This window comes from Aquimarina sp. MMG016 (assembly GCF_018100805.1).
In the GTDB taxonomy this organism is placed as follows: Bacteria; Bacteroidota; Bacteroidia; order Flavobacteriales; family Flavobacteriaceae; genus Aquimarina.
Genome location: NZ_JAGJEA010000019.1, coordinates 1 through 57,671 on the forward strand (window position 1 = coordinate 1; position 57,671 = coordinate 57,671).

A 57,671-nucleotide genomic window follows, 5' to 3' on the forward strand; every position below is an offset into this window, starting at 1 on the left:
AAAACACCTTTATAATTGAAAACTACAAAAAACGAGTATATTATAAAAATATACTCGCTTCTTAAAGTTCGATAAAAATTAGATTGAGATAAATATTATTATTCTATAGCTTAGGACAACGCTTGCAATTAGTTTTTCCTTTTTTCTTATACTTTTTGCAGCATTTTTTCTTTTTCGTTCCACAGGCAATCTCACAATTCATGCCTGCACAAGGGGAATATAAAGATGGTGTTTCCAAGCTTGTTTTTTATTTTAATTAAATCTAAATAAGGTGCAAAAATATAAAAAAAAGACTCCTAAAAAAGGAATCTTTGATTTTTATTTGTTAATTAACAGTTACTTAGACTATTATGGAGCTTGTTCACTAGCTTGAAAAGTATTAATATCTCTATCAAATAAATAATGTCCGGATTTATCGTCTCCTATAATTTTTAGTTTATCCAACAACGTACGTGCGGTAGCCTCTTCCTCCAACTGTTCAGCCACATACCATTGCATAAAATTATGCACATTATAATCTTTATGCTCCAAACATTGAAAAATCACATTATTAATCTGTGCTGTAACAAATTCTTCGCTTTCTAAAAATATTTCAAAAAGCTCCATTAATGATTTAAAATTATCTTTGGGTTTTTCTAAAGCAGGAATAACAGCTTTACCATTTCTTTCATTTATAAACTTAACCAGTTTGGTCATATGTACACGTTCTTCTTCAGACTGCGTATAAAAAAATTCTGCCACACCATTATATCCATTTATATCTGCCCAACAGGCCATGGATAGGTATTGTGCAGACGCCTTGGCTTCATATCTTATCTGATCATTTAGCGATTTTTCGATCTCTGGTATCATATATAGTCATAATTTTATTGTATAACTAAAATACACATTTTATTAAGTTTCACCCAGCATATAATAGTATTTTGACTAATTTAAAGTCATACTATTTTGGAAGAAGTATTATTAGAATTTAGATAAGAAACTAAGCAGCTTTTTCGAAAGCAATATAATTTATAAGTTTTCCTTTCTTATCGTGTATAGGAAAACCTTTAATCATACAGATATATGTTTCTTTATTCTTTCGATAATTGAGAATAGATACTTCAAATGGCTCCTGCGCTTTTACTGCTTCTCGAATTTTCAAGGAAGTCACAACACAAGTATCTTTACCTTGAAACATTTTCGGTGATTTACCTATTACTTCCTCTGGCATATACCCATTCATCTTTTCAATATTATGGGAAGCATATACAATCTCTAGTTTTGGGCTAGTAACTATAACCACAGATTTTTTCTCGACAAATTCGGTATAAAAATTATGATTAAAATCCCATTTTTTACTAATCTTTTTAAGATTTTCTATATCTTCTTTAAAACTAGTAAATGTAGAATAGTGCTCTCCGTAAAACTCCCAGGAAAGTAATGGTAATGAATGGTTCACTAATTGTTTATTCTTCTCCGACAACATTTGATCATAGCCCCTTAACTCTTTCATAGCTTACATATTTATTCAAATTTATATAATAAAACACAGTAGAAGCATTGAACAAAAGTTAATTCTTTGATTAAACAAAGGTTAATTATTAGGCTTATAATTTAACCTGAAGCGTTGTATACCAAGATATTGGAGCCGAAGGAATAATACCCGGACCTGGATATCCCGTAGCACGCTGTGTAAAATAGCTTTCATCTAATAGGTTATTGATCCCGGCTTCTAACTTAAATCTTTTGTATGAATAAGATACAGATAGATCTAGAATGGAATAAGAAGGAATCTTACCTAAAGTCCCTTCTTCTTTAGTTCCTGGCAATCCTCTATCAGCGTTAGTGACTTCAGTAAATTGTTCTGACAAGTGAGTGAATTGAACATTCCCCAAAAAGTTTTTATACCCAAACCCTATACCTGTTTTTAGATTTATCAAAGGAATAAATTCTACTTTATTACCTTCAATAGGCTCCTCTGATCTTGTATATTCTGAATCTGTCAAAGCTAAATTCACAAAGGTGTTCAATACATAATTAGTCTTGTCTGCAAAAAAGGTATTAGCTATGTTCCAATTGGCATAACTTTCTATACCATAAATTAACGCATCTCCAATATTTCCTCTCACTCTTCTTGCCCTATCATCAAATACTTCTCCTATTCTATCTTTATACCTTAGGCCAAAAACACTTAAATCATAAGTCAAAGCATTATTTACTCTCCCTCTTAATCCTAAGTCTGCCGTATATCCTTCTTCATCAGAAATATCCGGGCGAATCACAAAAGTAGGATTGATAATCCGTATATCATTAAAGGTAACTGATCTATAATTCTGAGAAATATTTGTATAAACTTCAAGACCTTTATTTGATTTATAGCTTGCTCCTAAACCAAAAAGGAAGAAAGACCTTTCAAATACTCTATTATCAGTCTCAATCCCTAAAAATTCTGCATTTTGTGCATTATCAATAAAAAAGTTAGCAAATTCTCCTTTGGTTTCTGTTTTTATATACTCAAAACGAAATCCTGGTGTTACCGAAAATTTTTCTGAAAATTTAAATATATTCTCTCCAAAAACCGATGCATTTAAATTAGGAAAATCAAAACTCGATTGGTTCACATAATCAGGAAAAGCCTCACCTTGTAAGTCAAAATTAGCATCGGTTCCTATACTTCCCGCTCCCTGCAATGCATCATTTTTTGCCTGGTAGTATTTAGAACCTATCAAAAACACTGATTCTTGTCCCATCAGATTATAACGGCTAAGTAATCTTGCTTCTGCTCCCCAATTCAAAAAATTTCCAACGATAAGATCTCTAGGGGTAACAAAATTACCTTCGGTATCTACTTCATCATTAACAGTAATTGGATTACTATTTAAATCTGTTGGTACCCCTCTAAAACCTAAAGCACTTCTTGAAGCATCTAAACCAAAAAAGTTAAGACTAAAATCAGTTTTTTTAGAAAATTGATGTTCTAGTTTTAAGGAAAATAACTTCCAATCTACTTTAAACCAGTTTCTAGTTCGTCGACTAAAATCAGGATTTTCCTCAAACTCTGTGTCTGTTAACCCTCCTGGTTGTTTGGCTAAATAATTAAGATATGTAAACTCTCCTGTAAGTTTAGTTTTATCAGATAATTGATATCCTAAATGCGTATAAATGTTCTTGGAATCAAAATTAGAGTTAGGTCTAAAACCATCTCCTTGCTTATAATTGAAATACGTATAATAACTAAACTTCCCAACAGTACCACTTATACTGTTAAAACTAGTAAACAAATTAAATGACCCAATAGATTGACGAGAGACCAGTTCGATCTTTTTATCAGGGTTAGGTTGTTTCATCTTAAAATTAATCAACCCTCCAAATTGAGTCCCATACTGTAACGAAGCCGCACCACGCACTACTTGTATTTCGCTCAAAGCCTCTGCAGGAGGTGTGTAATAACTTTCGGGATAACCCAACACATCTGCACTTATATCATAACCATTTTGGCGGGTATTAAAGTTAGCAGTTCTATTAGGATCTAGGCCTCTACCTCCAATATTAAGCTGTAACCCACCTACACTATTTTCATAAATGTTTAATCCAGCTACCTGGGCATAGATTTGTCGCGCATTGTTCGACGCTAAGTTACCCAGTGCATTCTCGAGCAAAACTACTTCACTTTTCTTACCTGCATAAATTGCTGTTCCTTCTACAGGTTTTAACTGCTTTAGTTCAAAAACCTTGGCTTTTCTTTGCGTAATAAGTACTTCTGAAAGTTCCTCTCCTAATGGATTAAGTTTAAAATCAACTTTGGTATCACCATTGACCTCAACTCGTTTTTCCAGAATATCAAAATCGTAATTAAATATTGTAACTAAATACTCTCCATTCTGAACATCAAAAAATTCAAAACTTCCATCCGATTTAGTTATAGTCTGTTCTCCTGTATTTTGGTTATAAATTTCAGCTTTATCTATGGGCTGATTGTTTTGATCGGTTACCGTTCCAGTAAATTTATATTGTCCTGAAACGGAACTGATAATAAATAATGCACACAATAATATCCTATAATCCCTTAATTTCATCCTTAAATGGAATAATCCACGTTTTATGTTTAAATGACTCTTTTTGTTTTCCCAAATCCACTTCTGGATCAATATATTGGCTGCTCAACCTACCATTAAGCGAAACATAACTTTCTACAAAAACCTGAACATCTTGATGTCCTTGTCCTTGAAAATGTTCTTTTAAATGGTGAGAATATTGTAAAATAAAATCCGGTTGTATCGCCATTTGTTTTTGCTGAAAAGAGGTGAGAAAATCATCATTATCCACATAAAACCTCTTTCCGGTTGTACCCTCAACAATTTTAAAATTGGCATATCCCGCCTTTTCTACAAGCATAACTCGCCAGGAAAAGCGATATCCCTCTTCTGTCCAAAACAGTTCTCCAGGATACACCAAATAACGAAACGGCAAAAGTAATTGAATTGTAAAAAACAAGGCTAATGTGGTAAGTATAATTTTGCCTCGTCTTGGTACATAAAAGAAAACCTTTTTTGTATCGAAAGTATTTTTTTTGATTCTAAAGGTTTTGGATATTACAGCCAGTATTCTGTGATGAATTTTCGCATCAAAAAATATTAGCGTACTTATAATCATAATGTACGGAAACATTCCTATTGGAAAAAGTACACGAGTCAGTACATGGAATGCAACCACCAAAACAAAAGCCAGAACTCGAGTTTTACGATATAATAATAAAAAAGGAATCGTTAGATCATATAATGCTCCAAAATAACTAAATGAATAATGTATCCATTCCTGTTGCATCAAATCTCCTAATACAGGAATATCATATTTTGATGGTAACCAAATTTTAAGTGGCATCGCCTTTATCAACCAATCAGAATTTAGTTTAGCTAATCCTGCATAGAAATATACAATACCTAATAACAGTTTAACTGAATCTATAGTCCATTTAGGAATAAACTGATATGAAACTCCTTTTTGCTTAGCATCTACAGAAAAATATGCATTAGCAGGTAAAAAAATCATCAAGAAACTCAAAATACTTATAAAATAATAATGATTAAGATATGTGGTCTTATCCATTAATTCTATATAAGTAAAGCTCAAAAAGAAAGTAATGATTGCTATTCTATATTTATACCCTAAAGCAACAAATATTGCTGAGACTCCACAAAGAACAAAAATCAAATACGTATAATTACCCAAGGGTTTTACAAATTCGAAACCGTAATAAGAGAAGAAATACTTAGGCTGAATGTATAATTTATCAATCCATCCATTACTCCAAAATCGAATAATACTGATTAACATCATCAACCCAAAAAAAATACGAAAGACTGCAAGTGGTGCAGCCTCCGTATTCTTTTTCAAATATTCATTACTAAAACTCATGCGATAGCTTAATCTCCATCTGCATCAACAAAATCAACTCTTACCGACATAGAAGAAAGCATGTCTACTTTCATAAACACCACATTCTTTTGCAACACATTATACGTTTCAGTCATAAGAACATTATTGGTACGAACTTGATTAGAGAAATTATCATTAAGACCTGAAGCGGTAGTTCTGGAAACATTAAATTGATTATTAATCAAAGTAGCAATATCTTTTCCACCTCTAAGAGTAACTAAGTAATCTAAATATGTTTTAAAACTTTCTCCATTTTCATTACTGCTAAAATGCTTTCCATTAAAAAAGTTTTGCATTGCATCAAGATTAGCATTAAATAAAGTCTTTGACAAATCCCCTTTATAAAAAGCCTCCACTTTTTCACTAGCTGTATTACCTGTAAATACACCAGCAGGAATTCCTACTTTTCCAGCTCTTAGATGTTTTTCATAATGAAAAATATAATCGTTAACGAGTTTATCCAAAGAACTTGTAGCAGAAGACCCACTGTTATTTACAAATGTATCTCTATATCCATTTATCCAGTCTAATACTACTTCTTTAGTAAGATCATCCATACGTGTAGTAAGGTCAGTTAAATAAGTTATATAATTAGAAGCATTAGTATTAGTAGTATAAAATGTAACAATCTCGGCGTCAGTATCAGCTAAACCATTTAATAGATAGTCTAAAGCACCAAAACCTTGCTCATCTTGTTTAGAAACTGCACTTAAATCATATGATCCCGAGTTTATGTTAGCATCTATAGCAACAGAAGAAACAGGATATACATTCATAAAGTTTCTATAAGAAAACTCTTCTGCTTTACCTATCTCAAACATACCAACAGATTGCCAAGAGATATATGCTTTTGACCAAGCTGAACGTAACGAGATTAGGTTAGCCTCATTAGGTGTAGTGATAAATTTAGAAGCCTCAGAAGTTAAATCCGACATATCCATAGAAAAACCTTGATAAGAAGGAATTATAATATTATCGGCTAAATTTTCTAACATTGCTTTTCTATCAAAATTATCTGCTGCAACAACTCCACTATCATCACCCGAAGTGCAGGCAACAAGGATAAGTAACATTATAAAAAGTGATACTACTAACTTCTTCATCTTATTTTTATTTATTCTTAATAAAGCTGTGCAAATGTAAAAAAAGAGGTTGAAAACATATAACTTTCGACCTCTTTTTTTATCATTTTATATATTGTTCAATCTTTTAACTTCCTGCCTGAATTATCGTGAAATCAAATTTATCAGCAATACTCTGGGAAATCGCCTGTAGTGTTTCAGGAGTTACATCCCAAAGTCCATTAGCACCTCCCATTAGATCATCTAATAAACCTTGAACTTCGGTTCTAGTAAAGTATGGTGCATTTGTATTTGGATTTCTAGTGAATTGAAGGCTGTAAATAAACCCATATCCCTCTGATAAATCGTGGAAAGCGGCTGCATAATCCACAGTAGAAGCTTCTATACCTGTTTTACCCTGTTGTAAATAATAGACAGCTCTAATTGCTATTATTTCAGAAATCTTAGCACGTATAATTGCAGCTTGCTCATCCCTAACTGTATAGTTTTTTGCAACGATAGCAGCTCTTCCTAATTTAAAAGCATTGTATATTTCTGCTGCTATTCCCTGAAAATCAGTATCATTTTCTACTCTTCCTATATATTTATTAAGAAAACTATCATCGTTACCTATAGTTGTATTCGGTGTTTCTGGATTTGTAGAAGCTCCATACAAATATCCGTAAGCTTCGTCCCATTTATGCTCCATAGTAGTATAATTTTTACCATCTGCTACTATGTCATTATTATTATCTTCTACATTATTAGCCTCATCCAGGACATTGGTCCCTAAATAGTTATTTAATGCCTGATCTGTCATTAAAGCTCCTATCAAACCTTTAGCAAAGGCTTGATTTAATTCTAATCCCTTGGCATTAACATATCGAATAGCCGGATCAGCTCCTCCTTCTTCTATAAAACCTGCGGTACCCGCGGTTGCTGCATTACCCCAATTCGGAAATACCTCATCAACTTGGCTTTTAATCCAACCATCAAATTCTACCTTAATCGCAGCAGCTACTGTGGTGTTATCTGAGAAGTAATCCCTTGATGCAGCAGTTTTACTTCTAACACTCTTATCAGAAGCATTCAAATCCGGATCAGAAAAATCATCTGCATCCTCAACGTGAGCAAACATTGCATCGATCTTAGCTTCAGCATCTATAAGTGTATTATCTTTTAAAGCATTGATAATTTCTTCGGACATTGCTATTCTAGTCGTTTGTCCTCCAAAACTTACTGAACTTTCGCCATTACGTTCAAACTTGTAGGTTGCAGGTTCTGGAATTTGTACTACTGGTGGTAATGTATCATCATCAGAAGAACAAGCTCCTAAAGCAAATACTCCTGATATACATATAGTTTTTAATAGATTTGTGATTTTCATTAATTGTTTATTTAGACTTAATATAAATAACTATTCAGATGCAAATATATACATCTAAATGTTATGCACAAACTTTATTTATATTAAATCTAAATAAAATAAAAGAATTTAATATTCTCTTAAAACAGAACGTTATTTTGATGCGTATTGAGCTCTCAATTCCTTTACCCAATCAATCAATAATTTCTTTTCGTCTTCTTCAAGGTTTCCATGAGTCCAGGTATATGAAGAAAGTGGCATCTCACCTTCTTCTACTTCTTCTATCAGTTCTTCTAGTTTATGATCTTTTTTCTTTAGTGTATAGCTTTCCCATTCAGAAACATTAAAATGTTCTTTGCCTTCTTCTATATGATGATCTAACCAATAAGAAACAGGAGCTATATTTGCATACCAAGGATAAATAGTTTGATTACTATGACAATCATAACATTTACTCTTTAATATTTCTTGCAGTTTGGCAGTTGGTTTAGTTTCATTTTCAAAATAAACTACGGATTCATACCCCAATTCATTTCTATCCGGCTTAATAAACTGCATAATTACCAATGCAACTATTAGTAATAAAACGACAATCTTTACTATTTTTTTCATTGTGCTTTTTTGGTTCTTAATGATATTTAGTGAATATTTTAGTAGCTTCATTATGCGAAGATTCAAAACTCAATGTTCTAATGTTTGTATCCGCATCTACGGTAGTAAAATAAGAGATCATTCTCTCTGTTGGCATATTGCCAGTTAGTTCATCTTTTGCCATTGGGCAACCTCCAAATCCTTGTATAGCACCATCAAAACGTCTACATCCGGCCTTAAAAGCGGCGTCAACTTTCTCATACCAAGTTGTAGGTGTTGTGTGTAAGTGTGCCCCAAATTCTATTTCAGGGTATTTTGGAATTAGATTAGAAAACAAGTAATCAATAATTTCGGGTGTCGAAGTCCCTACTGTATCTGACAAAGAAAGTATTTTTACTCCCATATTACTTAATCTTTCTGTCCATTCTCCAACTATTTCTACACTCCAGGGATCTCCATAAGGATTACCAAACCCCATAGAAAGATAAGCAACCACTTCTTTATTAGCTTTATCCGCAATATTCAAAATCTCTTGTAAAGTTTCGACGGATTCTGCTATAGTTTTATGCGTATTACGCATCTGAAAATTCTCTGAAATCGAAAAAGGATATCCTAAATAGTCTATAGGTCCATATTGTGCTGCATCATTAGCACCTCGAACATTAGCAATAATCGCTAACAGTTTACTTTCTGTATGGGATAAATCTAATCTAGCTAAAACTTCCGCAGTATCCACCATCTGCGGAATAGCTTTTGGAGAAACAAAGCTTCCAAAATCGATGGTGTCAAAACCACAGCGTAGTAATGATTGAATGTACTGAACTTTCTTTTCTGTAGGAATAAACTCTTTAATGCCTTGCATAGCATCCCTTGGGCATTCAATAATCTTTACTTTTTCTACCATTTTAGTACTACAAACTAGAAGATATTTAGTTTAGAGTATAAAAGTATGATTATTTTTCAGAAAAAAGGATAAAAATTCCTATTCCGATAAAGACAATAATCTGTAACCATTTTAGAAACACTCCGACTTTGGAATTTTCTCTAATATAATCCGAAATATAACCCGCTAAAACAGCTATTAACCCAAAAATCACAAAAGACACCACTATAAAAAGCCCTCCTAAAGTATAAAACTGTATTACATTACTCATAGTTTTACTAAAAAGGAAACCTGGAAAGAAAGCCAAAAAGAATATAGATACTTTAGGGTTCAACACATTCATTATGAACCCTTGTCTGAATAATTGTCCAAGACTTTTCTTTTGCACCGCATCTCCTGAAAGCTGTATTGATGCATCACTTTTAAAAACTTTATAAGCAAGAAAAAATAAATATAAAGCTCCAAGCAATTTTATAATAAAGAAAATAACTTCACTCTGTTTAATAATTGCAGAAACCCCAAATGCTACAAGAGTAGTATGGATAATACACCCTGTCATTAATCCTGCAACTGTAGAAAGCCCGTATTTTTTTCCATTCACCACGCTTTGCATCATTACAAATATATTATCAGGCCCCGGAGTAATTGCCAATACGGATGTTGCAATTATAAAAGCAGAAAGTATTTCTAAATTCATTAAAATAAAATGTAAGGTTTGTTAAAAATAACGACAATATAAAGATAAACACAAACCAACCATAATCAATTCCTAATGAAAAAGCTTATTCTAAAAGTATTTCTATACTTACTTTGTACTACAACTTATAGTCAGACTACAGCCACATATGACATCGTTTTTACCAGTAACTGGGAAGCCCACGGCACATTACCTAGCAATGCGCATTTTTCTAATCTTGTAGGAGTTACACACAACAGCAATGTTACTTTTGTAGAAATGGGTAGCCTTGCAACATCTGGTATCGAGCAAGTTGCAGAACTAGGTAGTAATGGAACTTTTTCAAGTGAAGTAACCACTGCCATAAACGATGGTAATGCAGATCAGTTTATCAATGGTCCAGATTTATTTTTTAATGGAGCCGGACGCACAATTACTATTAGCGATCTAGAAGTAAGTTCTAATTACACGTTAGTAAGTCTAGCTTCTATGATTGCCCCAAGTCCGGATTGGATGATTGCAGTTAATAGTATTTCATTAGTAAATGGAGGCGGACAATGGATTCCCGAAATCACTATGGATCTCTATCCTTATGATGCAGGAACTGAAGAAGGTACAGGATACAGCCTTAGTAATCCTGCTACTAATCCTCACGAACCCATATCAAGCTTACAAGGGGTTGCTCCTTTTAATTCTCAAAAAATAGGAACTATTGTTTTTACTCAAAAAATATTAAATACACCTTCTTTTGAAAACCAACGAAACAAAATCACCATTTCCCCGAATCCAAGTAATGGAAAGATATCTATTCTTAACACCTCTAAATCTTCATTAATCAAAGAAATAGAAATATACAATGTACTAGGTAATCAAGTAAGGCGTTATACTTTTGAACGAAGTAATACAAACATTAATCTAGATTTAACTTATCTTAACGCTGGTATTTATTTATTAAGAATGAAGAATTCCTTTGGGAAAACAGAAACTCATAAACTGATTCTAAACTAGTTTACAACCCTTTTTTAATCACTTCCTTATTGATTTTCTTAATCAATTTAGGACCTTCATAAATAAAACCTGTATATAACTGAACAAGACTTGCTCCAGCTTCCATTTTTTCTATGGCGTCTGTAGCACTATGAATCCCTCCTACTCCTATAATTGGAAAAGATTTATTGCTTTTTTCTGATAAAAATCGAATAATTTCTGTAGATCTGCTGGTCAAAGGTTTCCCACTCAAACCACCTTTTTCATTAGCCAAAGTTATATTAGATTTTAAACCGGCTCTAGAAATCGTAGTATTGGTGGCGATAACACCTGCTATTTTAGTATCCTTTATGATGTCAATAATATCTAATAATTGTTCATCTGTTAAGTCTGGAGCTATTTTAAGTAATATTGGCTTCTGTGAAGGTTTTTGTTGGTTTTTCTCCTGTAATGTATTCAATAACTCAGTCAACGGCTCTTTATCCTGTAATGCTCTTAGATTTGGAGTGTTAGGAGAACTCACATTCACCACAAAATAATCTACATAGTCAAACAGCGCATCAAAACATATTTTATAATCTTCTACAGCATTTTCGTTAGGAGTAATTTTGTTTTTACCAATATTACCTCCAATAAGTACTCCTTTATTTTTCTTTAATCGTTTAACAGCATCTTCTACACCACCGTTATTAAAGCCCATCCGATTAATAATAGCATTATCCATTTTTAATCTGAACAATCTTTTTTTAGGATTACCATCTTGTGGTTTTGGAGTCAAAGTTCCGATTTCGATAAAACCAAATCCAAAATCAGATAATTCATTAAATAGTTTTGCATCTTTATCAAAACCTGCTGCCAATCCTACCGGGTTTTTAAATTTTAGCCCAAAAACCTCTCTTTCTAGTTTACTATGTTGCACTTTATATTTACTTCTTATAATAGATGTTACCAAAGGAAGTTTTGATAGAAATCTAATCATCTTAAAGGTAAAATGATGAACACCTTCGGGGTCATACCTAAATAGAATTGGTCGAATCAATGATTTGTACATGGAAGATTGTTTTGATTGGCAAAAATAAGTTTTAGAAGGCTCTAATAAAAGCTTATTTTTGAAATCTTCAAATTCTATAATATAAAGCAATTCATGATTTCAAAAAAACATATTACAGATAGATTCATTAGTTATGTAACCATAGATACAGAAAGTGATCCTGAAAGTCAGACTACTCCTAGTACAGAAAAACAATGGGATCTAGCCAATAAATTAGTTGATGAACTAAAAGTCATCGGACTAGAAGATGTGACTATTAATGAGAATGCTTATATCATGGCTACTTTACCATCTAATGTCGATCACGATGTACCAACTATTGGTTTTATCTCTCATTTTGACACTACTCCAGATTTTACAGGAGCTAATGTGAATCCACAGATCATAGAGAATTACGATGGAAAAGATATTATCCTTAATAAAGAAGAAAACATCGTTCTCTCTCCTGACTATTTTGATGATTTAAAACTATACATAGGTCAAACACTAATCACCACAGATGGAACTACATTGTTGGGTGCTGATGACAAAGCCGGAATCACAGAAATTGTTTCTGCTATGGAATACCTGATACAACACCCTGAAATCAAACACGGAAAAATTCGAATAGGATTTACCCCTGATGAAGAAATTGGCCGGGGAGCACACAAATTTGATGTGCAACAATTTGGAGCGGATTGGGCATATACTATGGATGGTAGTCAGATTGGAGAATTGGAGTATGAAAACTTTAATGCTGCCGGAGCTGTGGTCACTATAAAAGGCAAAATTGTTCATCCCGGGTATGCTAAAGGAAAAATGATAAACAGCATGTTAATTGCTCAGGAATTTATTGATGCTTTACCAAAGAAAGAAGTACCTGAGCAGACTAGTGGAAGAGAAGGTTTTTTTCATTTGTATGATATAAAAGGAAAGGTAGAAGAAACGCAACTGCAATATATCATTAGAGATCATGATAAAGGGCTTTTTGAAGCTAGAAAAAAAACCATGATAAAAATAGCTTCTGAGATCAATGCTAAACACGGAAAAGAAACCATAATAGTAGATATTAAAGATCAATACTATAATATGCGCGAAAAGGTAGAACCTGTAATGCATATTGTGGATATTGCCGAAAAAGCAATGAAATCTTTAGATATTATCCCTATTATAAAACCTATAAGAGGAGGAACAGACGGCTCTCAATTAAGCTTTATGGGGCTGCCCTGCCCAAATATTTTTGCGGGTGGACATAATTTTCATGGGCGATATGAATATGTTCCTGTAGAAAGTATGATCAAAGCAACAGAAGTAATTGTAAAAATAGCTGAATTGACGACAACTAAACAATAAAAAGGATTTACGGAAATAACTTTTTTATTAGTCTAAAAATAAAGTTTCACTAATAGAAAAGCGCGATATAATCATAATGAATATATCGCGCTTTTGGATTAAGTAGGCTAGTTATTACTTACTTCTTTTCAGTCGCTGGTGCATTTAACTTCTGACTCATCTCTAAAGATATAGCAGATTTATCATACGTTAGTTTCCCCGCACCTGTTTCAATAATAACAGCATTGTTTTTTTCGCTGAAGTCAAAGACTTTACCGTGTAAACCACTTTTAGTAACTACACGATCACCTTTTTTAAGTTCTGCAGCAAACTTTTTCTCCTTTTTAGCCTTTTGCATCTGTGGACGTATCATAAAGAAATACATCACTACAAATATTAAGATAAAAGGAAGAAACTGTTGAATTTGTTCCATATAATAATTATTCAGCTGTTGGTGTTCCGCTTGCCGGTTTAGCTTTTGGAGTTACCATAGCTTTAATCTTAAGAACTTCTTTTCCAGCTTCAGTGTTAGCAGTAATTGTAACTTGCTTATTCTGAAGGTTTGGCTTACCATTAGAGTTAAATTTCACTAACATTTCTCCTGTTGCTCCAGGTGCTACAGGCTCTTTTGGCCATTCTGGAACTGTACATCCACAGCTTCCTTTTGCACTCACAATTACTAGAGGAGCTTTACCTGTATTAGTAAACGTAAATTTATGCTCTACAACATCTCCTTCATTAATAGTACCAAAGTCGTGCTCTTTTTCTGCAAAAGTCATTACAGGAAATTCTGCATTATTTGCATCACGCTCAGCTGCTATTTCTACATTTTCGTCTTTAACTTTTTCTGCTGCCTTATCTTTACAAGACACGAAAGTCATAGCAAAAACTCCGGCTAAAATTAAAATTCCTTTTTTCATTACTTGGGTTTTAAATTAAATTTCGAGGTTAAAAATACTATTTTTTCTAAAACTACATAAGACCACGGCCTACTTTATTCAATTTGCCGTTCTCTTGGTACTCTTTAGATATTTTGTCCAAAATTCCGTTGATAAAAATACTACTTTTAGGAGTACTATATTCTTTGGCTATTTCTAAATATTCGTTAATTGTCACTTTTACAGGTATTGATGGGAATTTCACAAACTCACAAATAGCCATTTTGATTACAGCTTTATCCAGTTCTGCAATACGATCTTTATCCCAATTAGGAGTCTTACCTTCTATTTCTTTGGCAAATTCCACTCCATTAAGGGCAGTCTTCTTAAAAATATTTCTAGCAAAATCTTTATCATCAATATCTTTATAAAGTTTTGGTAACGCCATATTCTCATCATGAGTAGGTTTTACTTTGCGAAGCATCTTTATAATAGCTGTATTAATAAGAGGTAAATCATCAATCCAAGTAAGTTTCTTGTCCTCTATATATTCATACAACTTATCATTAGGAGCAATAATCTCTTTGAAAATATCAAGTACAAAGTCCTTATCCTCCTTAAATGATCCCTGTTTAGTACTCATATAATCGACATAGAGCTCACTATTTTGAATTTCCTTCCATAAAATAGCTACATACTCACTGTCTAAATCCCAAACATTAAGTTTTTTCTTATCAACGCCAGCTTTTAGTTGTAAGTTGTTTTCTAATAACAACAGCACTGCATTATTAACGAACTTGGTGTTTGGATTTTTCTCTTCTGAAGTTGCTAAATATTTTTTCTGACTTTTCGTCAAAAAATCAGCGGCTTGTTTTCTAATTTCTATAAGAAGCTGAAGATTTATAAGAAACAAATCATACATCTGCTCTATACTGTAAAGTAGAAATTTTTCTTCTTTGTCAAGGTTGTCACTTTGCGTCTGTCTCATCGAATAGAGCGACTGCATTACTTTTACTCTAATATGTCTTCTGGTTAACATAGAAATTACAAAGAACTTAATATTAAAAAAGGGTAAAAGTATGTCTTACTTTTACCCTGCAAAAATACTATTATTTTTTATCTACCTAGCCTAAAAGTTACTTTTTTATAAAGCACTTTTTTGTTCTTTTTTTCTAGCGTTGATTCTATCTTCAGCAATTCTAATCGCGGCAACATTTGTAGTAATACTAGTAGCCTTTGCTCTATTCAATATATCCAGAGTGGTATTATAGATATTTTCGGTTTTACTCATGATCTGTTCCCTTCCATATCCTGCTATCTCCGCATATACATTAATAATACCACCGGCATTGATTAAGAAATCAGGAGCATAAACTATTCCCTTATTCTGTAATAATGCACCGTGGGCATCTTCATTAGCCAATTGATTATTTGCAGCTCCGGCAATAACTTTTACTTTTAGTTTATTGATAGTTTCATCGTTAACTGTAGCGCCTAGTGCACAGGGAGCATAAATATCTGCAGCTTCACTGTACAGATCATCTCCTCTATAAATTTCTACTCCGTATGCTTTACTAACAGAAGTAAGTCTTTCTTCATTAATATCACTAATAATTACTTTTGCTCCTTCTTTTGATGTTAAACGAACCAACTCTTCGCCTACATGGCCAATTCCTTGTACTAAAATTTTCTTCCCATCTAAATTATCATCACCATATGCAAATTTAGTGGCAGCTTTCATACCCATATATACACCATAAGCTGTTACAGGAGATGGGTTTCCTGCTCCACCCTTAGCTTCAGAGATTCCGGTAACATAAGGAGTCACCTCTCTTACCGTATCCATATCAGAAGTTTCCATACCCACATCTTCTGCCGTGTAGTACTTACCACCTAATGTATGAACAAACTTACCAAAGCGTCTCATTAATTCAGGAGTTTTGATCTTTTTAGCATCACCCATAATTACTGCTTTTCCTCCTCCAAGGTTCAAACCAGTAATTGCAGCTTTATATGTCATACCACGAGAAAGTCTCAAAACATCATTAAGTGCATCCCATTCTGTTTTATAATCATACATCCTAGTTCCTCCGAGAGCAGGTCCTAAAATTGTGTTATGCACACCGATAATTGCCTTCAATCCTGTATCTTTGTCCTGACAAAAAACAACTTGTTCGTGATTATCAAAAGATAGTTGTCCAAATACTGGAGCTTCTTTTTTTAACTCATTTATAGAAAGCACTTCAGTTATCATATTTTATAAAATTTAGAATATTATAATTGCGTTATAGTTAAAATACAGGTGCTAAAATAGTGTATTTTTACGAATTTAAAATTTTTTGTTATTAAATTTTAAGAATTTACTAATAATTAGTGTTTTAACTTTCAATACTTTATGCGTGCATTACGCCATCTTAACAAATACTTTTTAAAATATAAATACCGACTTCTTATTGGTCTGATCATTACAGTAATCGCAAGGATATTTGCTATTGCTGTACCTACTTTTGTAGGTGATAGTGTAGATCTCATCCGACAACATATAGACGGACAAACATCAGTTTCGGGTAATTTAAAAAATGATCTGTTTATTAATCTCCTACTCCTGTTAGGTTCAGCAATTTTGGCAGGCTTCTTTACATTTTTGATGAGACAAACCTTTATCGTAGTATCAAGATTTATAGAATTTGATCTAAAAAATGAGGTATTTCAGCATTATGAACGATTATCGCTTAACTTCTATAAAAAGAATAGAACGGGGGATCTCATGAATCGAATAAGTGAAGATGTATCCAAAGTAAGAATGTATGTTGGTCCTGCTATTATGTATAGCGTCAATACACTAACCTTATTTGTGGTAGTTATTAGTTATATGGTTAGTATTGCTCCAGAGCTTACTTTATATACAGTTGCACCGTTACCGGTATTGTCTATATTAATATACAAATTAAGTGTTACTATCCATAGACGTAGTACAATAGTCCAAGAATTTCTATCTAAATTAACTACTTTTACTCAAGAGTCTTTTAGCGGCATCACGGTTATTAAAGCATATGGTATTGAACCGCAAACTCAAGATAATTTTACCGAACTATCTAATAATAGTCGAGATAAAAACCTGGACCTGGCAAAGGTTCAAGCATTGTTTTTTCCTTTAATGGTTCTTCTAATCGGTTTCAGTAATATTATAGTCATATATGTTGGAGGTAAACAATTCATTGATGGGACTATAAAAGATCTTGGGGTTATCGTAGAATTCATCATATTTGTTAATATGTTAACCTGGCCAGTAGCTACAGTAGGCTGGGTAAGTTCCATTATCCAACAAGCTGAAGCATCTCAAGTACGAATAAATGAGTTCCTAAGCCAGGAACCCGAAATCACCAATACGGTTACCAAAAACACACCAATTAAAGGAGATATTACTTTTGACAATGTTTCTTTCACCTATGAGGATACTAACATTACTGCTTTAAAAGATGTTAGTTTCGAAATTAAGAATGGAGAAACCATTGGTATTATAGGTAGAACAGGGTCTGGGAAATCAACAATTCTGGATCTTATAGGTAGACTATATGATGTTTCTGCTGGTGAAATTAGAATTGATGGCATTCCGATAAAAAATCTAAATCTTAAAGATCACAGAAAAAGCATTGGTTACGTACCACAGGACGCTTTTTTATTTAGCGATTCGATCAAAAACAACATAAAGTTTGGTAAAGAAAATGCCACAGATTATGAAGTCTACGATGCTGCAAAAAATGCGGTGGTTCATAGAAACATCACTGGTTTTAATCAAGGATATGATACTGTACTTGGAGAGAGAGGTATTACGCTTTCTGGAGGTCAAAAACAAAGAGTATCCATCGCAAGAGCAATTATTAAAGACCCGGAAATATTGCTTTTTGATGATTGTTTATCTGCAGTAGATACAGAAACTGAAGAGGAAATTCTTAACAATCTAAACAAAATTTCTAAGCATAAAACCACTTTTATCGTAAGTCACAGAGTTTCTACAACAAAAAATGCAGATAAAATTATTGTTTTAGAAGAAGGTAAAATAATCCAGCAAGGCACTCATAATCAACTAATAAGCACAGAAGGGTATTACAAAGAACTGTATTTAAAACAGCTTAGCGAAAAAGAAATATGAGTTTTTTTTGTGCGATTAACAATTTTTTTGGATTTTTGGTTCTATCATAATATACTAATTAACTTAAGAAATAAGGATTATGAGTGATAATGGAATGATGGATAAAGAAGAGATTTTCTCTAAAGTTTTAAGAGCAGGAAGAAGAACATATTTCTTCGACGTAAGAGCAACCAAGGCTGGAGATTATTATCTAACCATAACAGAAAGTAAAAAGTTTACCAACGACGACGGGTCTTTTCACTACAAAAAACACAAAATCTACCTTTACAAAGAGGACTTTGCTGGCTTCACTGAAATATTAAATGAGATGACTGATTTTGTTATCAATGAAAAAGGTGAAGAAGTAATTAGTGAAAGACATCAAAAGGATTATCAAAAATCTTATGAAGAAACATCAAGTGCGGTTACTGAAGAAGTTGCAGCTTCTACTGAAAGCTTTACTGATGTAAGCTTTGATGATATTTAGGAATAACAATAACTTACGTTAAAGTTATGCAAACCGCTTCATCCTCTGAAGCGGTTTTTTTTATATTTCATCTTTTAAAATTACAACTCAACTCGCATGAAGCATCTTTTTACGTTCTTTTTCGCACTTATCGGTTTAGTTTCTTTTGCTCAAAACGATATTTCTCTAGAATATTACTTACCCAAAAACGTTACATACAATTCTCAAATCCCAACACCACAGAGTGTTTTAGGGTTTGTACCGGGTAAGTGGCATGTAAGCCATGATAAATTGGTTAACTATATGAAGGTTTTGGCAAAAGCTTCACCACGAGTTACCATAGAAAATAGAGGAAGGACCTTTGAAGATCGCCCGATTCTCTTACTGACCATTACTTCTGAAAAAAATCATCAGAATTTGGAACAAATAAGAAAACAACATATACAGCTTACAGAAAGTAATTCTGGAGCGGTAAATACAGAAACTTTACCAGCAGTTGTATATCAGGGATTCTCTATTCATGGCAATGAGCCTAGTGGAGCTAATGCTGGATTGGTAGCTGCATACCATCTTGCCGCTGCACAAGGCCCGGAAATAGATAAGCTTCTAGATAGTGTAGTTATACTTTTTGACCCATCTCTTAACCCTGACGGCTTACAACGTTTCGCATATTGGGCAAATACCAATAAAAGTAAAAACATCTCCTCTGATCCGCAGGATCGAGAATATAGCGAAGTGTGGCCTGGAGGTAGGACAAACCACTATTGGTTTGATATGAACAGAGACTGGTTACCTGTACAACTACCAGAATCCAGAGCAAGAATCAAAACTTTTCATCAATGGTATCCTAACATCCTAACAGATCATCACGAGATGGGATCTAATAGCACTTTCTTTTTTCAGCCCGGGATTCAGTCCAGAACACATCCACTTACTCCTAAGTTGAATCAGCAATTGACTAAAAAGATTGCTAATTACCATGCAAAAGCTTTAGACAATATCGGGTCGTTATATTATACCGAAGAGAATTTTGATGATTTTTATTATGGAAAAGGTTCTACTTTTCCTGACATCAATGGCGGCATCGGTATTCTATTCGAACAAGGTAGTTCTCGTGGACATGCACAACAGACTGACAATGGGCTACTCACTTTCCCTTTTACAATAAGAAATCAATTTACAGCTACCTTATCTACTTTAGAAGCCGCTAAATCAATGCGAAAGGAATTACTGGAATATAAACGCAATTTTTATGGCAATGCTAGAAATGAAGCACCTAAAGACGCATATATATTCGGAAGTGAAAAAGATGCAGCTTCTGCTTATCACCTGGCAGAAATCTTAAAAAGACATCATATTGATATTCATGAACTGAAGCAGAATTTAAAATCTGGAGGCAAAACTTATAAAAAAGAATATAGTTATGTAGTTCCAAAAAATCAACGTCAAAGTAGATTGATCAAGGCTATTTTTGAGAAAAGAACAAAATTCCAGGATAGTTTATTCTATGATATTTCTGCCTGGACATTTCCTTTGGCTTTTAATCTAGATTATTCTGATAATGTATCTACTGCCAATCTTGGAAATAAAATAACTGATCTTTCGCACAGAAAAGCTAATACCGTTACTAAAAGTAGTTATGGCTACTTAATGGAATGGCACGAATACTACAGCCCTAAGGCTTTATATCAAATCCTAAAAAAAGGACTAAGGGCCAAAGTTGGTATGAAACCTTTTTCTTTAGAAAATAAAAGTTATGACTATGGAACTATTTTGATCCCTATTCAAAATCAAAGATTAAGCGCTGAGAAAATACATACTTTACTACAAAAAGTAGCACAGCAGAATCATATTGACATCACTGGTGTATCAACCGGACTTACCGACGGCATTGACTTAGGCAGTAGTCAATTCAGAACTTTACGTATGCCTAAAATTGGATTATTTACCGGATCAGGAATTACGCCATATGATTCTGGAGAAGTATGGCACCTGATGGATCAACGTTATGATATACCAATCACTAAGCTTAAAACCGATAATCTTAGTAGAACTAATCTATCGAGATATACCCACATTGTTTTACCTAATAGCTGGAGACAAACATTGAATAAAGATAGTGCTGAAAAATTAAAATCTTGGATACGTAATGGAGGTACTTTGATTGGGTATAGAAATGCTGCACAGTTTTTCAAAAACAATGAGTTTATGAAAATTGAATTTGCAAAACCCAAAAACGATGCAAAAAATATAACGTTTGAGCAAAAACAAGACTTTTTTGGCGCTCAAGTTATTGGAGGAGCTATTTTTGAAGCTAATATCGACCGTTCTCACCCTATAAATTTTGGTTATAAAAACGACAAAATTTCATTATTTAGAAATACTACTTTTTTTATAAAACCTGACAAACAGAGTTACAACAATCCCATACAATACACAAAAAAACCTTTACTAAGTGGTTATATAAGTAAAAAGAACCTAGATTCATTATCCGGCACCGTTCCTTTTAGGAAAAATGATCTAGGAAAAGGAAATGTAATTTTATTTACCGATAACACTAATTTTAGAGCATTCTGGTATGGTACTAACAAATTATTAATGAATGCAATTTTCTTTAGTAACGAAATGTAACTCTTATATGGAGTTGTTAGTTGTTAGCAACTATAGATTTTCACGAAACTCATAATAATGAAACAATACTTGTTCAGGAGCTTCGACCTGAGGGTAATGCCCTATTTCCTGTAACACAATCACATCTGCATTGGGCACAATTTCTTTGTAAAACTCTGCCATATGCTTACCAGAGATTGGATCCACCCCTCCATCAATAAGACGTTTTGGGATATTGGTATATTGTATCGCCTCTCTCCAACGAATTTTATACGTATCCCTTTCTTTAAGATATTTTATAAGCTTCGGAATTACATTTTTACCAGAGTTATAATCCACTACTTCCCAGAACTCATCTATCTCATTTTCTGTAGCTTGGGTGTTTTTTCCAAAAATCTTTTTAAAATTCTTTGCCAACGTATTTCTGCCCATAAAATGTTTCAGAATAACTCCAAGAGGAGTCAAAAGCATTCTTTGGGTAAACGTTGGAAAATTAGTTTCAGGAAACATTCCTCCATTTAGGAAACAAACCGATTGAATCTCTAATTCATAACTTGGGTTTTCTTTAACTCTGGCTAACATTTCCTGCACAACAGTATCACCAAAGTCATGTGCCAAAATATGAAACTCACTTATCTTGTTTTCTTTCAAAAAAAACTCCCATAAATCTACTTGCGCAGCAATAGTATAATTGAAATCCATGGGTTTATCAGAAAAACCATACCCTATCATATCCAGAGTATAAACTGTATATTTCTGTATAAGAGAATCCCAAATTTTCCACCAATCCCAAGATGATGTAGGAAACCCATGTATTAGTAGCAGAGTTTCTCCAGCACCCTCCCGTTTCCAAAATATTTGACGATTTCTATATTGAAAATAAGAGCCTGAGTTCTTCCAATCCTGTAATTGCATATTATTTTTTTCCAAATATTTTTTGAATCACCCAAGCAGGGCCAATCAATAAAAACTGAAGATCTTTAAGAAAAGATGGTTTTTGGCCTTCTAGTTTATGACCATAAAACTGGCCTAACCAAGCAGCCGCAAAAATGATTAGAGAAACCAACCATAACGGGACATACAATCCGATATAGTAGTTAGCTATGATGCAGAACGCAGAGAAAATTAAAATTTGCAGAGCCATTTTCACCGACAGACGAACATAAAAAAACAAGACAAATAACAACACTACAAAAGCCCAATTTTCTATAAATTGGTTTTCTCCTGGAACAGTAGACGCCAAGAAACTACTAGGAATACTCATCAAAAGCCCTACAATAGAAAAATAAATCGCAGGAACACATATAAAATGAATAGCTATATTAGTCTTATTTTGATGACTTACAGCATATTCTTCAAACCAAGTCTCTAGGGATCGCATAAAATTGAGTTTTCAGTGTAACTAAGATACTATTTTTTATACTTATACAATAGAAATATTGTAATTTGGAATCACCTAAAAAATTCAAAAAATATGGCTCGCACACCTTCTAATATGCTACCACTTGGCACTGTGGCACCTGATTTTAAGCTTATTGATACTGTCACTAATGATCCTGTTAGTTTACAGGATATCAAAGGAGAAAAGGGTACTGTAGTAATGTTCATCTGCAATCATTGTCCTTTTGTTATTCATGTTAATGAAGAAATTGTTAGAGTTGCTAATGATTACCGCTCTCAAGGTTTTGGTTTTGTAGCAATTAGCAGTAATGATATTGAAAAATACCCGCAGGATGCACCAGCCGAAATGTGGAAGACCGCCAGAAAAAACAATTATACTTTCCCATATCTTTTTGATGAAACGCAAGAAGTAGCCAAAGCTTATGATGCTGCCTGTACTCCAGACTTTTATCTTTTTGATGCAAAGTTAAAACTGATTTATCGTGGTCAACTGGATGATTCTAGACCAGGAAATGGTATTCCGGTAAACGGTAGGGACCTTAGACAAGCTCTGGATGCAGTTCTTAGAAATGCCAAAGTTGCAGATCCTCAGAAACCAAGTATCGGTTGTAATATTAAGTGGAAAGAGTAGTTTATGAGTTCTGAAATTGAATTCTATGTTTGTTCGGAAAAGGATATTAATGACTTAGTAAAAGTAAGTCAACAGTTCTACCCTGAACATTATTCACATATCTGGAAGGATGAAGATACCAGTTATTATGTAAACTTAAGTTTTACCAGAGAAGCCTTTGAAAAAGATTTTGAAATTGAAAATATCGTTTACTTTTTAGTAAAAAAATCTACCAAGATCTTGGGGTTACTAAAACTAAGAAAACACCAACAAGTTAAAGGATATACTGAAACAGAAGCTCTTCAACTTGAAAAGATATATCTCCTAGCTGAAGCTACAGGATTAGGTGTCGGCACAAAGGCTATTGATTTCACCTTAAAATATAGTAAAAACTTGAATAAAAAATTGGTTTGGTTAGATGTTATGACCACAAGTCCGGCACTTCAATTTTATAAAAAAGCAGGATTCAAAACTATTTCTTTTTATCATCTGGATTATCCTGGATTAAAAGATGGTTATCGAGAAATGCAGCGAATGACAATATCTATTTAGTAGCTTCTGCAACGATTTGAAGATGTGCTAAATGATGATTACCGTGCCAGGCATAGATACCTATATCTTCGGCAAGTGAAATAACTACATTACCTTCTGGATGTATAAAAGCTTTTTCTAAATCTTCATTAGATAAGCCTTTTAAAAAATATACCCATTTAGCATGCAAAGCCTTTATTAGATCCAATGAAAGATGAATTGGTGCTGATTTAGTATCAAAAAGCTCAGCCCACAACTTCTCATTGTAAGCTTTGATAATTGGCTTCTCTTCTGTCAATGCCCATTTAAAACGAATATATCCATGATGATGGCTATCGTGAATATGATGAATTACCTGTCTTGCAGTCCAGCCCCCTTGACGGTATGGTGTTTCTAATTGCTCGTCTGTAAAATTAGAAACCAATGTGATAATTTTTGAAGGAAGCTTTTCTATATCATTAATCCATAACTGGATATGATCATTTGTAATATGCTCTGGGCAATCAAATTTCCCTATAGGATATTGCAGATTCATATTTAGTATTATTCTATTTTAGCATACATGAACTCTTCTTCTGAGAAAAGGTTTTTTAACGTAAGTACGCTATCATTAATATCTACAATTTTATATCGATATATACGCTCATCCATTGGAAACCAGCATACCATCACACCATCATCTATCTTTGTTTTTAATCGATTAGCAAACTTCCCATTGTAGAAATTAAACCGTATCGTACCTTCAAAAATTATATAATCTTCAGTATTCTGTACAAAAGCCCATTTACCTTGTAGCAATTCATAGGTTTCTTTGTTGTAGAACTTATTATCAAGAAGTGACTTCATTTTCTGGGCGTATTCCACAAATTCTTCTTCAGGCTCTATTTCCCTTAAAGGCTTACCTATCAATTCTCTACCAACTTCTTCTCCATTATTAAAATAATATTTGGATTCAAACTGTAAAAAAGTATTCGAATAATCCATCACTCGTTGACCACTTTCATTAGTACCTTCGAAGTACGGATTTTGTCTATAATTAACATAAATCAACTGATCATTCCAGAAATAAAAAAGTGTTACTACATCTGCTACTCTTGTACCTACTTTTCTGGTGATTTTTTTTAACCGTTCATGTTCATAATTCCCTTCTAATTCTGCTCCATGATCTGCCATTTCATCTAAAAATTCCTCCGGATCTAGATAAAAAGTGTCAAATTCTATGTAACTATCAATAATTTCAATTTGATCTTTAATGGTACTTAAAACCTCAGCATTTTCCTGACCAAAAGAAAAACTATAAATACATAAAATAAAAATAGTCGCAATTGTATGTCTCATACTTTAATATTCAGCAACATTTCTTTTTTTATTTAATCAAAAGAAATGTAAGTATTCAAATATACATTGAAATATCCAATAATATAAAATTAACTTATATTTAACAAAATGATTGCTTTTTGTTTATTCAAAAAAAACTAGAAAACAATCCTCAGATTTGATCATAGCAATCACCATACCAAAAACACAAATTACTAAAAACAAGAAGCTTAAGATTTAAAAACATATAAAAAAATCTCGAAGCCATTTTTCACTTCGAGATTTTAGCAAATATGATATGTTAAAAAATATTTTATTTAACTCCTACAAGCTCTACATCAAAAATTAGCGCTGCATTTGGAGGGATTACTCCTCCTGCTCCTTGTGCACCATATCCTAAATATGGAGGGATCACAAAGCGAGCTTTATCTCCTACTTTTAATAGCGCAATACCCTCATCCCATCCAGGAATTACTTGTCCCATTCCTAACGGAAAATCTATTGGTTGATTACGCTTATAAGATGAATCGAAAATAGTACCGTCAGTTAAACTTCCTTTATAATGTACTGAAACTGTTTTACCTTTTTCAGCTTGTACTCCATCTCCATTTTGAATTATTTTATAACGTAATCCGCTATCTGTTTTATCAAATCCTGCCGCCAATTCTTCTAACAACTGCTCTGCTTCTTTCTTTGCCGCTGCCTCACGTTCTGCTTTTGCTCCATTAAACTGTCTAAAAGACTCTACTCCATTAAAACTTTCTGCATCTGAACCTACTCTAAGAATTTCTAAAGATTCTATTTCATCTCCTTGAGCAATTGTATTAACTACATCTTGTCCTTCTACAACCTTTCCAAAAACGGTATGCTTACCATCCAACCATGATGTTTCTACATGAGTTATAAAAAATTGGCTACCATTAGTCCCAGGACCTGCGTTAGCCATAGAGAGTACTCCTGGGCCATCATGTTTTAGATCAGGATGGATTTCATCATCAAACTGATAACCAGGACCTCCTGATCCAGTTCCTTGAGGATCACCTCCCTGAATCATAAAATCGGCAATTACTCTATGAAATTTTAATCCATTATAATAAGGTTTTCCTTGAGGTATAGCTTGATTTTCAAGGTTTCCTTCTGCTAAACCTACAAAGTTTCCGACTGTTCCAGGTGTCTTTTTATATTCTAGATTTACCAGTATACTTCCTTTTGTTGTATTAAATTTTGCGTATAATCCGTCTTGCATGGCGGTGTTTTTTATTTGATTTGAAATGAGTTGCAAATATAGGTAATTGGAGATGGTTTATAGAATAATAAAACAGGATTGTTTATGCATAATGTGAGGCAACGTTCAAAACGATTTTCTTCTACAAAGCTCTACACTATTTATCAATCTTTTCCAGAAGTTTTTGAGCCTCTTTGAACTTATAATTATTTTCGTCGGATAGAATTCCTTTTAGAATATTTACTAGTTTTCTTTTTTTATTTTCTTTTAAATACACCATTGCTTTATACCAATTTGCCTTTTTACTTTGTAAAGTATTTGACGTTTTTAATAATTCAAACTGGTTTAAAGCATTATCAAAATCCTTAAGTTCTAAATAGGCTACTCCTAAATAAATATAACTTAATGGTTCAATAGAATTATTATTGCTCTGATAAGAAGTAAATATGGAAATAGCTTGCTGATATTTTTTCTCTTCAAATAACAGTTGTGCATCTTCTAACAGCTTATTATTATCTACCCCTCTGGTTACCAATGAAGGAATCTCTTCAATTCGAATATATTCTACGTATAACTTATCATAACTATTATCCTTAAAAACAAATAAAGAAATAGTTATTAATAAAGCTATTGATGCTGCAATTCCAATAAACCAAAAAGACTTATTGTATGGCTTATATTTATTTTCTGAAACTACCTCTCTAATTGTTGTTTTTAAATCAGAAGCTTCTTCACTCTCAAAAAAAGATTTTAGTTGTTTAGCTTCTTCCGTTTTTAATGCATTTTTATCACCTTCCAACCATTCCTGATCTTCGTAAATTGATAGCATATCTTTTTGTAATATCAACTCTTCAGCAAGTGCTGGATCTGTGTCTAACCTTTCCTCAAATGCTTTCTTTTCTGATGTTGACATATTACCACTCAAATAATCATCAATCTCTATCGGGTAATCTTTCATAATTCCTTGATTTGATTATATCTAGAATCGTTTTTAATCAATTTAGTTAATTGTGATTTACAATTGAAAACACGCTGTCTCACTACGTTATCGGTATTATATCCTAATTTCTCCACAATATCTTTATAGGGCACTTTCTGAAAAAACAATTGAAGTAATTGTTTACAATTATCAGACAGCTCTGTTAATTTCTCCTGAAATAACTCCCATTTTTCTTGTTCTAAAATAGCCATTGTCATGTCTTCCGATTCTTTAGAGTGTTCAAGAACCTTATCATTTGTTACTATGCGTTTTTGTTTATTTAGCTCTCTTCTCCATAAATTTCGACTTGCAGAAAAAACATACCCCTCCAAAGAACTATCAATTTTAAAGGCCTTCACCTTATATCTGGCAATAATTTGCAGCAATACTTTTTGAAAAATATCTTCAGCATCCTCTTTCTCTCCATTATTTTTAGAGACGTACCCTAGTACTTTCGGAAAAACACTACTATATATTTCCTGTATAGTTTTTCTATCGCCATTGGCAAGTTTTTGTAAGAGGTCTTTATGCACTTCTGGCATTATAAATAGGTTAAGGAATTATTTTTTTTACTTTTGCCTGGTAACATTTTTATAGTTCGGGGAATATACTAATATAGTTACAAAACAAAAAAAGATTTAAACAATGAAAAAACTCACATTATTATTTTCAATAACAATCGCAGTAATAGGAATACAAGGTTGTACCAATGAAGAAAACATCTCTGAACAAGAGTTACAAATAGTAGAACAAGGAGATATTATTCCTAAAAACGCTATTAATGTAGATGACTTATTTAAAATAGACAATAATGTAAAAACTAAGTCAAACAGAAATGTCCCTATCTGCTTCAAAAAGATTTATGTAGTGATTTATGGAGATTCTCAAGATAATCTAACGCTTCTGGAAATTGCAAGAAATTATACATTTAGCACTATTTTTGCTTTAACAGAGCCTGCTTGTACTAATGTATTTGAATGGTATGTTCCCTGTGATGAAGTCCCTACAAGAGAATGTGTCCGCCCTGTACAAGGGTGTATTCCTGAATACATCACCGGTGGTACAGCGGTTCTAACACCAAGTAAAAAGGAATTAGATGATGGCGAAGATGGTGACCCTAATTGTGGGAGATGTGAACCTACTCCTTTTGATTTTATTAGTATAATAAATCCCACTTGTCAACAAGTATCTGAATCATTCCCTTTTAGCATTAATATTCTAAATTAGTTCATAAATTATAAGACAATTTAAACTAACTCATATTTTTATTCTATTCCTGGTTCTATCCATAAAAGGCCAGGAAATATCTGTTGGGTTAGATTCTTTACACCAACTTCAGGGAAGCAATTATCAGAAGTTAAATAAGTATTACCTTATTTTAGAACAACATCGTATAAATAAAGATTTCGAATCCTTAGGATCAGATGCCCATCAATTAGCAAAGTGGATTCATAAAGAAAAACATTGGGAAGAAGCTATTAAAATTGTCAAAATTGCTTATAAAGCCAGAGAAAAAGTAGAACCACTTGACAAAGAGCTTCTTAAGCGAAGTTATTACAACTTTGCTATTTACAATTATAGACTCAAAAACTATGAAACTGCTATAGTTTTTTTCAAAAAAATGATTGCGCTACAGGGTTCTAACTTTTTAATGGGAAAAGCTTGTGGAATTACTGGTAATTGTTATGAAAAAATAGGTGATCTATATAAATCTGTAGAATATCAGGAGAAAGCTTTTCAATACTTTGATTCTGTAAAACAAAAAAAGCAGATTCTTTATAATCATATAAACATTTCTGCCTCCTATAAATACATACGTAATAAAGAAAGTGCCCTAAAAGGAATTACTCATTTAAAAAAAGCAGATTCCATTTTAAATATAATGGAAAAACCAGATCCATATACAAGATATGACGTATATAACAACTTAGGCAATTTCTATTATGAAGGAGTAGGAGTTAAAGACTTAAGCAAAGCATTAACTTCATTTAATAAAGCTTTAAATATATCGCTGAAATACAACATTAAAGAAAACCTCTCTACTATCTATTGCAATTTAGCTATTGTAAACATTAAACTTAACACAAAGCTTTCTAAAAAATATTTTGATCAATCCTTAAAATATTCAAGTAATAGTCCTGACTTAACTCCTAACATTTATTTAGGCTTAGGTTTGGGAGCCATACATGAAAAAAGAAATCTTGAAGCTCATGAATATTTTCAAAAAGCATTTTCAGCATATTATAATAAAGATATCGATGATATTTATTGGCTACCTTCTCCCACGGATTTATTAAAAATAGAGGATAAAACCACTTTATTAGAGATTTTTAAACGAAAACTAAAAGCCTGGATCGAACTAGGGAAAACCAAAAACAACCCCTCTTATTATGAAGAAGCTATAAAAGTAATCTTGATAAGTGATCAATTGATAGATCTAATTATAAAGGACAACCTGTCGTTTCGGTCAAAACTATTCTGGAGAGATTTAGCATCAGAAATTTACATTATGGGATTAGAAGCGTGTTTATATCTTAAGAAATATGACAAAGCTTTTTATTTCATTGAAAAAAACAAAGCTTTACTATTATTACAGGAAGTCATCAAAAATAACAATACGCTCCCTTCTTCTATTAAAAAGAAAGTACAAGTGTTTAAAGATGAAATATCGGTATTGAGAAATCAATTATATACATCCCAAACTACCAAAAAAGATTCTGTACAAGAAAAATTGTTAGATACCAAAACTAAATATAAGAAATTCGAAGATTCTCTAGCACATTCATATCCTTTCTATCACACATCAATTATTCCTAACATAATTGAGTTACCTGAATTAAAATTATCTAAAGATCAAGCTGTTATACAATATATCATGGCAGAAAAAGTAGCCAATGTAACTCCGGATGGATACCTTATGTTTCTGACTTCGAATACCAAAGAACTATTTAAAATTGAAAACACAAAATCGTTACAAAAAAGCGTATTTAACTTAAGAGAAAAACTAAACAGTCCTTTTAAAACTGATAAAGATGTAACAGAATATGACCAGCTAGCAAATCAAATTTATAAAACACTAATTCCTAAGGAGATTCAAAATGACATCAAAAATAAGCAAATAACCATCGTACCAGATCATATCATTAACCTAATACCTTTTGAAGCGTTAGTTACAGATCCTGTAAAAAGAAGGTATTTAATCGAAGAATCTGAGATCAATTATACTTATTCTCTATCCTTTTCAAAAGAAAATTCATCTATCGTTCGAAATCCAGAAAAGGATTTCCTTGGAGTGGCTCCTATTCATTTTTCTAATGGATTAACGACACTTTCAAAAAGTAAAAAAGAGCTTACCTATCCTAATGATTATTATAACGGAACAATCTTTACTAACAAAAATGCTACTAAAGAAAACTTCGTTTCAGAAGCAGGTAACTATAGAATACTTCATTTAGCTACTCATGCAGATGCGTCAGATTCTATTGCACCGTGGATTGCTTTTAGAAATTCCAAATTAACATTGGCAGAGCTTAGCACAATAAAAAACAATGCAGAATTGGTAGTTTTAAGTGCTTGTAACACATCTATTGGAGAGGTACGGCGTGGCGAAGGAGTGATGAGTTTAGCTAGAGGATTTTTTAAATCCGGAGCTAATACTGTAATTCCATCACTATGGAGTACTAATGATAAAGCTACCGCTACTATTACTTCAGATTTCTATAAAAACCTTAGCAAGGGCCTAACTAGGTCAGAAGCTTTACGAAGTGCTAAATTGAATTACTTAAAAAAAAATACTGATGCAGAGGCTTCACCACATTACTGGGCATCACTTATTTTGATTGGAGATACTGAAATGCTTATACCTAACCCCAACTATAATACACTTATTTACATCATATTTATTGGGCTAATATTATTGTTTTTAACCATATATGGCTATCGAAAAATAAATAAGTAATTTCTATATAACTATATAGTAAAAAGATAGTTAATCACATTACACAATTCACTGATTTTAGAAGTCCACAAATTCTTTTAACCATATTATTCCAAATAAACACAAAAAATATTTTTTTTTAATAGTAACATTTTTTCTTTTAAGGAACATGATACTGTAAGACATACATAAAAGGTCTTAATCGAAATAAATATTAATTTTTAAAATCAGAAATTATGTTAAAAAACATTTTAGATGTAAAAGGAGTAAACACATTAAACAAAAACCAACAAAAATCTGTTACCGGAGGATTAAATGGAGGGTTAGTACTTGACACATCTACTCCCTGTGGTGATACAGGAGGGAGAATCCGTCCAAGTTACACAAGTGCAGCATTATGCAGTACTTATCCTGGATCAGTATATTTAGGTAATGGAAAATGTATGATCTGTCATTAATAAACTTAATATGTTAAAAAACATTTTAAGTGTAAACGGAGTTCTAAAACTGAACAAGAATGAACAAAAAACAGTTCACGGAGGAATATCCCCTGAATGCGCGGCATCTTCACCAACAGGCTGTTTCAGTGGTCCTTTCTACTGTAACATCTACGGGTTGCCAATTTGCTACCCAATAGATGAAGAAGCTTAATCTTTAGGCTAAGTAAGATTGACGTATTAACAAACAGAAAGGGGCTGTCTAAAAATTTTAGACAGCCCCTTCATTTTTTATGTAAAAAACAAATATTAGGTTATACAAAATCAACCATTAACAAAGTTTAAGGATAAATCTTCTCATTGCTTATAAAACTTTAACAAACTATTAAAAGTAACATTTATTCACAAAGTGATATAAACATATAGACACAAACTTTGAGTGTCTATAAATGTTCAAAGACAAACAAATCGTTAATCAACTTATTATGTTAAAAAACATTTTAAATCTAGAAGGTGTTCAAAAATTAAGTAAAAAGAATCAGGAATCGGTACTAGGTGGAGGTTTTCCACTTCTTCAATGTCCTTATGTATGTAACGGCACTACAGCCAAGCAACCTTCTGGAGCAAGCCAGTATTGTTTATTAAACTTTCCTGCCATAATTTACAATGCATCGCAATGTACAAATGGTGAGGGAGATGATAATCCAGATGTTTATGCATAATCAAGATGTTATATACATCTAAAACAAAGGCTTTGAGATATCTCAAAGCCTTTTAATATTCTAGTATAAGACGCTTTTCTAATTTGCTACTTCGCTAATAAATTTAATTCTATACAAACGAAGTTCTTCATCATCATAGTCTCCATCAAACTCTTCTATCGCCGTATCTATTTTATCACTCTCAGCTTCAAGGAAATATTCATGAATTTCTTCTTGTTGATCTTCATCCAAAATTTCATCTACCCAATACGTAATATTAAGTTTAGTGCCACTATACACAATAGCTTCCATCTCTTTAATAAAAGCTGTCATATCCATGCCTTTCGCAGCGGCGATATCATCTAATGGTAATTTGCGGTCTACATTCTGAATTATATATAATTTAAGACCACTATTGGCTCCGGTACTTTTAACCACAAAATCATCCGGACGAAGAATATCATTTTCTTCAACATAATTAGCTATAAACTGAACAAACTCTTTTCCATATTTCTTAGCCTTCCCTTCTCCTACTCCATGGACATTTCCTAACTCTTCAGTATTTATAGGATATTTTAAGGCCATATCTTCTAAAGAAGGATCCTGAAATACTACAAAAGGCGGTACTCCTAACTTTTTGGCTACAGTTTTCCGCAAGTCCTTGAGCATTTTCACAAGATTTTCATCACTTCCACCACCTTTTCCTCCTGATTTATCCGCTGTTACTATCGTATCATCATTAATCTCCTTAAAGACATGATCCTCAGTCATCATAAAACTTACAGGATTTTGTATAAATTCTTTTCCGTCTTCAGTAATTTTAATGACTCCATAAGTTTCAATATCCTTACGTAAATATCCAGCCACCAATACCTGACGTATTAATGCCATCCAGTATTTATCATCCTGGGATTTCCCACTTCCAAAGAACGATTGTTCGTTAGTTTTATGAGAAAGAATAAGCGCATTGCTTTTTCCGGTAAGTGTATTTACCACTTCCTTAGACTTATAAATCTGTCCCGTTTTGCTTACTACTTCTAATAAAAGTTTGACCTCATCCTTTGCTTCGTGCTTTTTCTTAGGATTACGGACATTATCATCCATATCTGCTCCTTCTCCATTTACATCGTCAAACTCTTCTCCAAAATAATGTAATATAAATTTACGTCTCGAAATCGAAGTTTCTGCAAATGCAACTACTTCTTGCAACAATGCATGTCCTATCTCCTGCTCAGCGACAGGTTTACCACTCATGAATTTTTCTAACTTCTCTATATCTTTATAAGAGTAATAAGCCAGGCAATGTCCTTCTCCACCATCTCGACCAGCGCGACCAGTTTCCTGATAGTAGCTTTCAATACTTTTAGGTATATCATGATGTATTACAAATCTAACATCCGGTTTATCAATACCCATCCCAAATGCAATAGTTGCTACCACCACATCTGTATCCTCCATTAAAAACATATCCTGATGTTTGGCTCTGGTTTTGGCATCCAATCCAGCATGATAAGGTACAGCCTTTACACCATTTACCTCCAAAGTTTGTGCTAGTTCCTCTACTCGTTTTCTACTGAGACAATATACGATACCACTTTTCCCAGAGTTTTGTTTCACGAAACGTATGATATCAGCATCGACATTTTTTGTCTTCGGACGTATTTCATAAAATAGGTTAGGTCTGTTAAAAGAAGCCTTGAAAGTTTGAGCATTACTCATACCCAAGTTTTTCAGAATATCTTCCTGTACTTTGGGAGTAGCAGTCGCAGTAAGTCCAATAATAGGAATATTTTCACCTATTCTTTTGATAATATTTCTCAGGTTACGATACTCAGGACGAAAATCATGTCCCCACTCACTAATACAATGTGCTTCATCAATAGCTAAGAATGAAATTTTTTGTTCTTTCAAAAAATCCACATACTCTTCCTTAGTAAGAGATTCTGGAGCAACGTATAATAGTTTAGTAACTCCATTGACAATATCATCTTTTACTCTTTTGATTTCTGATTTGTTAAGAGAAGAATTTAGCACATGTGCTATTCCATTTTCAGAAGATATGCTACGAATAGCATCTACTTGATTCTTCATTAACGCAATCAGTGGGGAAACTACAATTGCAGTACCATCACACATCAATGCAGGCAGCTGGTAACATAGAGATTTCCCTCCACCTGTAGGCATAATGACAAAAGTATTCTGATGATTAAGAATACTATTTATAACATTTTCCTGTAATCCTCTAAATTGACTAAAACCAAAGTACTTTTTTAAAGCACTTTGTACGTCGGTTTCATTCAAACTCATTAAATCATTAAACTTTTATATACCAATTAAATAAAGACTCGCTATCATTAAAATCAGTTTCCCCAAATACGATCTTAATGGATGTTATCATTTTATTTTAAAAACCCCCAAATATAAGCAAAGCTTAAATTAATTATTAAGCTTTTTTTAGGCGGTATTTAAAATTCATAAGGTATTACATACCTTTGCATATTTAAAGATAATAAAATCTTTATTTATAACACGCAAATTTTCCAAATTTTGAATACCAAAGACACGATTATTTCATATGCCAAACAGACGATTGCAGAAGAGGCACAAGCAATCGCCAATTTAGAACAGCTTATAGATGATGAGTTTGCAAAAGCCGTGGATACCATACATAATTCTAATGGCAGAGTAATTATAACCGGCATAGGAAAAAGTGCAATTATCGCTTCAAAAATAGTGGCAACCATGAATTCAACAGGAACTCCAGCTGTATTTATGCACGCCGCAGATGCTATTCATGGAGATTTAGGGAATATTCTAACAGACGATGTAGTCATCTGTATTTCAAAAAGTGGAAATACTCCCGAAATAAAAGTTCTAGTACCTCTTATTAAAAACTTTAACAATACTTTAATTGGGATTACCTCTAATAAAGAATCTTTTTTAGGGAAAGAAGCAGATTATGTGTTGCACGCTTATGTAGAAAAAGAAGCTTGCCCAAATAATCTGGCTCCAACAACAAGCACTACCGCTCAATTAGTTGTTGGCGACGCTTTAGCTGTATGCTTATTACATCTAAAAGGGTTTTCGAGCAATGACTTTGCAAAATATCATCCTGGTGGTGCCTTAGGCAAAAAATTATATTTGAGGGTGAGTAATATTACTGCAAAAAATGAAAAACCAAAAGTATCTCCCGATTCAGACATTAATAGTGTAATTGTAGAAATGACCGAAAAAAGACTTGGTATGACAGTTGTTGCTGATAATGGTACTGTCTTAGGTATTATTACAGATGGTGATCTACGTAGGATGTTAACTACCAATAAAGATTTTAGTGGCTTGACAGCCAAAGATATTATGTCTCCTAACCCAAAACTTATTAATAATGATGCTATGGCAGTTGATGCTCTGGACAAATTAGAAGAATACGGAATATCGCAACTCATCGCTGAAGATGATGGAAAATATGCAGGAGTTTTACATATTCATGATTTAATGAGAGAAGGCATTTTATAATGGGAAAAAACACTAAAAAAGACCCTCAATCTATGTCTTTTCTGGATCATCTAGAAGAGCTACGTTGGCACCTCATACGAGCCACCTTTGCTATATTAATTGCTGCAATTGCAGCGTTTATTGCCAAAGAGTTTATTTTTGATGTTTTGATTTTTGGTCCTAAAAAACCAGATTTTCCAACATATAATGGACTTTGTAATCTATCAAAACTTTTGGGGTTAGATGAAAGCCTGTGTTTTAAAGAATTGCCATTTAGTGTACAAAGCAGAAAGGTTGCAGGACAATTCTCTGTACATATCTGGACATCTATAACTGCCGGATTTATTGCTGCATTTCCTTATGTGTTATATGAATTCTGGAAGTTTATTGCTCCAGCGATGCATAGTAATGAAAAAAAATATTCTAAAGGTTTCATTATCATCTGTTCATGCTTATTCTTCTTAGGTGTTCTTTTTGGTTACTACGTAATTACTCCTTTATCCATAAACTTTTTAGGAGGATATCAGGTCAGTGAGGAAGTATTAAATGAATTTGATATTGATAGTTACATCGCATTGGTAAGAGCTGCAGTGATTTCTTGCGGATTGATATTTGAGTTACCGGTTATTATGTTTTTCCTAACCAAAATAGGGTTAGTTACTCCAGAATTCTTAAAAAAATACCGAAAATATGCCTTAGTGATCGTTCTAATACTTTCTGCAGTAATTACCCCTCCTGATATTGCAAGCCAAGTAATTGTAGCGATACCCATATTAATATTATATGAGGTTAGTATTTTTATCTCAAAAGTTGTAATCAAAAGACAGAATAAAAAATTAAAAACACAATCCACATGAGTAATATAGTTGATGAATTTAATGAATATAGAGAAAAAATGAACTCTCGTATTCTTGAAGACAATAATAAAATCATCAAAAGAATCTTTAACCTTGACACTAATGCTTTTATGGAGGGAGCTTTGGGCGTAAAAACCAAAGAATTATTAGGATTAGTGGCCTCAGCAGTATTGAGATGTGATGATTGTGTGCGTTACCATCTAGAGACTTGTCATAAAGAGGGGTTAACAAAAGAAGAAGTTGCTGAAGCATTAGGAATAGCAACTTTAGTAGGTGGTACCATTGTTATTCCACATCTTCGTCGTGCTTATGAATTCTGGGATGCATTGGAAGCAAAAGCATCTCAAGCTTAAAAAATCTAGGGATTAAAAAGAATAATGTAAATTTACCATCGCAACATAGCAACGCTCCAAATAAAAAGAAGTCATTCTAATATGCAGTTAAAAGCCGACAATTTAATGAAGTCCTATAAAGGACGTAAAGTAGTAAAAGGAATTTCTCTGGAAGTAAACCAAGGAGAAATTGTAGGTCTTTTAGGTCCTAATGGTGCAGGTAAAACTACTTCTTTCTATATGATCGTTGGTTTAGTAAAACCAAATGGTGGAAAAATTACACTGGACGGCGCAGATATTACCAAATATCCTATGTACAAACGTGCTCAAAACGGTATTGGATATCTTGCTCAGGAAGCCTCAGTTTTCAGAAAATTAAGTATTGAAGATAATATCTTAAGCGTATTACAACTAACTAAACTTTCAAAAAAGGAGCAACATCTCAAAATGGAAGCCTTAATTGAGGAGTTTGGTTTAGGACATATTAGAAAAAACCGAGGTGACCTTTTGAGTGGTGGTGAACGCCGTCGTACAGAAATTGCGCGTGCATTAGCCACTGACCCCAATTTTATTCTTCTTGATGAACCTTTTGCAGGGGTCGACCCTGTAGCTGTAGAAGACATTCAGCGCATTGTGGCTCAACTTAAAAACAAAAATATCGGCATCCTTATTACTGACCATAACGTACAAGAAACTCTTGCCATTACCGACAGAACATACCTAATGTTTGAAGGAAGTATCCTAAAAGCCGGTATTCCAGAAGAATTAGCTGAAGATGAAATGGTTCGAAAGGTATATCTAGGTCAAAACTTCGAACTTAGAAAAAAGAAACTGGATTTTTAATTAGTATTTGGGTTTATTATTGATGAGTTTTGGAGAAGTGATTCTCACAACGTATTATTCAAAACGAAATATTCTCAAAATCGAACATTAAACGGCTAAAAACAAATTACCATCACCTACTACTCTCCTCTACTAAATAACGATATTAAGATATAAAGCAGAATAATACAAGGTATCGCAATAAACTTCAACAATACAATCAATATTAAGGTAAGTATTAAAAATGTATATCTTACAATATTGTCTTTAAATCCCCAAGTTTTGAATTTTAAAGCAAACAGAGGCACCTCAGCATTAAGTAGATAACAACTTAGTAACGTCAAGCTAATTAAAAACCACTTGTTAAGAATTATTTCCAAAATCCATACTTCTTGCTGAAACTTTAGAATTAATGGTATACTAATAATTAGCAGGGTATTTGCCGGAGTGGGCAAACCAATAAAAGAAGAAGTCTGACGAGTATCAATATTAAATTTAGCCAATCTATATGCTGATGCCAGTGTAATTAACAATCCTATTAACGACACGTATGACCAATCCAGGCTAGCAAAAATCTGTTCAGAATTCCAAGTCTCAGGTGTTACATAAAATGGAGTCCCGAAAGCTTTTGACAATAACTGATACATCACAATACCTGGTACTAATCCACTAGTAACCATATCTGCCAGAGAGTCTAATTGCAACCCTAATTCGCTCTGAACTTTAAGCATTCTTGCAGCCAGACCATCAAAAAAGTCAAAACCAATACCAAGCATAACAAAAAATGCTGCAAATTCTAGTTTACCTTGTACTGCATAGATAGTAGCTATACAACCGCAAAAAAGATTTAATAATGTTATGAAATTAGGTATTTGCTTTTTAAGCCACATAAGGTTTAATTTTGTGTAAAAATAGTGAGTTATTTCCGTCTATTAACATATCGAGTACAATATGAAATAGCAAATAAAGTTTATCATGTTGAAAAATAGTAAGATATTTGCGAAAAATTGCCTGAGTTGAAAAGAATTATATTTGTTTTACTTTCTGTGATTGCAGCCCAATCTTTTGCGCAAACCAGAAAATATTCTAACGAGTTTCTAAACATTGGAGTAGATGCCGCAGCATTAGGTATGTCTAATGCAGTTGTAGCGTCATCTGGTGATGTTAATTCAGGATATTGGAATCCTGCAGGTCTGATTAATTTAACAGATACTCAAGCTTCCTTTATGCATGCTTCCTATTTTGCGAATATTGCTAATTATGATTACTTGGCTTTTGCTATGCCTTTGGATGAAAAAAGTGCAATAGCTCTATCTTTAATTAGATTTGGAGTAGATGACATACTTGATACGACAAGTTTAGTTGATGCCGATGGTAATATTGATTACACCAGAGTTGATTTATTTTCTGCTGCCGATTATGCATTTACATTTTCATACTCCAGAAAACTTCCAATAGAAGGATTAAGTTATGGAGCTAATGCCAAAGTTATTCGAAGAATAATTGGTGATTTTGCTTCCTCTTGGGGTTTTGGATTTGATGCTGCTATACAATATCAAAAGAACAAATGGCAATTTGGAGTAATGGTGCGAGATATTACTACCTCTTTTAACGCTTGGAATGTTGAAGAATTTGCTATCGGAGATCTTAACGGAGACGGAATCCCAGATGAAGATCAAATACCTCAGATTAGAGATCAGGAAGTTCCAGATAACACAGAGATCACTATTCCTAAATTACAATTTGGAGCAGCTAGAGAGTTTGATCTTGGAAAGAAATTTATGCTGAATACCGAATTAGATATGAATGTTCGTTTTGCCGAAACCAATGATATTATCTCTTCTTCTGTAATTAGTGTTACTCCTGCTTTTGGTTTTGAACTAGATTATTCTAAAATAGTTTACCTAAGAGGGGGTATTGGTAATTTTCAAAACATCGAGCAGTTTGATGGCTCAGATGAGGTTGGATTTCAACCTAATTTTGGAGTTGGATTTCAATATAAAGGAATATTCGTGGATTATGCACTAACGGATATTGGAGATCAGAGTGCTGCAATTTACTCCAATGTCTTTTCTATAAAAGTAGATTGGAGTGTCTTTAGATAGACTTCAATTAAAAATTACTTTTTTTAGTATTGATTTATAAAATTGTAACGAAATAAGTTTAATTTCGTTATTATCACAGATGATCTCTCTTATATGAAGAATACCTTACTGTCCATATTATCTGGACTTTTACTTGCAGTAAGTTGGCCAACATATGGTTTTCCTTTATTCTTATTCTTTGGATTTGTACCACTTTTATTGGTGGAATATGATATTCGCAAAAATAAATACAGTAAGGCTCAGGTTTTAGGCTTTACTTACCTCTCATTTTTCATCTGGAACACCATAACAACCTGGTGGATTTACAATTCTACTGGTGTCGGAATGGCTATTGCACTTTTAGTAAATAGCCTATTAATGACTATTGTGTTTTTGCTATATCACATAATAGCAAAACGAACCTCATTTACGATTAGCACTATATTCTTAGCCTGTTTCTGGATGGCTTTTGAGTATTTTCATTTGCAATGGCAGATTTCCTGGCCATGGTTGAATCTAGGAAATGGTTTTGCGAATTTTACTTCCTGGATACAATGGTATGAATATACCGGAACATTTGGTGGAACACTATGGGTGTGGATAGTAAACATAGGTGTTTTCAAAAGTATATTACTTTTTAAAGAACATAAAGACAAGGCAATTCTTTATAGATCTGCTATAAAAAATGGACTTATTATCGTTGTTCCTATTTTGATTTCAATACTTATACTAAAAACCTACGAGGAAGAGGGTAAAGAAATTGAAGTAGTGGTTTTACAACCCAACATAGATCCGTATACGGAAAAATATAATACCACTGATGATAGAATCAGTAAGCTTCTAGATTCTTTAACAACTACCGCGATTAGTGATAACACCAAGTTTGTTATCGCCCCAGAAACAGTTTTTGCGGATAATAACAGATTACACAACTTCCCCCAATCGATCGCAAAAAGGACTGCTCTTAAAATCATTGATAGATATCCGAATGTCAATTTTTTATCAGGGATTTCGTTAATAGATGTCTTTAACAATCCTGCAAGAATCAGAAAACAAACTAATATTTATAAAGAAGATGTTTTCTACGACGATTATAATTCGGCTTTCTTCGTCAGGCCAGATGCGTCGGATGAGTTATACCATAAGAGTAAATTAGTCGTTGGGATTGAAAATTTTCCTTATGAAAGTGTATTGAAGCCAGTTTTAGGTGATGCCATGATAGATCTTGGTGGGACTGTTGCCAAAAAAACAACTCAAGAAGATAGAGAAGTTTTCTTTACAAAAGATAGTGTGGGTGTAGGCACCATGATTTGTTATGAAAGTATCTATGGTGAATTTTCTACAGGTTACACAAGAAATAAAGCGGATTTTCTGGCCATAATTACTAATGATGCCTGGTGGGGTAATACACAAGGGCATCAGCAACATCTTTATTATGCAAAACTAAGAGCGATAGAAAGTCGAAGAAGTATTGCTCGAAGTGCCAATACGGGAATTTCGGCTTTTATAGATCAAACCGGAAACATAGTTTCTTCTCTGGGATATGAAAAAAGAGGTGCTTTACAAGGAACTATTAGAGCCAATGACAAAATCACTTTTTATGTAAAAGCAGGAAATTATATAGCTCGGGTTGCTATTTTTTTAGCGATTTTTATCTTTCTTTTTTCGATTACCCGAAGGAAAAAAAAGATATAAATTTAAAGTCACCATTATTTAAGCTAAAACTCCGATTTCTACTATCTTTGAGGCTTTAGTTACTTTTCAACTTTATCAAAAATTGTGAATTACGTATCAGTAGAACATATTGCCAAAGCCTTTGGAGAACGCATACTCTTTAGAGACATTTCCTTCGGAATTAATGAAGGACAAAAAATAGGTTTTGTTGCCAAAAACGGAACTGGAAAAACTTCTCTATTAAATATCATAGCAGGAGACGAGGAACCTGATGAAGGGCAAGTTGTATATCGCAAGAATATTAAAGTGTCTTTTTTACCTCAGGAACCTAATCTGGATCCTAATCTTACAATAGAGCAAACCATATTTGCTTCGGATAACGAAACTTTAAAAGTAATCAACAGGTACGAAAAAGCGCTTCAAAACCCTGATGATGCTGAAGAGTACCAGAAAGCTTTTGAAGAAATGGAAGCTATAAGCGCTTGGGATTTTGAAACACAATACAAACAAATACTTTTTAAGCTGAAGCTTGAGGATCTTAATAAAAAAGTAAGTCAACTCTCTGGTGGGCAAAAGAAAAGGCTCGCTCTGGCAAATATTTTATTAAGCAAACCAGACTTATTATATCTTGATGAGCCAACTAACCACTTAGATCTGGAAATGATCGAATGGCTTGAAGAATATTTTGCGAAAGAGAATTTCACGCTATTTATGGTTACGCACGACCGTTATTTCCTGGAAAATGTATGTAATGAAATTGTAGAACTAGAAAATGGCCAATTATATAGCTATAAAGGTAATTATGCGTACTATTTAACTAATAAAGAAGCTAGAATTGCCAACGAACAAATCGAAACTGGTAAAGCTAAACAATTATACAAAAAAGAGTTGGATTGGATGCGCCGTCAACCTAAGGCCCGAACTACCAAATCTAAGTCCAGAATTGATGATTTCTACGAAATCAAAGAACGGGCTCATAAACGTCGTAATGATCACGAAGTACAATTAGAAATCAATATGGAGCGTATGGGAAGTAAAATTCTCGAACTCCACAAAATATCAAAAAGCTTTGACGATTTAATTCTATTAGATCAGTTCGAATATGTTTTCAAAAAAGGAGAACGTATTGGTATTATTGGTAAAAACGGAACTGGTAAATCTACTTTTTTGAATATGATTACCGGTGGCATAACCCCTGACCAAGGTAAAATAGTTATTGGGGATACCATAAAATTTGGATATTATACTCAAAGAGGTATAGAAATTAAAGAAGGCCAGAAGGTTATTGATGTTATTAGAGAATTTGGAGATTACATCCCATTAAAAAAAGGAAGACAGATTTCTGCACAACAATTACTTGAGCGATTTTTGTTTGACAGAAAGAAACAATATGATTTTGTAGAAAAATTAAGTGGTGGCGAACGAAAACGTCTTTATCTCTGTACCGTACTGATACAAAACCCAAACTTTCTGATTCTTGATGAACCTACCAATGATTTAGACATTGTAACACTCAATGTATTGGAAAACTTCTTATTAGATTTCCCCGGTTGCTTGATGGTGGTATCTCACGATAGATATTTTATGGATAAAATTGTAGATCATCTATTCGTCTTTAGAGGAAATGGAGTGATTCAGGATTTTCCTGGTAATTATACCGATTATCGTATCTATGAAAACAGCAAAGAGCCGGAAAGTTCTAAAACTGAGGACTCAGAGCCAAGAGTAAAGAAAACCTGGAAAAAAGATAACAAGGCAGGACTATCATATAATGAGCAAAAAGAATATAGCAAGATTGAACGCGATCTAAAAAAACTAGAACTTCAGAAAAAAGAGATCGAGGCCCTTTTTGTTGATGGAAACTTAGACTCGGATAAAATCAATGAGGAATCTCAAAAGCTTCAGAAAATCATTGAACAAATCGAAGAAAACGAAATGCGCTGGTTCGAACTTTCTGAAAAATTGGAAGAATAAATTGATTTTTTGAATTACGATTTAAGAATTACGAATAATGTTATTCCGAATAAAATCATATCTAAAGTTTCTTGCTAGGTCTACTAATCAACACGGGGTACACTCACCTTTTGTATATGATTTAGTTACCAAATGCTTTTATGATAAAAATAAGAGACCTTCGTATACTGCTTTAAAATCAATATTCAAAAAACACAAAAGTGAACTCCCTTTTAGTTTAAAAACTGTTAAGCTTCTCAATCGTTTATTCTCATATTTTGATTATAAAAAAGTATATCTCTCTAATATAAACCCGGATATCACCTCGCAAATTTTATTAGAAGGCAACCCTATTATCATCTCTAAGTCTATCGAACACGAAGATGTATATGATGTATTATATCTTGATCTAAACCTTCAGGACAAAAAAGATATTGAAACACTATTCTCTAAAACACATAATGATAGCCTAATTATTTTCAACCACATACACGAAACCAATAATAATGAAGCTACTTGGAACCTAATAAAGAATAATCCTCTGGTAAAAGTTACTATTGACACCTTTGTTTTGGGTTTTGTATTTTTTAGAAAAGAACAGGTCAAAGAACATTTTATTATAAGACTGTAACAACTTCTACCCTACTGCGTCATATAGTCTAAAATCGTATCTTCACAACTCATAAAGATTACATTCATGGGAAATGTTATAGAAATCAGAAATATCGTCAGAAATTTTCAACTAGGTCAAGAAACCGTTTATGTATTAAAAAGCATTGATCTGGATATCGAGACAGGAGATTATATAGCAATCATGGGACCTTCAGGATCTGGAAAATCTACATTAATGAATCTTTTAGGATGTTTAGATACTCCAACCTCAGGAACATACAGACTGAATGGAAATGATGTGAGTAAAATGACAGATGATGAATTGGCCGAGATACGAAATCGCGAAATCGGATTTGTATTTCAGACTTTTAATCTACTTCCTAGAACAACTGCTCTGGATAATGTTGCATTGCCTATGGTATATGCAGGAACTTCTAAAAAAGATAGAGTTATCAGAGCTGAAGAAGTACTTGCCGATGTTGGACTTGCAGATCGTATGGATCATAAACCTAATCAACTCTCCGGAGGTCAGAGACAACGTGTTGCGGTAGGACGAGCGTTAGTGAACAAACCTTCAATTATTCTAGCAGATGAACCTACTGGAAACTTGGATTCTAAGACTTCTCTGGAGATTATGCAACTCTTTGATGATATTCATGCTGCAGGAAATACGGTGATCATGGTTACTCATGAAGAAGATATTGCTGCTCGTGCACATCGTGTAATACGATTAAGAGATGGAGAGATCGAGAGTGATGTTAGAAACAAATAATTTATAGTTTATTTTGGGGTTTCTAGTTAATTTGTATTTTGGTATATCATTTTAACCAAAATTTATGCAACCCACACATATTCTGCTATTGATCGCAGCCTATTTTGGAGTCCTCTTATTAATATCTTATTTCACAGGAAAAAACGCAGATAACGAAGCTTTTTTTAAAGCCAATCGTCAGTCTCCCTGGTATGTTGTTGCATTTGGAATGATAGGAGCCTCACTTAGCGGGGTGACCTTTATTTCTGTTCCTGGGTGGGTTGAAGCTTCACAATTTAGCTACATGCAAGTGGTTCTAGGATATATAGTGGGGTATACCGTTATCGGAACCATATTATTACCTCTATATTATAGACTAAACCTGACCTCGATTTACACCTATCTGGATGAACGCTTTGGGAATTATTCTTACAAAACCGGAGCTTCTTTCTTTTTGCTATCCAGAGTAGTTGGAGCGAGTTTTAGATTGTTTTTAGTCGCTAATGTTTTGCAAACTATTCTTTTTGATGCTATCGGTGTTCCTTTTTGGGTTACCGTAATTATTACCATTCTTTTGATTTGGTTATACACTTTTAAATCCGGAATAAAAACCATTGTTTGGACCGACACATTACAGACTTTATTTATGTTAATCTCTGTCGGAGTAGCCATTTATTATGTATCTGATGATTTAGGAATTAGCGGAGGTAATATTTTAGGATATGTATTAGAAAGTGACCTATCAAAAATGTTCTTTTTTGATGATTTTAAAAGTGCCGATTATTTCTGGAAACAGTTTTTCTCGGGTGCTTTTATTGCTATAGTAATGACAGGGTTGGATCAGGATATGATGCAAAAAAACCTTACTTGCAGAAGCCTTAAAGATGCTCAGAAAAATATGTTTTGGTTTACTATCGTATTGACTATAGTTAACTTCATCTTTCTAGGATTAGGGTTGTTACTAACTCAATATGCATCTTTACACGAAATTGAAGCTCATAAAGATCAGTTGTTCCCTATTATTGCTACACAAAGTGAATTAGGTATTGGCATTGCTGTATTTTTTGTCCTTGGGCTTATTGCAGCTGCTTATAGTAGTGCAGATAGTGCTTTAACTTCGTTAACAACATCTTTTAGCATCGATATTTTAGATATAGAAAAGAAATATAATAAATCTGATCAGGTCAAAACCCGAAAAAAAATCCATGTACTCTTTTCGTTTATATTAGTATTAGTGATTATTGCTTTTAAATACATTATCAAAGATGAAAGCGTGATTGCTAAATTATTTGTGTTTGCAGGATATACCTATGGTCCTTTGTTAGGTTTATATGCATTTGGATTATTCACGAAATTAAATGTAAAAGACAACCTTGTGCCTATTGTTGCTATATTGTCTCTTATCTTATCTTATATCATAAGTGACAATAGTGCTACCTGGTTTGGTTTTGAATTTGGTTTCTTTATTCTAATCTTAAACGGACTCCTAACCTTCCTAGGACTAATACTGATTCGTAGAAAGTAATACTAGATTACAAGCAACCTCAACTTCAATAGAAGCCTCTTCCAGTACTTGATAAAACTCCGGATTTTCCGTTCCCGGATTGAAAATGACTCTTTTAGGTCTCAGGCTAATTATGTACTCAAAATATTGACTTTGACGTTTTGGATTTAGGTACAATGTTACCGTATCAAGATCATCAAACTTAATAAGTTCTGTTTGTATATCTATTCCTGCAACGCTACCTTTCCTCAACCCTATAGCAACAACTTCGTGATTATTATTTACCAACCTATTAATTACCAAATTAGAATACCTATCTGTTCTTAAAGATGCTCCTAGTACCAGCGTTTTCTTACTCATAAAATGTCATCTGAATTTGTAGCCAAAATATGTCTTTTACCATACCAAATAAAGGGTTAAACGTTAAAAAACATAGTTAAAATGTTAAAAACAAAGCTTCAGTGTAACACAAATAAAAGCTTCACGTCTTACTTATAAAAGATATGATTTTTCATAAATTTAGTTAGTTAGTTAGTTACTTAGATAATAATCAAATTTTATTCATAGTTGATGGTTAGTGTTACTATTTGGTTATTATAGAAAATCGCCCCTTAACCCGGGGCGATTTTTAATATAATTCGTACCCATTTGAATCTAAATATTTTCTAAGCAGATAAACAAAACTTCCTTAGTGAATAAATTTACTTATAGTTAAATAAAATTGTTGTATTTGAAAAGGTTTCGATATTACACCATTCATTCCTGAAGATAAAATTCTCTCCTTATTTTCATTAAGATCTACTGCCGTCAATGCAATTATAGGCGTTCCTTCATCAAATTCTCTTATTTTAGTTGCCACTTCATAACCATTCATTTTAGGCATATGAATATCCATTAAAACGATATCAAAATTTTGTTTTTTTACCAAATCTATAGCGTCAAAGCCATTATCAACTACAATTACATTAGCGCTTTTATTTTCTAAAATACGCCTGGTAATCATTTGATTTATGTTGTTGTCATCTACAACCAAAACAGCTTTATTTTTTAAATTTTTGTAATTATTATTAATAATCTCTTTTGGCGATTTTACATCTACTTTTTCATATTCAAAATTTAAATCAAAGGAAAAAGTTGTTCCCACATTAGGCTCACTTTCTAGCTTTATTTTACTATTCATTGCATTCAATAAACGCTTAACTATAGCCAAGCCTAAACCAGCACCTTCATAATCTCGATTAAGTCGTTTAGATTCCTGATAAAAGTCATCAAATATCCTTGCTTGCATCTCTTTAGAAATACCTATACCATCATCTTTAACACTTATCCTTATCATTACAACATCACTATTATTTAATTCTTGGTTGATAAGGTTAACATTAAACCAAATATTTCCGTTTATGGTAAACTTCAATGCGTTCCCTAATAAATTAATTATTATTTGAGATAGTTTAACCGAGTCCCCTTTTAATCTTCTAGGAATATTGTTATCAATATGTACGTGTAAAGTATTGTTATTTTCTTTCTTTAGATAATATAGAGCATTCATCAAATTATCAACAACCTCTTGAATATCAAACTCTATGGTATGTAATTCTATTTTATTCGCATCATATTTATTAATTTGAAGTATATTATTAATTAACGACAATAAATGTTCTCCAGAAGATTTTAGTGCTTTAAGGTAGTTCACCTGTTCTTTTTTTGGATTTTCGTTAATCAAAACATCCGTAATACCGGTAACCGCGTATAGAGGCGTGCGGAGTTCATGGCTTATTGTAGAAAAGAAATTATTTTTTAATTGCGAAGCATATTCGGTTTTCATTTTGGCATTAAGAAGCTCTTTATTTTTTTCTTGAAAGCTATTGCTTAGTTTTAAACGTTTTCTGTTTGATCTATACAAAAGTATTACCACACCAATTAGTACAATAAACATGGCGAGGAGAGCAAGTGTAAAATATTTTATTTTTTTAAGTGATTGTTCTTGACTTTTATTCAACTCTTCAGTCAGGTTTAAACTACTTTCTTTTTCGAATAAATCACGTTCTAGTTTATTTTTTTCATTCAGTATACTCTGTTGACTTTCGAAATTCTTCTCTAAGTATATAATTTGATTAGCCATTGATATTTTAGCATTATCCGGCTGATTTAATCCGTCGTATAAAGCGACCCTTCTTTTTTCTATCTCGATTAGTTCTGTATAAGAATTGTGATCTAAAGAGATCTCTTCTGCTTTTTTATAATTTTCAAACGCTTTTGCATATTCCTCTTTTTTAGCATAAATGTTAGCTAACAATATATGCGAGTTAATAATCATAGATGGTTGCTGTTCTGTATTGGGTTGATATATTTTTATGGTTTCTATTAAATACAGATACGCACTATCAAAATCATTAAGTATATATTTAATATTAGCAATATTATATATCGGCCATAATGCTTTATAACTATCTTTAAGCTCAAGAGCTAAATTTCTAGATTTAACAAACATTTTTTCTGCATCGACATAATTCTTTTTTTTAAAATATAATTCTGCGATATTATTATAATGATAAATTAAATATGATTCATAATTGGCTTTCTGCAATGCATTTCTAGATAATAAATAGTTTTTTTCTGCATTGTCATAATCACCAATTTCATAAAATATCGCACCGATGCAATTGTAAGCTTCACCAATAATCGAATCGTTATTGATATTTTTACCATACTCTAAAGCAAAGTTAAGTTGTTTATAAGCCTTATTATACTGACCCTGAGTAGCAACTATAAAGGATTCTGAAATCAGTTTATAAATACTGTCCTTACTGATTTTATTTGATTGCGCATGACACAAAGAAATATAACTAATATAGATAATAACATATAGTAGTTTTTTTTTCATAGTCTATCTTTTAATTGGTTGCAAATTTAACATTATATAAAGTGATCTGTAAAACATTCAATGATAAGATTTTATACAAATAGAAACATAACACTTAATCGTCTGATTATAATTTATTGTTAAATTCGAAATAAACTGTAACAGAATTTAAACAAATTCGTCTTACACACATATATACGATTAATCACCGTATAAAAATTTACAAAAACACGCATTTGTATTATGTATTACAAAGTACAATGCATAACAACTCTCAATCAAATAAACGTTCAGATGAAAACATTCAATCAAAAAGCGATTTTGCTTTTACTTTCTTTATGGTGCCTATCACTTATGGCACAACCTAATAATAATGCTATTGTGGGCACCATAAAGGGTAAGGTAATTGACAAAAACCTTAACCAGCCAATCCCCTATGCAACAATAATCATTAACGACGGAGCTGGAAAAACTGTTACAGGCGGCATAACAACTGACAATGGTGATTTTTTGATCACTGACATTCCTAAAGGAAACTACATTCTAAAAGTTCAATTTATTGGCTATTCTACATATACAAAATCTATAGAAATCTCTAGAAAGAATAAAGATATTGACGTGGGCACCGTAGCATTAGAAGAAGAAGCTCAATCTCTTGACGATGTAACTATTGTAGCAGAACGAACTACTATTGAACAAAAAATTGATCGTAAAGTAATTAATATTGGAAAAGATTTAACTACTACTGGTGGTACTGCAGCAGAGATTATGCAAAATATTCCGTCCGTAAATGTAGACCAGGATGGTAATATTGCTTTGCGTGGTAATCCCAATGTGCAAATACTTATTGATGGTAAACCAACTAATATATCACCTACTCAACTATTAAGGCAAATCCCTTCAACGTCTATAAAGTCTGTAGAATTGATCACTAATCCTTCAGCAAAATATAACCCTGAAGGTATGAGTGGTATCATTAATATAGTATTACACAAAAATGCTAATATTGGTTTTAATGGAAACATTAACCTAGGTGTAAATTGGGATCAAAATGCCAGGTTTAATGGTTCTGTTGATTTGAACTACAGAAGTGGTAAAATAAATGTGTATGGGAATTATGGTGCAAATATCACTAAAAATCTAAATCAAGGTTTTGTATTTAGAGAAGATCAAAATTACAGAACTGATTTTCGTTTTCTAGATAATAATAAATCTCATTTAATTAAAGTGGGGTTTGATTACTACATCAATGAACACAATACAGTATCCATATACACAAATCAAAATTTATTTGATGGAGTTACTAGTGGAGCTACAGATATCATCTTTTTTGATAATCAAGAAAACAATGTACTTCAAGATCTAGTAAATAATAGTGACAATCTAGGTTCTACGTATAATTTTGACTACAAACATGACTTCAAAAAAGAAGGTCATAATATCGAGTTAGAAGTAGATTATAATGTTTTTGAAAATGATAGTGATGATGACTTTGATTTTGTAGGCGGTAATACGGATGATTATAATGATGTCTTAAATAATGAAAGAACTAATACAACCATAAATCTGGATTATGTAAATCCTTTATCAGAAAAGGCAAAACTAGAATTAGGTTATGAAGGACGATTAAGACGTACAGATAATGATTATCAATCTACTTTTTTCAATGACTCTAACTATATTTATGACAGAGACATTCATGCATTATATGCTACTTATGGAAAAAACTTTGAAAAATGGTCCTATCAGTTAGGAGCTAGATTCGAAAGTTATCAGGTAGAAGCAATTTTTAATGGAGAAAAAGTATTTGAAGATGATATCTATACTGTGTATCCATCTGCATATATAACATATAATCCAGGAGAAAAGAGTACTTTTCAATTAAGCTATAGCCGTAGAGTAGATAGACCTGGACTTAACCAAGTAAATCCAATCAGAGAATGGAGTACTCCACGAATTACTTCCAAAGGTAATCCTCAATTAGATCCTCAATTCACTAATTCTATTGAGCTAAATTATACCAAAAGATTAAAAGGTGGATCTATCACGGCAGGAACTTTTTATCGTTTGATTAATGATGAAATCAATCAAACTTTACTGGCTGACCCAACTGTAGAGGAAGGTCAGATACTTACATTCGAAAATTTTGACAATAACTCTGCGTATGGGTTAGAAATTTCAAGCAATTATCGTCCAGCCAAATGGTGGAATTTTAACGCAAGTTTTGATCTCTATGCTCAAACTCAAAAAGGTATTGTAGAAGATGTAGTAGAAATTAACGGAATGGATGAAATTATACAAGTTCCCAGAGAAGTAGATGCAGTTATCTACAACTTCAGAATGAATAACAATTTTAAAGCTACTAAAAATCTAACTTTTCAAATATTTGGTTTTTATCGAGGAGAACAAGAAGGTATTCAGTTTACATCTAAACCTTTTTACTTTGTTAATACAGGAGCACGTTATAATTTCTTACAAGGTAAAGGTACGGCAAGTATCAATTTTAATGATATTTTTAATACGATGCGTTTCAGGTTCTCCGGCGACACACCTTTTCCTCAAAACGGAAGGTTCCAAGGAGAAACACAAACTGTTTACCTTGGATTATCATATCGCTTTGGTAGTGGAAAAAATAGAAAGGTATCCAGAAAACGAAGAGATAATAATGAAAAATCCGGAGGAGGTATTCTTTAAAATAATTTCAAAGAAAATGTTAATTAACTAAATATTTCTTATTTAATTAGTTAATTTTAAAATTATTTTCACGAAAAACATATAAAATATAAAAATACAATAAAAACACACGGTTTATGTAACTTATCATAATTTATAACGTCTATTATTACACAGTTGGTTATGATTTATTTGAATTAGCCTTTAAAAAACGATAACCCAGTAATAAAAAACGCGAAGCAAATGCTTCGCGTTTTTCTATTTATCTTCTGGAAGATTATTACCATTTAATAATTGCACTACCCCAGGTAAATCCACTACCGAAAGCTGCTAGTACTACTACATCACCTTCCTTGATTTTGCCTTCTTCCCAAGCTTCTGTTAAAGCAATAGGAATTGATGCCGCTGTAGTATTACCATATTTCTGGATATTATTATACACCTGATCATCTGATAGTCTAAACTGCTTTTGCACAAACTGAGATATTCTCAAATTAGCCTGATGTGGTATTAACATATTGATATCAGCCGGGCTAAGATTATTAGCTTGTAAACCTTCATTAATCACTTCAGAGAACCTTACAACTGCATTCTTAAATACAAATTGTCCATTCATATATGGATAATAAGGGATATCTTCCTGCGGGTTCTCTGCAATAATCTCCGGAACCCAATGATCGGTACTAGGACCTTCTAATGATAATTCCTTTGCATGTGCTCCTTCGCTATGTAAATGAGTAGACAATATACCTCTGCCTTCTTCTTCACTTCTAGTTAATATTGCTGCTCCCGCTCCATCGCCAAAAATTACAGAAACTCCCCTTCCTCGGGTTGTCATATCTAATCCTCCACTATGATTCTCGCTTCCGATAACAAGAATATTTTTATACATTCCTGTCTTAATAAATTGATCTCCAACCGAAAGTGCATAAACAAATCCACTACATTGATTACGGATATCTAATGCGGGGATGGTTTTCATATTCATCATATCCTGAACTCGCACTCCTCCTCCAGGAAAATACATATCAGGGCTTAGTGTGGCAAAAATAATAAGATCAATATCATCGTTAGACAGCTTAGCTCTTTCTAAAGCAATTTCGGCAGCTTTCACTCCCATTGTAGAGGTACTATTACCATCTCCTTTCTTGATATGACGCCTTTCTTTGATACCGGTACGTTCCTGGATCCATTCATCGTTGGTATCCATAATTTTTGAAAGATCATCATTAGTTACAACATTTTCAGGAACATAGTATCCTAATCCTGATATCTTGGAAGTATACATATAAAAATTATTGAGTGTGTATTGTGTAATTTTTCAACGAATTACATATAATTAAAAAACTGCAGCCCAAGATATGTATTCTCTAAATTCTGGTAAAAGAAACTTCAATGTTATTATATGCATGCATAGTAAATTCAAGATTAGGTTTCTTTTAACTTTAATGGATTTTTACAATAAAAAAGGTTGCCAAAATTAATTAACAACCTTTTCCCCCGTTTTTTAAATCTTCAAAACCTTAAAAAGCTTTTAGCAACACTTTTAGTTTCTCCCTGTACTTTAATTGTATACATCCCTGTTGGAAATGAATCCAGTGAAATTGTATTCCGGATGGATAAGTTTTTTCCTTTTTTTATTAAGTCTCCGTTTTTATTAAATACTTCATAATATGCTTTGGGCATATAATAGTTGAAATCAATATAAACTTTACCCAATAAAGGATTAGAAAAAATCTGAAATGAAATATCGGTAAAACTCTGTAAAGGTGTTGATAAAATCATTTTTTCAGTTAATTGATTTACATCAAATATATAAAATACTATACCGCAAGTATATACGTAACCATACGTAATCGTGAAGAATCTATATTAAAGAAACAACTCTTTATTTCTTTGAGCCCAAATCAGTAATGCATTAGGTTTTTGATCCAGATCAAGTTTACGAATGATATTCGCGCGATGTTTTTCTACAGTTCTAGCTGAAATACTTAAAAACTCAGCAATTCCGGCACTGGTCATTTCATCCGAAATTAATTTAAGGATTTTAATCTCTGAAGGTGTCAATTTTTCTATGATTTCATGGTTTCCTGAGCCCTGTGTAAATCGTTTATATATCTTCTCGCTAAAATAAGGCTCGCCTTTCACCACACTAGCAATACAAGCTTCTATTTCATCTAAAGCAAATTCCTTTAATAAATATCCGTGAATATCATATTTAACAGCAACTTCAAAGAATTTTTTCTCTTTATGCAGTGTAATCAATATAACCTTAGTCTTTATTTGATGCCTTTTACATTTCTTCGCTATTTCGACACCTGTAAGATTAGGCATTTCGATATCTAAAATAGCTATATCTGGCTTTTCTTTTATAATAGTATTATATGCTGAAAGTCCATCATTACAAGTAGCTATAATGTTATATTTCTTTTCTTTCAGAAATTCTTCAAGCCCTTTTAATAATAATGGATGATCATCTGCTATAAGTATGTCTGGTTTAAACATGTTTTGGAATATTGAAGATAAGTGTGGTTCCCTGGTTAATCTCAGAAAGGATTTTAAAATTAGCTTTTAAAAACTTTGATCTCTCGCTCAATGTTTTTAAGCCAATTTTTGAAGTAGAGGACTTTTCTTTCGAAACATCAAATCCTTTACCATTATCCTTAATAACTATTTCTATATTATTTGCTTTATTAACCACTTTTATCTCGGCAGACCGGGCATTAGAATGCTTTAGTATATTATTAAAGCTTTCCTGAACTAACCTATAAATATTAATTTCCTTTTCTTGGTCAAAAACCTCATCGATATTATCGATTTCAGCGCTAATGAACATATCATAATTCTCATCAATCATTTCTACACTACTTTGTAGAGTAACCGTAAGGCCTAGTTCTTCCAGCTTAAATGGATGTAAACTTCTAGATATCGCACGTACCTCATCTATAACTCCATCTACAACTTGTGAAGTTTTTTCATCATTATTTTGCTTTACCCGGGACTTTACCAATAACAAACTTTGCCCCACACTATCGTGTAAATCTTTAGAAATTCGTTTACTAACTCGTTCTTGGGTTTGTAAGAGCTCTTGTAAAAATGATTGTTGCATTTTTTTATTGCGTATCAACAAAATTCTATTCCTGTATAGATATAATGAAAGGAAGAAAAGACTCAATCCAATACCTCCAAAAATTATCAAATTTAGTCTAGCCTTATTTTTTGCCTCCAAAGCCAGAATGTTTGCCTCCTGAACTGCTATTTTACTATCTCGTTTTTCTGTCTCATATAGTGTCTGATAATAAATAACACTATTAGATCTGGTTAAATTATATATAGAATCTTTTAATACTAAATGCCTATCTAAATGTACCAAAGCCTGAGGATGGTTATTCAGTTTTTTATTGACCTCATAAAGCTCTTTTTCTATATGCACCTGCCCTCTTATATCGTTTGCTTTCTTGAATATTTTTATCTCTTCTTCGAAAACTGGTTTTGCATCTTCATATTTACCCTCAGCCATTTTAACCCTTCCTAAAGCTTTTAGATAAAAAATCCTATCAAAAGGGCTATTTACCAAATCCTCTTCCAACTGAATAGTATCCAAATATTTTCTAGCTATTTCAGGCTTACCTTGTTTAGCATAAAATTCCGCAAGATATGATCGTACCACAAAACTTTGATTAGGAAATTGATTTTGCTTTTTTGATAATTCTAATGCCTTTAACAAAGCCTCTTCTTGTTTATCAAACTCTTTTCTTTTTACAAAATCTCTAGAATCATTAACGCTTAACTCCGACAATACTGAATAGTCTTTATTTTCCTTACTATTAAGTAAAGCTTTTATTTCTTGCCTTACTCTAAATGACTCATCTAATAAATATAATTGGCTAAAGATATTGGACTCTCCTATTTTGGTTAATGCCACATAAGAAGTATCTCCTAGTTTTGCATATAGATCTCTGGCAGACTGATACTTAAGGATAGCTTGAGTTAGATTCCCTATTCGTTCATTCGCTTGACCATTAAAAAAGATCGCATCTGCCTCAAAAATAGAGTCTTTGGTTTGGTGATATATTTTTTCTGCTCTTTGATAATCTAATATTGCTTTTTTTAAATCATCAATCTGAAAATTAGCACCTGCTCTTTTCAAATACAAATGCCCTAAATTTTTTCTTTTTTTTATTTTAAGGCTATCCTTAATAATATTATTTACTATTACTAAAGCAGAATCGGGTTTACCCGCAGAAGTCAGATAAAAATATGTGAACCGCGATGTCCTAAATGCAGCCAAGTCAATACTATCCAATTCTCTCGCAAGAGCAATATACTGAAGTTCATATTTTGGATAGTTTTTTTTATAAAAAACTGGATCTATAGATTGCAGCTTTGATATTTCTTTTGAAACAGAATCAAAGAGTTCTAGTTTTTTAATTTTATCTACCTCATTTTCAACTTGATTGATAAGATTGAGAACCGATTCTTTTTCTTGAGAAAAAACACAAAAATGGATACCAAGAATGAAAATATATAAGGGTAGGTTGGTTTTAAACATTTTTATTAAGAGTATTTGCTAACGCAAGATACGCAGAAATGTATTTTTGACATACTACAAATTTCATTATCCTAAAATCAATAAATACTATTTTTCTCAAAATAAGAAATTTCTCCTGCTTAGGGAGTGATTATAATTCTATCCCTCTCACCTGCAGTCGTTATCGCGGCAGAAATAGTTGAATATGCACCACCAGAACCATTTCCTCTTAATAAACAATAAATAAGTCTGTTGCAAAATCTTATAAACCATAGCAGAAAAGAAGAAATCCCGACGTGTAGTAGGGTTAGTTCGATCATCTATTTTCGATACGCTGCGTTTACCAAAGAAAACATCATAATATCTTCAGAAGATCCCGCTCTACAGCGGGATTAGTTCGATCATCTATTTTCAAAAGCTAACGCATTGAAAATAGGATCTCACTAAAAAGCGAAAGGTGCGCCAACCACAGCACACCTTCCTAACAACCTAACCAATAAATAAACAAACCAAGTCAGTCGGATGACTGACTATAGGTACTTTTCAAAATTTCTTACACGTATGGTTGCTCTTAGATCGTGTAACAAATTGTATAAACCAAAGAATGTACGATTGATATATAGGAAATGTTTACTTCCTCTATTACCATTCATTTTTCTTAGTTCTGTATCTTTAGAATATTTCTCACTTAATTCTGTAATCCCATTCCAGAAACTTTCATCAGCAAAATCAAAAGTATCTGCCTGAAAAGGTTTTGTAAAAAGACTTAACATTTCATGGAACAACTCCGAGAAGAATTGTCTTTCTTCGGGGGAATCATCTTCTCGGAGTATTTCCAGCTGAAACATTTTTCGGGCAAAAAAATGGGAATCGTCAATATTTTTCTTCTCAGCCAATTCGAAATATGGTGTATAAAAATCCATCGGAACTTTCTTAACACAACCAAAATCTATGG

52 protein-coding genes (1 of these 52 running past the window's edge) are annotated in these 57,671 nt (G+C 32.7%); 22 read left to right on the forward strand and 30 right to left on the reverse strand.

Features of this window, described 5'->3' with window-relative positions; genetic code table 11:
* Positions 1 to 348: 348 nt before the first annotated feature.
* From J8M14_RS22140 to J8M14_RS22180, 9 genes are all read right to left on the reverse strand, one after another.
* Positions 349 to 852: a ferritin gene (locus J8M14_RS22140; protein WP_211077022.1), complete on the reverse strand. Its 504-nt coding sequence runs from the start codon at positions 850 to 852 to the stop codon at positions 349 to 351.
* A gap of 130 nt (positions 853 to 982) precedes the next feature.
* Positions 983 to 1,495 carry a PAS domain-containing protein gene (locus J8M14_RS22145; protein WP_211077023.1) on the reverse strand — a complete coding sequence of 171 codons (513 nt, stop codon included), beginning with the start codon at positions 1,493 to 1,495 and terminating at the stop codon, positions 983 to 985.
* Positions 1,496 to 1,589: 94 nt separating this feature from the next.
* A complete protein-coding gene (locus J8M14_RS22150) occupies positions 1,590 to 4,058 on the reverse strand; it encodes a TonB-dependent receptor (RefSeq protein ID WP_211077024.1) in 2,469 nt (822 codons plus the stop codon).
* Complete coding sequence (locus J8M14_RS22155; protein ID WP_211077025.1) at positions 4,039 to 5,397, reverse strand: HTTM domain-containing protein; 1,359 nt, start codon at positions 5,395 to 5,397, stop codon at positions 4,039 to 4,041. The genes J8M14_RS22150 and J8M14_RS22155 overlap by 20 nt, the downstream gene beginning before the upstream one ends.
* 8 nt (positions 5,398 to 5,405) lie before the next feature.
* Positions 5,406 to 6,521 (reverse strand): imelysin family protein, encoded by a 1,116-nt coding sequence (locus J8M14_RS22160; RefSeq protein WP_211077026.1) that lies wholly within the window; start codon positions 6,519 to 6,521, stop codon positions 5,406 to 5,408.
* Between the two features lie 106 nt (positions 6,522 to 6,627).
* Positions 6,628 to 7,866, reverse strand: a complete 1,239-nt coding sequence (locus tag J8M14_RS22165) for a DUF4856 domain-containing protein (RefSeq protein ID WP_211077027.1) — start codon at positions 7,864 to 7,866, stop codon at positions 6,628 to 6,630.
* Between the two features lie 132 nt (positions 7,867 to 7,998).
* Positions 7,999 to 8,457, reverse strand: coding sequence for a heme-binding domain-containing protein (locus J8M14_RS22170; RefSeq protein ID WP_211077028.1), 459 nt, complete (start codon positions 8,455 to 8,457; stop codon positions 7,999 to 8,001).
* Positions 8,458 to 8,473: 16 nt separating this feature from the next.
* Complete coding sequence (locus J8M14_RS22175; protein ID WP_211077029.1) at positions 8,474 to 9,340, reverse strand: hydroxymethylglutaryl-CoA lyase; 867 nt, start codon at positions 9,338 to 9,340, stop codon at positions 8,474 to 8,476.
* Positions 9,341 to 9,389: 49 nt separating this feature from the next.
* Positions 9,390 to 10,016 carry a LysE family translocator gene (locus J8M14_RS22180; protein ID WP_211077030.1) on the reverse strand — a complete coding sequence of 209 codons (627 nt, stop codon included), beginning with the start codon at positions 10,014 to 10,016 and terminating at the stop codon, positions 9,390 to 9,392.
* Positions 10,017 to 10,091: 75 nt separating this feature from the next.
* Between J8M14_RS22180 and J8M14_RS22185 the strand changes: the two genes are divergently transcribed.
* Positions 10,092 to 11,003 (forward strand): spondin domain-containing protein, encoded by a 912-nt coding sequence (locus J8M14_RS22185; protein WP_211077031.1) that lies wholly within the window; start codon positions 10,092 to 10,094, stop codon positions 11,001 to 11,003.
* 1 nt (position 11,004) lies between these two features.
* Here the strand turns inward: J8M14_RS22185 and J8M14_RS22190 are convergent, their stop codons facing one another.
* Positions 11,005 to 12,033, reverse strand: a complete 1,029-nt coding sequence (locus J8M14_RS22190) for a quinone-dependent dihydroorotate dehydrogenase (protein ID WP_211077032.1) — start codon at positions 12,031 to 12,033, stop codon at positions 11,005 to 11,007.
* 93 nt (positions 12,034 to 12,126) lie between these two features.
* Between J8M14_RS22190 and pepT the strand changes: the two genes are divergently transcribed.
* Positions 12,127 to 13,365 carry a peptidase T gene (gene pepT / locus J8M14_RS22195; protein ID WP_211077033.1) on the forward strand — a complete coding sequence of 413 codons (1,239 nt, stop codon included), beginning with the start codon at positions 12,127 to 12,129 and terminating at the stop codon, positions 13,363 to 13,365.
* A gap of 118 nt (positions 13,366 to 13,483) precedes the next feature.
* Here pepT and yajC read toward each other — a convergent pair whose 3' ends face one another.
* From yajC to J8M14_RS22215, 4 genes are all read right to left on the reverse strand, one after another.
* The gene (yajC, locus tag J8M14_RS22200; protein ID WP_211077034.1) at positions 13,484 to 13,777 is read right to left on the reverse strand and encodes a preprotein translocase subunit YajC; all 294 of its coding nucleotides are present in this window, start codon (positions 13,775 to 13,777) and stop codon (positions 13,484 to 13,486) included.
* Between the two features lie 7 nt (positions 13,778 to 13,784).
* The gene (locus tag J8M14_RS22205; RefSeq protein ID WP_211077035.1) at positions 13,785 to 14,264 is read right to left on the reverse strand and encodes a DUF1573 domain-containing protein; all 480 of its coding nucleotides are present in this window, start codon (positions 14,262 to 14,264) and stop codon (positions 13,785 to 13,787) included.
* A 52-nt stretch (positions 14,265 to 14,316) separates the two neighbouring features.
* Positions 14,317 to 15,261: a transcription antitermination factor NusB gene (gene nusB / locus J8M14_RS22210; RefSeq protein WP_211077036.1), complete on the reverse strand. Its 945-nt coding sequence runs from the start codon at positions 15,259 to 15,261 to the stop codon at positions 14,317 to 14,319.
* A gap of 105 nt (positions 15,262 to 15,366) precedes the next feature.
* Entirely contained in the window at positions 15,367 to 16,476 is a 1,110-nt protein-coding gene (locus J8M14_RS22215; protein WP_211077037.1) for a Glu/Leu/Phe/Val dehydrogenase, read from the reverse strand.
* 141 nt (positions 16,477 to 16,617) lie between these two features.
* Here J8M14_RS22215 and J8M14_RS22220 point away from each other — a divergent pair, with 141 nt between their 5' ends.
* The 3 genes from J8M14_RS22220 to J8M14_RS22230 all read left to right on the forward strand — a co-directional run bounded on the left by J8M14_RS22220 (position 16,618) and on the right by J8M14_RS22230 (position 21,451).
* Positions 16,618 to 18,375 carry an ABC transporter ATP-binding protein gene (locus J8M14_RS22220; RefSeq protein WP_211077038.1) on the forward strand — a complete coding sequence of 586 codons (1,758 nt, stop codon included), beginning with the start codon at positions 16,618 to 16,620 and terminating at the stop codon, positions 18,373 to 18,375.
* 79 nt (positions 18,376 to 18,454) lie between these two features.
* Positions 18,455 to 18,841, forward strand: coding sequence for a PUR family DNA/RNA-binding protein (locus tag J8M14_RS22225; RefSeq protein WP_211077039.1), 387 nt, complete (start codon positions 18,455 to 18,457; stop codon positions 18,839 to 18,841).
* A gap of 96 nt (positions 18,842 to 18,937) precedes the next feature.
* Positions 18,938 to 21,451 (forward strand): M14 family metallopeptidase, encoded by a 2,514-nt coding sequence (locus J8M14_RS22230; RefSeq protein ID WP_211077040.1) that lies wholly within the window; start codon positions 18,938 to 18,940, stop codon positions 21,449 to 21,451.
* 30 nt (positions 21,452 to 21,481) lie between these two features.
* On the opposite strand, the gene J8M14_RS22235 is transcribed toward J8M14_RS22230, so the two are convergent.
* The gene (locus J8M14_RS22235) at positions 21,482 to 22,360 is read right to left on the reverse strand and encodes an alpha/beta hydrolase (RefSeq protein WP_211077041.1); all 879 of its coding nucleotides are present in this window, start codon (positions 22,358 to 22,360) and stop codon (positions 21,482 to 21,484) included.
* Entirely contained in the window at positions 22,347 to 22,811 is a 465-nt protein-coding gene (locus J8M14_RS22240) for an Mpo1-like protein (protein ID WP_211077042.1), read from the reverse strand. Before J8M14_RS22240 ends, J8M14_RS22235 begins: the two co-directional genes overlap by 14 nt.
* A gap of 93 nt (positions 22,812 to 22,904) precedes the next feature.
* Between J8M14_RS22240 and J8M14_RS22245 the strand changes: the two genes are divergently transcribed.
* Together J8M14_RS22245 and J8M14_RS22250 are read left to right on the forward strand one after the other, a co-directional pair.
* Complete coding sequence (locus tag J8M14_RS22245) at positions 22,905 to 23,462, forward strand: thioredoxin family protein (RefSeq protein ID WP_211077043.1); 558 nt, start codon at positions 22,905 to 22,907, stop codon at positions 23,460 to 23,462.
* A 3-nt stretch (positions 23,463 to 23,465) separates the two neighbouring features.
* Positions 23,466 to 23,993 carry a GNAT family N-acetyltransferase gene (locus J8M14_RS22250; protein WP_211077044.1) on the forward strand — a complete coding sequence of 176 codons (528 nt, stop codon included), beginning with the start codon at positions 23,466 to 23,468 and terminating at the stop codon, positions 23,991 to 23,993.
* On the opposite strand, the gene J8M14_RS22255 is transcribed toward J8M14_RS22250, so the two are convergent.
* The 5 genes from J8M14_RS22255 to J8M14_RS22275 all read right to left on the reverse strand — a co-directional run bounded on the left by J8M14_RS22255 (position 23,986) and on the right by J8M14_RS22275 (position 28,035).
* Positions 23,986 to 24,507, reverse strand: a complete 522-nt coding sequence (locus J8M14_RS22255) for a YfiT family bacillithiol transferase (protein WP_211077045.1) — start codon at positions 24,505 to 24,507, stop codon at positions 23,986 to 23,988. The two genes, J8M14_RS22250 and J8M14_RS22255, sit on opposite strands and share 8 nt — an antisense overlap.
* Positions 24,508 to 24,515: 8 nt before the next feature.
* Complete coding sequence (locus tag J8M14_RS22260; RefSeq protein WP_211077046.1) at positions 24,516 to 25,310, reverse strand: hypothetical protein; 795 nt, start codon at positions 25,308 to 25,310, stop codon at positions 24,516 to 24,518.
* A 292-nt stretch (positions 25,311 to 25,602) separates the two neighbouring features.
* On the reverse strand, positions 25,603 to 26,535 hold the full coding sequence (locus tag J8M14_RS22265; protein ID WP_211077047.1) for a peptidylprolyl isomerase: 933 nt from the start codon (positions 26,533 to 26,535) through the stop codon (positions 25,603 to 25,605).
* A 136-nt stretch (positions 26,536 to 26,671) separates the two neighbouring features.
* Complete coding sequence (locus tag J8M14_RS22270) at positions 26,672 to 27,472, reverse strand: hypothetical protein (RefSeq protein ID WP_211077048.1); 801 nt, start codon at positions 27,470 to 27,472, stop codon at positions 26,672 to 26,674.
* The gene (locus J8M14_RS22275) at positions 27,469 to 28,035 is read right to left on the reverse strand and encodes a sigma-70 family RNA polymerase sigma factor (protein ID WP_211077049.1); all 567 of its coding nucleotides are present in this window, start codon (positions 28,033 to 28,035) and stop codon (positions 27,469 to 27,471) included. Before J8M14_RS22275 ends, J8M14_RS22270 begins: the two co-directional genes overlap by 4 nt.
* A 103-nt stretch (positions 28,036 to 28,138) precedes the next feature.
* Here J8M14_RS22275 and J8M14_RS22280 point away from each other — a divergent pair, with 103 nt between their 5' ends.
* The 4 genes from J8M14_RS22280 to J8M14_RS22295 all read left to right on the forward strand — a co-directional run bounded on the left by J8M14_RS22280 (position 28,139) and on the right by J8M14_RS22295 (position 32,589).
* Positions 28,139 to 28,720, forward strand: coding sequence for a hypothetical protein (locus tag J8M14_RS22280; RefSeq protein ID WP_211077050.1), 582 nt, complete (start codon positions 28,139 to 28,141; stop codon positions 28,718 to 28,720).
* 394 nt (positions 28,721 to 29,114) lie between these two features.
* Entirely contained in the window at positions 29,115 to 31,451 is a 2,337-nt protein-coding gene (locus tag J8M14_RS22285) for a CHAT domain-containing protein (protein ID WP_211077051.1), read from the forward strand.
* Between the two features lie 215 nt (positions 31,452 to 31,666).
* Positions 31,667 to 31,888, forward strand: coding sequence for a hypothetical protein (locus J8M14_RS22290; protein ID WP_211077052.1), 222 nt, complete (start codon positions 31,667 to 31,669; stop codon positions 31,886 to 31,888).
* A gap of 464 nt (positions 31,889 to 32,352) precedes the next feature.
* Positions 32,353 to 32,589 (forward strand): hypothetical protein, encoded by a 237-nt coding sequence (locus J8M14_RS22295; RefSeq protein ID WP_211077053.1) that lies wholly within the window; start codon positions 32,353 to 32,355, stop codon positions 32,587 to 32,589.
* Between the two features lie 78 nt (positions 32,590 to 32,667).
* Here the strand turns inward: J8M14_RS22295 and recQ are convergent, their stop codons facing one another.
* Positions 32,668 to 34,875 carry a DNA helicase RecQ gene (gene recQ, locus J8M14_RS22300; protein WP_211077054.1) on the reverse strand — a complete coding sequence of 736 codons (2,208 nt, stop codon included), beginning with the start codon at positions 34,873 to 34,875 and terminating at the stop codon, positions 32,668 to 32,670.
* A 240-nt stretch (positions 34,876 to 35,115) separates the two neighbouring features.
* Here recQ and J8M14_RS22305 point away from each other — a divergent pair, with 240 nt between their 5' ends.
* The 4 genes from J8M14_RS22305 (at position 35,116) to lptB (ending at position 38,092) form a co-directional block, all read left to right on the forward strand.
* Positions 35,116 to 36,081 (forward strand): KpsF/GutQ family sugar-phosphate isomerase, encoded by a 966-nt coding sequence (locus J8M14_RS22305; protein ID WP_211077055.1) that lies wholly within the window; start codon positions 35,116 to 35,118, stop codon positions 36,079 to 36,081.
* Positions 36,081 to 36,917, forward strand: coding sequence for a twin-arginine translocase subunit TatC (tatC, locus tag J8M14_RS22310; RefSeq protein ID WP_211077056.1), 837 nt, complete (start codon positions 36,081 to 36,083; stop codon positions 36,915 to 36,917). Before J8M14_RS22305 ends, tatC begins: the two co-directional genes overlap by 1 nt.
* Complete coding sequence (locus J8M14_RS22315; protein WP_211077057.1) at positions 36,914 to 37,270, forward strand: carboxymuconolactone decarboxylase family protein; 357 nt, start codon at positions 36,914 to 36,916, stop codon at positions 37,268 to 37,270. The genes tatC and J8M14_RS22315 overlap by 4 nt, the downstream gene beginning before the upstream one ends.
* Before the next feature lie 81 nt (positions 37,271 to 37,351).
* Positions 37,352 to 38,092, forward strand: a complete 741-nt coding sequence (lptB, locus tag J8M14_RS22320; protein ID WP_211077058.1) for an LPS export ABC transporter ATP-binding protein — start codon at positions 37,352 to 37,354, stop codon at positions 38,090 to 38,092.
* Positions 38,093 to 38,211: 119 nt separating this feature from the next.
* Here the strand turns inward: lptB and J8M14_RS22325 are convergent, their stop codons facing one another.
* A complete protein-coding gene (locus J8M14_RS22325) occupies positions 38,212 to 38,961 on the reverse strand; it encodes a CDP-alcohol phosphatidyltransferase family protein (protein ID WP_211077059.1) in 750 nt (249 codons plus the stop codon).
* A gap of 126 nt (positions 38,962 to 39,087) precedes the next feature.
* Between J8M14_RS22325 and J8M14_RS22330 the strand changes: the two genes are divergently transcribed.
* From J8M14_RS22330 to J8M14_RS22355, 6 genes are all read left to right on the forward strand, one after another.
* Positions 39,088 to 40,176: a PorV/PorQ family protein gene (locus J8M14_RS22330; protein WP_247672744.1), complete on the forward strand. Its 1,089-nt coding sequence runs from the start codon at positions 39,088 to 39,090 to the stop codon at positions 40,174 to 40,176.
* Between the two features lie 93 nt (positions 40,177 to 40,269).
* Complete coding sequence (gene lnt, locus J8M14_RS22335) at positions 40,270 to 41,850, forward strand: apolipoprotein N-acyltransferase (protein WP_211077060.1); 1,581 nt, start codon at positions 40,270 to 40,272, stop codon at positions 41,848 to 41,850.
* Positions 41,851 to 41,934: 84 nt separating this feature from the next.
* The gene (locus tag J8M14_RS22340; protein ID WP_211077061.1) at positions 41,935 to 43,803 is read left to right on the forward strand and encodes an ABC-F family ATP-binding cassette domain-containing protein; all 1,869 of its coding nucleotides are present in this window, start codon (positions 41,935 to 41,937) and stop codon (positions 43,801 to 43,803) included.
* Between the two features lie 37 nt (positions 43,804 to 43,840).
* Positions 43,841 to 44,413 (forward strand): hypothetical protein, encoded by a 573-nt coding sequence (locus J8M14_RS23440; protein ID WP_211077062.1) that lies wholly within the window; start codon positions 43,841 to 43,843, stop codon positions 44,411 to 44,413.
* Positions 44,414 to 44,479: 66 nt separating this feature from the next.
* The gene (locus J8M14_RS22350) at positions 44,480 to 45,166 is read left to right on the forward strand and encodes an ABC transporter ATP-binding protein (RefSeq protein ID WP_211077063.1); all 687 of its coding nucleotides are present in this window, start codon (positions 44,480 to 44,482) and stop codon (positions 45,164 to 45,166) included.
* 64 nt (positions 45,167 to 45,230) lie between these two features.
* The gene (locus J8M14_RS22355; protein WP_211077064.1) at positions 45,231 to 46,670 is read left to right on the forward strand and encodes a sodium:solute symporter; all 1,440 of its coding nucleotides are present in this window, start codon (positions 45,231 to 45,233) and stop codon (positions 46,668 to 46,670) included.
* Here the strand turns inward: J8M14_RS22355 and J8M14_RS22360 are convergent.
* Positions 46,647 to 47,009, reverse strand: coding sequence for a CoA-binding protein (locus J8M14_RS22360; RefSeq protein ID WP_211077065.1), 363 nt, complete (start codon positions 47,007 to 47,009; stop codon positions 46,647 to 46,649). The two genes, J8M14_RS22355 and J8M14_RS22360, sit on opposite strands and share 24 nt — an antisense overlap.
* A 328-nt stretch (positions 47,010 to 47,337) precedes the next feature.
* Positions 47,338 to 49,533: a response regulator gene (locus tag J8M14_RS22365; protein WP_211077066.1), complete on the reverse strand. Its 2,196-nt coding sequence runs from the start codon at positions 49,531 to 49,533 to the stop codon at positions 47,338 to 47,340.
* A gap of 273 nt (positions 49,534 to 49,806) precedes the next feature.
* Here J8M14_RS22365 and J8M14_RS22370 point away from each other — a divergent pair, with 273 nt between their 5' ends.
* Positions 49,807 to 52,206: an outer membrane beta-barrel family protein gene (locus J8M14_RS22370; protein WP_211077067.1), complete on the forward strand. Its 2,400-nt coding sequence runs from the start codon at positions 49,807 to 49,809 to the stop codon at positions 52,204 to 52,206.
* 259 nt (positions 52,207 to 52,465) lie between these two features.
* On the opposite strand, the gene J8M14_RS22375 is transcribed toward J8M14_RS22370, so the two are convergent.
* From J8M14_RS22375 to J8M14_RS22395, 5 genes are all read right to left on the reverse strand, one after another.
* Positions 52,466 to 53,473: a beta-ketoacyl-ACP synthase III gene (locus J8M14_RS22375; protein WP_211077068.1), complete on the reverse strand. Its 1,008-nt coding sequence runs from the start codon at positions 53,471 to 53,473 to the stop codon at positions 52,466 to 52,468.
* 227 nt (positions 53,474 to 53,700) lie between these two features.
* Positions 53,701 to 53,970 (reverse strand): T9SS type A sorting domain-containing protein, encoded by a 270-nt coding sequence (locus J8M14_RS22380; protein WP_211077069.1) that lies wholly within the window; start codon positions 53,968 to 53,970, stop codon positions 53,701 to 53,703.
* Between the two features lie 87 nt (positions 53,971 to 54,057).
* Positions 54,058 to 54,690 carry a response regulator transcription factor gene (locus J8M14_RS22385; RefSeq protein WP_211077070.1) on the reverse strand — a complete coding sequence of 211 codons (633 nt, stop codon included), beginning with the start codon at positions 54,688 to 54,690 and terminating at the stop codon, positions 54,058 to 54,060.
* Complete coding sequence (locus tag J8M14_RS22390; RefSeq protein WP_211077071.1) at positions 54,683 to 56,737, reverse strand: sensor histidine kinase; 2,055 nt, start codon at positions 56,735 to 56,737, stop codon at positions 54,683 to 54,685. The genes J8M14_RS22385 and J8M14_RS22390 overlap by 8 nt, the downstream gene beginning before the upstream one ends.
* Before the next feature lie 509 nt (positions 56,738 to 57,246).
* Positions 57,247 to 57,671: the final stretch of an AarF/UbiB family protein gene (locus J8M14_RS22395; protein WP_211077072.1), read on the reverse strand. Its footprint extends 883 nt past the window's final position; 425 of the gene's 1,308 nt are visible here — the last part of the coding sequence; its start codon lies off the right edge, out of view; its stop codon occupies positions 57,247 to 57,249.

What these genes read in the sequence shown, in the direction of transcription:
- J8M14_RS22140 (WP_211077022.1), bottom strand. Translation starts at nt 852, where the DNA reads ATGATACCAGAGATCGAAAAATCGCTAAATGATCAGATAAGATATGAA.
- J8M14_RS22145 (WP_211077023.1), bottom strand. Translation starts at nt 1,495, where the DNA reads ATGAAAGAGTTAAGGGGCTATGATCAAATGTTGTCGGAGAAGAATAAA.
- J8M14_RS22150 (WP_211077024.1), bottom strand. Translation starts at nt 4,058, where the DNA reads ATGAAATTAAGGGATTATAGGATATTATTGTGTGCATTATTTATTATC.
- J8M14_RS22155 (WP_211077025.1), bottom strand. Translation starts at nt 5,397, where the DNA reads ATGAGTTTTAGTAATGAATATTTGAAAAAGAATACGGAGGCTGCACCA.
- J8M14_RS22160 (WP_211077026.1), bottom strand. Translation starts at nt 6,521, where the DNA reads ATGAAGAAGTTAGTAGTATCACTTTTTATAATGTTACTTATCCTTGTT.
- J8M14_RS22165 (WP_211077027.1), bottom strand. Translation starts at nt 7,866, where the DNA reads ATGAAAATCACAAATCTATTAAAAACTATATGTATATCAGGAGTATTT.
- J8M14_RS22170 (WP_211077028.1), bottom strand. Translation starts at nt 8,457, where the DNA reads ATGAAAAAAATAGTAAAGATTGTCGTTTTATTACTAATAGTTGCATTG.
- J8M14_RS22175 (WP_211077029.1), bottom strand. Translation starts at nt 9,340, where the DNA reads ATGGTAGAAAAAGTAAAGATTATTGAATGCCCAAGGGATGCTATGCAA.
- J8M14_RS22180 (WP_211077030.1), bottom strand. Translation starts at nt 10,016, where the DNA reads ATGAATTTAGAAATACTTTCTGCTTTTATAATTGCAACATCCGTATTG.
- J8M14_RS22185 (WP_211077031.1), top strand. Translation starts at nt 10,092, where the DNA reads ATGAAAAAGCTTATTCTAAAAGTATTTCTATACTTACTTTGTACTACA.
- J8M14_RS22190 (WP_211077032.1), bottom strand. Translation starts at nt 12,033, where the DNA reads ATGTACAAATCATTGATTCGACCAATTCTATTTAGGTATGACCCCGAA.
- pepT (WP_211077033.1), top strand. Translation starts at nt 12,127, where the DNA reads ATGATTTCAAAAAAACATATTACAGATAGATTCATTAGTTATGTAACC.
- yajC (WP_211077034.1), bottom strand. Translation starts at nt 13,777, where the DNA reads ATGGAACAAATTCAACAGTTTCTTCCTTTTATCTTAATATTTGTAGTG.
- J8M14_RS22205 (WP_211077035.1), bottom strand. Translation starts at nt 14,264, where the DNA reads ATGAAAAAAGGAATTTTAATTTTAGCCGGAGTTTTTGCTATGACTTTC.
- nusB (WP_211077036.1), bottom strand. Translation starts at nt 15,261, where the DNA reads ATGTTAACCAGAAGACATATTAGAGTAAAAGTAATGCAGTCGCTCTAT.
- J8M14_RS22215 (WP_211077037.1), bottom strand. Translation starts at nt 16,476, where the DNA reads ATGATAACTGAAGTGCTTTCTATAAATGAGTTAAAAAAAGAAGCTCCA.
- J8M14_RS22220 (WP_211077038.1), top strand. Translation starts at nt 16,618, where the DNA reads ATGCGTGCATTACGCCATCTTAACAAATACTTTTTAAAATATAAATAC.
- J8M14_RS22225 (WP_211077039.1), top strand. Translation starts at nt 18,455, where the DNA reads ATGAGTGATAATGGAATGATGGATAAAGAAGAGATTTTCTCTAAAGTT.
- J8M14_RS22230 (WP_211077040.1), top strand. Translation starts at nt 18,938, where the DNA reads ATGAAGCATCTTTTTACGTTCTTTTTCGCACTTATCGGTTTAGTTTCT.
- J8M14_RS22240 (WP_211077042.1), bottom strand. Translation starts at nt 22,811, where the DNA reads ATGCGATCCCTAGAGACTTGGTTTGAAGAATATGCTGTAAGTCATCAA.
- J8M14_RS22245 (WP_211077043.1), top strand. Translation starts at nt 22,905, where the DNA reads ATGGCTCGCACACCTTCTAATATGCTACCACTTGGCACTGTGGCACCT.
- J8M14_RS22250 (WP_211077044.1), top strand. Translation starts at nt 23,466, where the DNA reads ATGAGTTCTGAAATTGAATTCTATGTTTGTTCGGAAAAGGATATTAAT.
- J8M14_RS22255 (WP_211077045.1), bottom strand. Translation starts at nt 24,507, where the DNA reads ATGAATCTGCAATATCCTATAGGGAAATTTGATTGCCCAGAGCATATT.
- J8M14_RS22260 (WP_211077046.1), bottom strand. Translation starts at nt 25,310, where the DNA reads ATGAGACATACAATTGCGACTATTTTTATTTTATGTATTTATAGTTTT.
- J8M14_RS22265 (WP_211077047.1), bottom strand. Translation starts at nt 26,535, where the DNA reads ATGCAAGACGGATTATACGCAAAATTTAATACAACAAAAGGAAGTATA.
- J8M14_RS22270 (WP_211077048.1), bottom strand. Translation starts at nt 27,472, where the DNA reads ATGAAAGATTACCCGATAGAGATTGATGATTATTTGAGTGGTAATATG.
- J8M14_RS22275 (WP_211077049.1), bottom strand. Translation starts at nt 28,035, where the DNA reads ATGCCAGAAGTGCATAAAGACCTCTTACAAAAACTTGCCAATGGCGAT.
- J8M14_RS22280 (WP_211077050.1), top strand. Translation starts at nt 28,139, where the DNA reads ATGAAAAAACTCACATTATTATTTTCAATAACAATCGCAGTAATAGGA.
- J8M14_RS22285 (WP_211077051.1), top strand. Translation starts at nt 29,115, where the DNA reads ATGATTGCGCTACAGGGTTCTAACTTTTTAATGGGAAAAGCTTGTGGA.
- J8M14_RS22290 (WP_211077052.1), top strand. Translation starts at nt 31,667, where the DNA reads ATGTTAAAAAACATTTTAGATGTAAAAGGAGTAAACACATTAAACAAA.
- J8M14_RS22295 (WP_211077053.1), top strand. Translation starts at nt 32,353, where the DNA reads ATGTTAAAAAACATTTTAAATCTAGAAGGTGTTCAAAAATTAAGTAAA.
- recQ (WP_211077054.1), bottom strand. Translation starts at nt 34,875, where the DNA reads ATGAGTTTGAATGAAACCGACGTACAAAGTGCTTTAAAAAAGTACTTT.
- tatC (WP_211077056.1), top strand. Translation starts at nt 36,081, where the DNA reads ATGGGAAAAAACACTAAAAAAGACCCTCAATCTATGTCTTTTCTGGAT.
- J8M14_RS22315 (WP_211077057.1), top strand. Translation starts at nt 36,914, where the DNA reads ATGAGTAATATAGTTGATGAATTTAATGAATATAGAGAAAAAATGAAC.
- lptB (WP_211077058.1), top strand. Translation starts at nt 37,352, where the DNA reads ATGCAGTTAAAAGCCGACAATTTAATGAAGTCCTATAAAGGACGTAAA.
- J8M14_RS22325 (WP_211077059.1), bottom strand. Translation starts at nt 38,961, where the DNA reads ATGTGGCTTAAAAAGCAAATACCTAATTTCATAACATTATTAAATCTT.
- lnt (WP_211077060.1), top strand. Translation starts at nt 40,270, where the DNA reads ATGAAGAATACCTTACTGTCCATATTATCTGGACTTTTACTTGCAGTA.
- J8M14_RS23440 (WP_211077062.1), top strand. Translation starts at nt 43,841, where the DNA reads ATGTTATTCCGAATAAAATCATATCTAAAGTTTCTTGCTAGGTCTACT.
- J8M14_RS22350 (WP_211077063.1), top strand. Translation starts at nt 44,480, where the DNA reads ATGGGAAATGTTATAGAAATCAGAAATATCGTCAGAAATTTTCAACTA.
- J8M14_RS22355 (WP_211077064.1), top strand. Translation starts at nt 45,231, where the DNA reads ATGCAACCCACACATATTCTGCTATTGATCGCAGCCTATTTTGGAGTC.
- J8M14_RS22360 (WP_211077065.1), bottom strand. Translation starts at nt 47,009, where the DNA reads ATGAGTAAGAAAACGCTGGTACTAGGAGCATCTTTAAGAACAGATAGG.
- J8M14_RS22365 (WP_211077066.1), bottom strand. Translation starts at nt 49,533, where the DNA reads ATGAAAAAAAAACTACTATATGTTATTATCTATATTAGTTATATTTCT.
- J8M14_RS22370 (WP_211077067.1), top strand. Translation starts at nt 49,807, where the DNA reads ATGAAAACATTCAATCAAAAAGCGATTTTGCTTTTACTTTCTTTATGG.
- J8M14_RS22375 (WP_211077068.1), bottom strand. Translation starts at nt 53,473, where the DNA reads ATGTATACTTCCAAGATATCAGGATTAGGATACTATGTTCCTGAAAAT.
- J8M14_RS22380 (WP_211077069.1), bottom strand. Translation starts at nt 53,970, where the DNA reads ATGATTTTATCAACACCTTTACAGAGTTTTACCGATATTTCATTTCAG.
- J8M14_RS22385 (WP_211077070.1), bottom strand. Translation starts at nt 54,690, where the DNA reads ATGTTTAAACCAGACATACTTATAGCAGATGATCATCCATTATTATTA.
- J8M14_RS22390 (WP_211077071.1), bottom strand. Translation starts at nt 56,737, where the DNA reads ATGTTTAAAACCAACCTACCCTTATATATTTTCATTCTTGGTATCCAT.